Source organism: Sphingobacterium sp. NPDC055431 (assembly GCF_053644255.1).
In genome coordinates this window covers 1-49,577 of the sequence record NZ_JBSHLH010000026.1, presented here as the reverse complement: position 1 = coordinate 49,577, position 49,577 = coordinate 1, and the positions used below count along the sequence as shown (strand labels likewise).

Sequence of the window (49,577 nt, the reverse complement as noted above, 5' to 3'; positions counted from 1 at the left end):
TAACATAACTTATTTATAAAATAAACGAAACATAATATTTTAATATTTTCAAATTACTTTCATTATTCCATGATATTCAAAACATATTTAGCTATTTTTTATAATTATTTACAATTATTAGGGCAAAATATAACTATCATGGCAATTCCAAATAGAATCTGAAATAATCATTATAAGAATAATTATTTCAATTCATATACTATTTAGTTGCAGTATGATTTATTTGATTTCATTTAGCCTTAATAATTGAAAAAACAGCCTTTAGAGACTATAAACACATGTTTTCAATTGAAAACACAGAAGAATAATCAGAAAAATAGGATTGAACTGACGGTCAAGTTAAATGACAAAACCGTGATAATTGCAGAGCAATATCAAGGAGAGAAATGGAAAACAGGAAAGGGGATTGTAACTATTTTGACTCCGGTGCGTCTATTTCGGTAATGATATAGACATCTTCTTGGTCTTTCTTCATTTTGTATTTTTCGCGGGCGATACGTTGAATCTCACTTTGGTTATATTGCACATCTTTGATGGATTGAGATATGCTTTCAATTTCATTCGTGTAATACTCTTTCTCCTGCTCCAATTTGGTTTTCTCAGTTTGAAAATTGTACTGGGTAGTAATATCGTAACGATCGAAAAAACACATCCAGACTAAGAATGCAACTCCTGCGATAAGATATTGATTACGGATAGTATTAATGAAACGTTCCATAGGCTAGACCAAAGCAATTAAAATTCGGTTAAAGATAACTATTTTAAGATGAACTATACAAGTATAGAAACAGCATATTGGAATAATTAAATTAACCATTGTGGAAAAATAAATATTTTAACAACCTAAGGACCCTTAGAAGCCATAAACTGATCTGTTAAAACAGAAGCCATAAAAAAAGGGAACCCAAAGGTCCCCTTTTCCCTGACTAGAAAGTCAATTATTTTTTCGGAGCGTATTTAAAATCTTTTCCGATGAATTTTGCGTTCTCGCCCAATTCTTCTTCGATACGCAACAATTGATTGTATTTAGCGATCCGGTCTGAACGAGAGATTGATCCAGTTTTGATCTGACCACAGTTTAGAGCTACCGCAAGGTCAGCAATGGTAGTATCTTCGGTTTCACCTGAACGGTGAGACATTACTGAAGTATATCCATTGGTTTGAGCCAAATGAACAGCGTTGATAGTCTCTGTCAAAGAACCGATCTGGTTAACTTTAACCAAGATGGAGTTACCAATTCCTTTATCGATACCCTCTTGAAGACGTTTTGTATTTGTAACAAACAAATCGTCACCAACTAATTGTACATGGTCACCGATTTTCTCTGTCAATAATTTCCAGCCTTTCCAATCATCTTCTGCCATACCGTCCTCAATAGAGATAATAGGGTATTTTGCAGTCAATTCAGCTAGGTAATCTACCTGCTCTTCGATACTGCGAACCGCTCCACCTTTACCTTCGAACTTAGCGTAATCATATTTACCTTTTACGAAGAACTCAGTAGAAGCACAGTCAAGCGCAAGACAGATTTCTTTTCCTGGTTTGTAGCCAGCTTTTTTAATTGCTTCCAAAATAGTTTCGATAGCATCTTCAGTACCTTCAAAAGTTGGAGCAAACCCACCTTCATCACCTACAGCAGTAGATAAGTTACGGTCGTGAAGAATTTTCTTAAGGCTATGGAAAACCTCAGCACCCCAACGTAGAGCTTCCGAGAAAGACTCAGCGCCTACTGGCATGATCATGAACTCTTGGAAAGCGATAGGCGCATCAGAGTGAGCACCACCGTTTACAATGTTCATCATTGGAAGAGGAAGAGTATTGGCATTTACTCCACCGATATAACGATATAGAGGCTGACGGCTTTCTTGAGCTGCAGCTTTAGCAACCGCTAAAGAAACACCTAAGATAGCGTTAGCACCTAATTTACCTTTGTTTTCAGAACCATCTAAATCGATCATCAATTTATCGATTGCATTTTGTTCAAATACGTCAACACCTTCTAAAGCTTTTGCAATCTTTGTATTTACGTTTTCAACAGCTTTCAAAACACCTTTTCCTAAGTATTTCTTTTTATCACCGTCGCGTAATTCTACCGCTTCGTGTGCACCTGTAGAAGCTCCTGAAGGAACTGCTGCACGGCCAACAAAACCGTTTTGCGTTGTTACATCAACTTCTATCGTAGGATTTCCGCGCGAATCTAAAATCTGGCGCGCATGTACGTCAATTATCAAGCTCATTTTATGTGTGGTTTATTTAAATATCTTACTTCGTTAGCTACCTTACTTAGTGTATCTAAGACACTAATATAACAATAATTCTTACTTTATCAAAAATATGAAAAATCTAAGTGATTCGGCCTAATGCTTGGAAAAATTAAATCATTGCTAAATTGAATATTATGAAAATCGTAAAACTCAACCAAAAATCCAGGACGCAGCATCTTTTGAAATAGACAAAACTAACCAGTCCAGCCTCCTATCCTTATCCATCGAATTTAAAAGCACAAAAAAGGTCGCAACTTAAAGATGCGACCTGATTTATATTTTATCTGAAATTATCCTTTTACCATAGCGATAAAATCATCGAACAGATATCTTGAATCGTGAGGACCTGGAGAAGATTCAGGGTGATATTGTACCGAGAATGCATTCTTACCTTTTACACGGATACCTTCGATCGAATTATCATTTAGGTTCACGTGCGTGATCTCTACTTTATCAGAGTTTTCAATATCTTCCGCTACAACACCAAAACCATGGTTTTGAGAAGTAATCTCACATTTATTAGCGATAATATTCTTTACAGGGTGGTTGATACCTCTATGTCCATTGTGCATTTTTTGCGTCCTGATATCATTTGCAAGTGCCAAGATTTGGTGACCAAGACAAATCCCGAACATTGGTTTATCAGCAGCTAAGATATCTTTAACGGTTTGGATCGCGTAATCCATTGCAGCAGGGTCACCAGGACCATTTGAAATGAAGTATCCATCAGGGTTCCACTCTTGCATTTCTGCAAATGTAGTCTTTGCAGGGAAAACCTTTGCATACACCTGACGAGAATCAAAGTTCCTTAAGATGTTCTTTTTGATCCCTAAATCCAATACAGCGATACGAGTAGGAGCACCTTCTTCACCATAGTAATATGGTTCCTTAGTAGAAACACGGGAAGAAAGTTCTAAACCGTCCATAGAAGGCACCTTAGCCAATTCTGCTTTCAAGGAGTCTACATCTAGGTTCTCAGAAGAGATGATCGCATTCATCGCACCTTTACTACGGATATGACGAACCAAAGAACGCGTATCGATATCAGAGATACCCACCAAATTCTCTTCCTCGAAATAATTCTGGATAGATTGGTCAGCCATTTTACGGCTGTAGTTGATGTTATAGTTCTTACAAACTAAACCTGCAATCTGAATCTCTTTAGACTCTTCATCCTCATCATCGATACCATAGTTTCCGATATGCGCATTGGTCGTAACCATAATCTGTGCATAATAGGAAGGATCAGTAAAGATCTCTTGGTAGCCAGTCGTACCAGTGTTGAAACAAATCTCACCTGTAGTAGTACCGATCTTTCCTGCGGCCTTACCATGAAAAACTGTTCCATCCTCTAGGACTAAAATTGCTGGCAATTTGCTGTAGTTGGTCATTCTTATTTCTAGTTAAAACGTATCACTAATTTACTGATAGATTTCCTTAACTCCTAAACATAAAAAAAGCCCAAACGGGCTAACAGATCAATTAATATATTGACGAGAAGTAGAAACTACTTTTTGAAATGCTATTGGGTAGAAGGTCTCTTTCATTTTTATCGGGAGACAAAGGTACAAATTATTTTAATTCGCAAACAATAGTTTTTTAATTTATTCTCTACCTTATTTCCATTAAAAAAGCCCTGTGGTTATACACCGCAGGGCTTCCTATATCTTTGAATAGATTACTTCGTCAATTTGAAAATATCGTTTCCAAAAACGAATATCATCAGTGCGATAATGATGAAGAACCCAACGATCTGGGCTTTCTCCAAGAACTTATCACTCAATGGCTTCCCTTGAATCATCTCAATCAACAAGAAGATCACGTGTCCACCATCCAATGCTGGGATTGGCAAGATATTCATAAAGGCCAAGGCCATGGAAAGCATACCTACCAGACTCCAGAACCTTAACCAATCCACCTCAGTACCGAACATGGTTGCAATCCCTACCGGGCCTGAAAGCGCTTTGTCAGCACGCACCTCACCTTTGAAAATCTTTCCGAAGCCTTTGATGTTATCCGTAATCACCGAGAAAGCTTTGCTTGCACCCAGCGGCAAGGACTCCATAAAGCCATATTTATGCTGAACTACCGGAAGGTTTAGGAAACCTAGGGTAGCAGAACTATCTGCAGCTGCTGTTAAAGCCATTGGACTTCCTTTACGAACAATATCCAAATTTACTTCCTTATTCTTATTCGCTGCCAATTCAGATTTGAATTGATCCAATTGCTGCACTTGAACCCCATTGATCGAAACAATGCTATCCCCTACTTGCAATCCCATCTTCTCCGCCCTGCTATTCTTCTCGACCATCGTTACGGGAAGCATCTTGAACATAGGCTGAACCAACTCGTTCTTCTTATGTTCAGAGACATCATTCAGGATATCGCTGGGCAATTTTATCTCCATTTGCTGACCTGCACGATCAACCGTCAACACCGCATCACCCATCAACACGTCCGAAGTCAACAGATCTTGATAGAATAGATTCGCTTTTTTACCATTTACGGCAAGGATCTTATCCCCTTCTTTCAAGCCAACCTTTTCACCGATAATGCCCGGTTTTACACCGTAAAGCTGCGTGTTGTTAAAGTCGGTAGTTCCATATTTAAAGGTCAACATCCAGAAAACCACGATACCCACGATAATATTGACAATGATACCGCCCAGCATGACGATCAAACGTTGCCAAGCCGGTTTAGAACGGAATTCCCATGGCTGTGGCTCGCCTTTCATCTGTTCGGTATCCATCGATTCATCGATCATACCTGCAATCTTCACATAACCACCCAATGGCAACCAGCCCACACCATACTCACAGCCTTTATAATTGAATTTGAACAATTTCACACCCCAGGCATCAAAGAAAAGATAAAACTTCTCCACCTTGATTCCGAATGCCCGAGCAGCTAGAAAGTGCCCAAGCTCATGCAAGATGATTAATAATGACAAGCCTAAAAGTACTTGCCCAATCATGATTACAATTCCCATTGATTATATTTTTATTATTTTATTTACTATTTAATTATTTAAATACGTTCTATTAAACTTCGTGCCACAGTCCGGCTTTCCAAATCGAACTGTAAATAATCCTCTAAACTTAACGTTTTTTGTGATTTCACCTGACACAATGTCTCTTCAATGATTTCACTCATCTGTAAAAAACCAACCTGGTCATTCAAAAAAGCATCTACGACAACTTCATTGGCACCATTCAGCACACAGGCTGCATTACCACCAGCTTCAAGGGCCTGAAATGCCAACTTCAGGTTTCTGAAAACCTCCATATCGGGCTGTTCAAAAGTCAAATTTGGGTAGTCCAAGAAGCTAAAGCGCTTAAAGTTATTTTCAAATCGCTGCGGATAGGTCAAGGCATATTGAATAGGGAGCTTCATGTCCGGCAAGCCCAACTGAGCTTTCAGGGAACCATCTTCAAATTGCACCAGCGAATGGATAATGGATTGCGGATGGATAATGACATCGATCTGGTCATACTCTAAACCAAACAGCCATTTGGCCTCAATCACTTCCAATCCTTTATTCATCAGAGAAGCCGAGTCAATGGTTATTTTAGCTCCCATTGTCCAGTTCGGATGCTTCAAAGCTTGCGCTTTCGTCACCGACTTTAAATCTTCGATTGATTTCCCACGGAAGGGACCTCCCGAGGCTGTAAGGATAATCTTCTCTATAGGGTTAGCTTCCTCACCGGCCAGGCATTGAAATATAGCCGAATGTTCTGAGTCAACCGGCAACAGTTTAACCTGATGTTTTTCAACCAAGCCTGTAATCAGTTCCCCAGCAACCACCAAAGTCTCTTTATTGGCCAGAGCGATATCCTTACCCGATTCAATAGCCGCAACGGTAGGCCTTAGCCCAACCGCACCAACTACCGCTGTCAGGACGATATCTATATCATCCCGCTGCACGGTCTCCACCAGTGCATCTTCACCGAACAGGACTTCGATGCCCTTGCCCTGCAAAGTATCGCTTACCTTCTCAAAAGCCGTCTTTTCACAAACGACCACTGCAGCTGGCCTGAACTTAAGAACCTGTTGAATCAATAAATCGGCGTTTCTTCCGGCAGATAGTACAGTAATCGAAAAATGATCAGGATATTGTTCTACTACTTCTAAGGTCTGTGTCCCAATACTGCCCGTAGAACCTAATATGGCTAATTTCCTTTTACTCAAAACTTAAATGATTTTATATAATGTTATCCATAAGGGAAGGATCAGAACTGCCCTTATAGGCTTTAATCATGTCAATATACACAATTGACATAACAACGCTGACCACAGGAATAATCACAAAGGAATTGATAAGACTCAAGATCTTTGAAACCAGGGAATACCCCATGTATTCAGTACCTAATTGTAGTAGATGAGTGAATGCAATAATAAAGATAATGGCCAATAGCCTCAAAACATTCCCCTTCGTCATCGCCAGACTGAACCGATATGACTTAAAGGTATTGAAGCCATTCTCCACGATGAAGAATGGAAAGAAAGTGGTCCTGATCAATACGAACAACATGATTACACCTGTCAAGAATGGGTGAATCTCGGTCTGAACCGTATTCATGTTCACACCTAAATACAATAGAGGGAATAATGCCACATACATAACGATGTAAACCACAAATGCGATCAAACTGTACAGCAATAATCCCAAGATGTAATAGCAAAATTGAGACATGGTCGGCAGGTAGTCCATCAAGCCATGGCTTTTCTCATCTTTAGCCAAGAAAATAGCCTTCTTTAAAAGCACCAATTGCAGACCAAAATAGATAGCCACAAACAGCAGCAACAAAAGCACTTTCACGATCAGATTCGAAGAATCCAAATACATCGCTAGAAAAGATGAAAGGTTAGAGGTTACAAAAATTAAAAAACATAGCCCAGCGATAGAAATATAATTCCTCATGAGGATATCTATTGCTCTTAAAACAACGTCGTTAGCTTTAAATGTAATGTCTTTTAGAAAATCTAGCATGGCATAAATAATATTGCAAATATGATAATTTTTTCGGTGGAATCAATTTTTTTGAAGCGCTATATGTTATAAAAAAAGGCTAAGATTTTATATTCTTAGCCTTTTATCGACAATTCTTACCTTAAATTTTCTGGAACAGGTTTGTCCAATAGGTATTGGTAATAAAACCTTGTTCTTTCCTTGAAATCATAAGCGCTTTTCGAACGATTGAATCCATGTCTGCTTCCAGGATAGATCATCAGTTCAAATGGAACCGCCCTATCGGTCAATGCATCCACCAACTGAATGGTATTTTGCATATGCACGTTATCATCCATATCGCCATGCATGATACGCAACCTACCTTTGTATTGATTTACATAAGGCAAAATAGAACCATTTTTATATCCTTCAGGGTTAGATTGAGGGGTATCCATCCAACGCTCGGTATAATGGGTATCATATAATTCCCAACTCGTCACCGGTGCACCCGCAATTCCGTAGTCAAAGTAATCGGCACCTTTGGTCAACGCCAGACAGGTCATGTAACCACCATAACTATGTCCGGTGATCAACAATTTATCTTTAGCTACAAAAGGCTTAGCTTTCAACCATTTGGCAACGGTGATATAATCTACCAGCTCCCAGTTTCCTAGGTTTCTGTGCATCCATGCCACACCCTGCTTTCCAAAATGGCCAGAAGCCCTATGGTCCGCTTCAATTTGAATGATCCCTTCTTGAGACCAATATTCACCATTCACACCTTTCCAGGTATTTCTCACGGTACCCGCATCAGGGCCTCCATAGATACTCATGATCACAGGATACTGTTTCGTTTCGTCAAAATCCGTAGGATAAGTGATGATCAATGGAAGATTAAACTTCCCATCTTCCGAGGGGATAGTCATGTACTCGCGTTTTGCCACTTTATAGTTTGCATAATCATCAGCTTTGCTATCCGCCAATTCTTTCAAAACCTTTCCTTTGTTATCCAAAAGGGCAACCTTATTTGGCGTGTGGATATTGGAATAATTCGTGATGAAATATTTTCCATCTGGCGACACCAATACATTGTGCGTATAGTCACCAAAGGTCAAACGCTGCATATTTTTGCCATCAAAGCCGATTCTATATAGATCCTTGGTCGCTGAATTCTCTTTTCTCGCAGAAAAATAAAGGACTTTACCTTTCTCATCGATACGCTCAATGGAAGTCACCTGCCAATCCCCCTGTGTAATAGGGTTCAGCAATTTACCATCCAAGGTATATAGGTAGTAATGTGCCCATCCCGTTTTATCCGATTTCAGGATATAGTGTTTGTTATCTGCCAAATAAGTGATTCGCTCATCATGGTCCAAATTGATCCACGTTGGCTGTTCCTCATTATAGATTTCCGTTTTTTGTCCGTTATCAGGGTTCACCGCATAGAACTTCAAGGTATTTTGCTCCCTGTTCATCCATTGCACCATGATCGATTGACTGTCAAAGCTCCAGTAAGGCTGTCCAAAGTATTGATCATCTTTCTCGTTGAAATCTGCCCAAACGATTGGAGAACCCTCTACTTTCACAAACCCTACTTTTACCTCAGGGTTAGGGTCGCCTGCTTTTGGATATCGAGTTTCTTCGAGATAGCCGTGCTGACCTTTCGAAACATAGATCGGGAACATAGGAACCTTGCTGTCATCAAAGCGCATAAAAGCAATTTCCTTACTATCAGGAGACCACCAGAAAGCCCTATAATTGGTTGGGCGACCTAAGATTTCCTCATAATAGACCCAAGAAGACCAACCGTTGTAGATTACGTCCGTCCCATCTGTGGTATAGCGAACCTCTTTACCAGATGCTATTTCCAAACCATACAAATCGCTTTTCCTTGTAAAAGCTACATATTTACCGTCAGGCGACAGGGTTGGATTTTGCTCTTCCATATCCGGGGAATTCGTCAATTTTTTGGCCTCTCCTTCCGGATATTGGATAAAAACATCCTTGTCCTTTACAAAAACCTGCGTCGAGCTGTTCACAGGATAGCTGTAACTTTCTTTTTTTCCAGTCTTTACATTGACTTTGAAGAGCTGATTGTTTGCCCTTTCTATATAATGATTGGCATCGGCCCAACCTTCAAAACGACTGATCGTCTTGGTTAATGAAGGTGCTTGGTTCCAAGCCTGTTCATAGGATAATTTTTTCGTTTGTGCCTCTGCCCCTGCTGTCGACAAGATAAACAGCGTAAGACAAGCCGCTGAAAACAACTTGTTCATATGATTTCGTAATTAGTAATTTGTTTCAATAAATCTTCGAAAATAGGAAATTCTAACCGATCTAGTTAAATAATACCTGTAACATATTTAACGAAATCGATAGCATAAAATACAATGGGGTCAAACGGATATTATTGGGGGATTGTCATGTAGAGCATCATGCTGTCCATCAATAATGGAATTGCAAAGCCGATGCAGCTGCCAATAAAAAAGAGCCACTAAATTTTAGTGGCCCATTAATTATGTATTCAAAACTAAATTAAAAAGAGTAATTGTCTTTTTGTACTAGTTCGCCATTGTTCTCAAAACCATTTTCGTCTTGATTTGGCTCATATCTTTTTTCAACAACTTCTTGGTTAGCTTTAATGTATTCAACTACATCCTGAAGGCCTTCTGCAAACTTTTCAAAGTCTTCTTTATAAAGGAAGATCTTGTGTTTAATAAACTGTCCGTCTTCGAAACGCTTTTTACTTTCTGTAATTGTCACATAATAGTCGTTCGAGCGAGTGGCTTTCACATCAAAAAAATAAGTACGTTTGCCCGCTCTCACCTTTTTTGAAAATACCTCTTCACGCTCTTTATTGTCAAAATCTCCCATTAGATTAATATAAAATTTAAGTTTAACCCTCTATTTTCAGTCATAAATATATAATATTTAATTTCAATCATCCAAATTTTATTTAAAAATTATTATTATAATAATTAAAAATTTGCACCAGATTTGAAGAGATCGCAAATTGAATTCGGATTTTTACCGATTAAATACAGTTATTCACCGAAAAAAATGCCCAAGAGACCTATTTGCTCTGTGGCTATGCTTATATTCGCTATACTTTTGAGTAAACTAATTCAAAAGGAAACAATATCATGAATAATCAAACAACGAAAACAGATTACGAAAAGCCACCTAAAAACAACAAATCTTCTAACTTAGTCGGATTTATCATTGTTTTTTTAGGAGTAGCCATCCTATTCAAAAACCTGAACATGGGCAATATCATCCCGAATTGGATGTTCGGATGGGAAACCATCTTGATCGTCATCGGTCTGGTAATCGGGGTCAATTCAAAATTTGAAAAGAAATCCTCTATCGTCCTGATCATTATCGGTTCAGTATTCTTACTAAAGAACGAATTGGATATCCACTTAGGTAGGTTCTTGATCCCTGCTGCTGCTATTGCACTGGGCTTCTACTTGATCAATCGTAACAAAAGCACCCCGCAATTGCCTCCAACGACTCCTCCACGCAACGATGAGTACGACTGGGACAAACGCGTTAACCAAGACTATCAAGGGAATACAGAAGGACCAACTAACCCTGGTACCCAAAACCCTAACGACTCCTATGCTCAGGCCACCGGTACTGAGCATAGGCCATACGGAAGAAAATTCCTGCCCGATTTCGAAAACTACCTGAAAGTAGATAACTTCTTCAGTGACACCAAAAAGGTCATCCTGAGCAAAAATTTCTTGGGTGGCAATATCACATCGGTATTTGGAAGCACTCAGTTGAACTTTCTACAGGCAGATCTGAAACAACCTGTTGTGATAGATACCTTCCAATTGTTTGGAAGCACCAAAATCATCGTCCCTACCAATTGGAAAGTCTATTCTAACGTATCTTCTATTTTTGGAGAGGTAGACGACAGAAGACCCATGATCGAAGTCGTTACGGATGAGAACAAAAAGATCTATATCACTGGTACATCCCTATTCGGAGGATTAACCATTAAGAACAGTTAGTTTAAGGCATGCAAAAACCCATTAGTGAACAATCCAAACGCTATGTAATCCATGCCTCCTCGTGGATTATTTGTGTTTTATATTTCCTTATTGTTTATGGACTTTTGCTTTGGTCAAACATTGCCAAGGTCACTGCTGCTTACGATGCAGTCATTGGCGCCTTGACCATGACCGGAATCTCCTATCTGATCTATAGTACCCTCCAGTTCTATCTTCCGAACAACAAGAACTATTGGAAGCTTTTTTCCATGGCCGCAATCTTCTCAGCCATCAGTGTTCTCATCATCCGCATTTTGATTATTCAGCTTTCCCCCGATGAAAACCTGGTCTATTTAGATTTTAGCCTTCCGTTTCGCTTTGTGATCAACTTCTTGATCATCACTTGCGTCATGACCATCAATATCTTCTGGAATATCCAGGAAGAACTCGTATTCAACAAAAGACGAAAAGACGAAAGTGAGCGCATGGTTCGCGATGCCGAGCTCTACAATTTAAGACAGCAACTGCAACCCCACTTTCTATTCAATAGCTTAAATTCCATTATTGCCTTAATCGGCAGCAAACCTACGGAAGCCCGGAACATGGTCTTCCAACTTTCAGACTTCCTTCGTGGTACCATGAGAAAGGATGAAAAACAGTTTACCACCGTAGAAGAAGAAATAAATCATTTAAGCTTATATTTGGATATTGAAAAAGTAAGGTTCGGACATCGACTGAGTACCGAATTTGATTATGATGAAAGCGTTCTCAATGGCAAGATCCCTGTAATGATCCTGCAGCCATTGGTAGAAAACGCCATTAAATTCGGCCTTTACAATGTGACAGACCAAGTAACCATTAGAACCAGTATCCATTTAGAAAACAATATGTTGACCATCCAAATCAGCAATCCCTTCGAACAGGATCAACCTGAACAGAAAAAAGGAACTGGCTTTGGCTTGACCAGCATTCAGCGAAGACTGTACCTCCTTTTTGGCAGGACTGACCTATTGGAAACAGCTGTCGATGGAAATACATTTATATCCACCCTAAGAATCCCTCAACTATGATAAAGACAATCCTTATAGACGACGAACCATTGGCAAGAAGCATGGTCCTGGAATATTTAAAAGAACACCCAGATTTTGAAGTATTGGCCGAATGCAATGATGGATTTGAAGGTGTAAAGGCTATACAGCAATTCCAACCTGATTTGGTGTTCCTGGACATTCAAATGCCTAAATTGACCGGATTCGAAATGCTGGAACTATTGGACAACCAGCCCCATGTCATTTTTACGACTGCTTTTGATGAATATGCACTCAAGGCCTTTGAAAAAAACGCCGTGGACTATCTGTTGAAACCAATTCGACCTGATCGCTTTCAAAAGGCTATTGACAAATTCAAGGCCTCTTTCAATAGCCATCAAGCCCCAAAAATAGACTCTGCCAAGCTCCAAGAATCCATGGAAGAGGATACTTCCTTGGAACGAATCGTGGTTAAAACGGGTAACCAAATCAAGATTATCCCAGTCCAACAGATCAATTTCCTGGAAGCCTATGATGATTATGTGAAAATCCATACCCCTGACGGCATGTTCTTAAAGAACAAGACCATGAGCTCCTTTGAGAAACAACTGGATGCTAAACAATATGTCAGGGTTCACCGTTCCTTTATCGTAAAAGTCGATCAACTCCAAAAGATAGAACCCATGGAAAAGGACAGCTATATTGCCACCCTCCTAACTGGTGAAAAGGTCAATATCAGCAAGTCTGGCTATGCAAGATTAAAGCAAGTTATAGGTTTATAATTTGTTTTGTATTTTTGGGCATGAGAATTAAAGCGATCAACCTCCTCATTATCCTAGTTTTATCTTGTTTGGGCACTGTGAATGCCCAGACGGTTGACGAGAATAACAACAGAGCCGTATTCAATAGAATTGAATTTTTCTTCAATTCCCAGCAAGTTGACTCCATCTACAATCTTGCAAGCGATGATTTTAAACAACACATCAGCAAGGAAAAGATGGCTGAATTACTGGATAATCTTTTTATCCTAGGACGCATCGAGAATGTGACTAAAACAGGGTTTAGCAGAGGATTGGCAACCTATAAAGTGGAATTGCAACAGGAAACCCTGACCATGCAACTTGCCATTGACTCCAACATGAGGTACAATACCTTTTTAATAAAACCTTATTCCCCTGATGAGGCACCAAAAAAGGAAGAAATCCTTTCCAATGTAGAAGCTAAAAGTCCTTTGGATCAATACATCGACTCGGTAGCCCGCAATTATGCGAAAAATGGAAATGCGCATTCCCTTGCGGTTGCTGTCATTCATCAAAACAAGATCAATACATTTTTCTATGGTGAAACCACTCCGGGAAACAACACGCTTCCTGATGCCAATACCTTATATGAAATCGGTTCGGTAACCAAAACTTTTACGGCTACCTTATTGGCAGAGATGGTCAATAAAGGAACTATTTCCCTGGAAGATAGCATTGCGAAATTTCTGCCAGACTCCGTAGCTCAAAATCCTGATGTGCAAAAAATCACGTTCAAGATGTTGGCAAACCATACCTCAGGCCTACCTAGGCTTGCAGACAACTGGAATAAGGTCCCAAAATTCTCCAGCAGTGATCCCTATGCTGCATACGATAAAAAAGCACTGTATGCATTCCTAAAAGGCTTCAAATCCAAAGAAGAGGCAGGAACGGTCTACGAATACAGCAATTTAGGCTATGGCTTATTGGGCGAGCTCTTATCGACCATTTCGAAAAAGCCATATATGACCATGGTCAAGGAAATGATCTTGACCCCCTTAGAAATGACAAACAGCACGGATAAATTGAACCCGAAGGAAAAAAACATCGCTCCACCATTTGATGGAGAAGGCCAACAGGTTCCTTTCTGGAACTTCCAGGCTATAACCGCAGCAGGCTCCCTGAAATCAAGTGTAAACGACCTTCTACGATATACCATTGCACAATTGACCTACCCGGAAACTGATGTTCAAAAAGCCATGAACCTGACCAAACAGTTCACCTTCTTCGTACCACCTAATAGTGACATCGGTCTGGCTTGGCACATGAACATGTTGGATGGCGTTATTTACTACCACCATACTGGAGCAACAGCTGGTTCAAATGCATTTGTAGGTTTTGTACCCGATGAAAAATCGGTGGTGATTATGCTTTCCAACTCAAGCAATGAATTGGGAAAGGTAGGCACAGCTTTATTGGAAAAAGTACTTTCTACGAAATAACCTTGCTGAGTATTAGCTTTAAAACTTAGATTCACCATGCCAATCGCCAAAATTAACTGGCGTTAGATAAAATAAAAATAAAGGGAGATTTCCAGTGGAAACCTCCCTTTTTCATTGTTTAGTTCTCTTATTAATTTACATTCCAATTTCAAGATCCATCCTGGGATAAAAATTTACATTGGAGATAAAATGAAGAAAAAAACCAATCGCTTTTTCATCTTTAACCTTATCCGGAACCTCCTAAGAAAGAAAATAAACTAGTTTTCCTTCAGGGACGCTACTAAACTCAATTACTCGAATGAAAAGGAATATACGGGTTTAATAAATGTGTGCAACACTAAACTTCTGCGATCAAGTCTACCTCGAGCATATATCCATGACGTAATTCAGCAACCGGAACAACTGTCCGGGCAGGCTTATGTTTACCAATAAAATCGGCAAACAGAGCATTGAATTGGGGGCAATATTTCACATCACAGACATAGGCTGTAACCTTGACAATCTTCGACATACTGCTCGAAGAAGCTAATAGAATATTCTCAATGTTCTGAAATACAACAGTAAATTGACTTTCGAAATCATCTTGTTCGTGATGTTTTCCATCTGCCGATATGGGCAACTGACCCGACACAAACAGAAAATGATTTGATACTATGGCTGTACTATAATGTCCATTTGGTTTTGGCAGTCGGTTTCCCTGTAATATTTTCATGTTAAACAATTGATTTTATTCGCTTGTTACAAAATAAACCTATGCTTAAAATTTAAAATAGAACGATATTAGCGTCAGCTCTTCTGTAACTCCTTAGGCAAGAATCCAATCATTTGACGAAAGTACCTCGTAAAATGGCTTTGATCCGAGAAACCACACAAAAAAGCTATCTCTGTTAGCGAATAACCGCTAAAATGCATCAATTCAACTGCTCGAATAATCCTAATTTTCCGCTGGTACAGGAGTACAGTACTACCTGCATATTTTTCGAAATATTTCGATATTGTTACTTTATGAACCGCACACAGATTGGATAACTCTTCCAGAGTGATGTGTTTATTCCAATGTTCTTTGATATAATCCTTGGCAATATTTACCCAGTTCGGAAATTGGCTCAGCACCAATTGCTTCTGAGGTCCTAAATCAAGTGACATAATCAAAGTTTCTACCGCCATAAAAGATTCCTTATCGCGATAAGCTAATTCCTTATAAATGTTAATCATAAATAAATGTATACTTCAACCCCAATTGTAATTTCTTGGCCATTACAATATTTTATTATCGACTGGCTGATATTCGCAAAGACTAAAGAATTTTGAAAATGTTTAATGCGGCTTGAAAATATATTTTCCACTTATACGAACCTTGAGTTAAATTACCCCCAAAGAAATAAATACCATTCATTTCCAGCAATTTATCGCCCCGTAAAATTCAAATATCATCAATTGTTTGTTCAAAAATGTTTCTAAAATTTGATTTCAGCTTTCTTTTAGGTCTTCACATTCGCACAATTCGTTGCCTGCATCTATGTTATCTCCAAAACCAAGATCCTTTTTGTTAGAATTTACTATCTACTACCAATCAAGAACAGTTTTTTCCTTAAAAACTTTCAATATGTAAATATATGAAAACAATTAAATAAGTAATATCACTTTATTTTATTAGGAAAATTTTAGAAATATAAAGTAAAATATAGGAAATATAAGGTTTTTAATGCTCTAGTCCTGTTTTTGAAGGTACGGAAGTAGCGTTTCTACACGGTTTTCACCGTCAAATTGTTTGATTATTTGTAGAGATTCGGCCTCATAGATATAGGTCGAAGGAAAATTTTTGGGATTAAAACTTAAAATAAATTCGCCTTCAGGATCGTAGAGGAATTTGACACGCTTGTCATTTCGCAAACCTTTTGCAAACATATTGATATACCCATCCACCAATGGTTTTTCCTGCATGGATATAAAGTAGAAATCTACATCATCCCGAATCGTACCCAAGGACTCGGCAATGCCCTGACCAAGCTCTTGGCAATGCCCACAGCCAGGATCAAACAGGATAAATACCTGGGTATGCTTACGGTTTAATGAGTCAGAAGTAAACTTCGCCCCCGTATTCATATCACTAAACTTGGAAAATGAAGGCATCCTCTCCGGAACCTGCCCTACCGACAAGCCAACGGTTGCAAAAACAGCCAATAGGACTAAGATAATATTCTTCATAACCTGATAATTTGAGCTTAATGTCCCTAAATCTAACAAAAAATACCCCAATATGGAGGTCAAACCGCCCTTTATTGGAAAAAATCAGCTATATTTGTGAAAAATTAAAGTTAAATTTTCAAACGATAACACACTGTGAAAAAGCGTATTGCTATCTTTGCTTCTGGTTCTGGATCGAATGCTCAAAAGATCATGGAGCATTTTAAATACTCTGACAGCGCCGAAGTTGCCTTAGTCCTAAGTAACAACCCAGATGCATATGTTTTACAACGTGCAGATAATTTCGAAATCCCTACGCATGTTTTTGATAAGCACGACTTCTACCAAACAGATGAAATCGTTGACTTGTTAAAAAGACTTGAAATTGATTTAGTAGTATTAGCTGGATTCCTGTGGTTAGTTCCTGAAAACCTTTTAAAAAGCTTTCCAAACAAAATTATCAATATACATCCTGCCCTATTGCCAAAATTTGGCGGAAAAGGCATGTATGGGGATAAAGTGCATAAAGCAGTATTGGCAGCCGGTGAAGACGAACACGGAATTACCATTCACTTTGTAAATGAAAATTTCGATGAAGGAGAGATCATTCATCAGGCACGCTTCCGGGTAGAACCAGGAGATACTTTGGAAATACTAAAGTTCAATGGCCAACAACTTGAACACGCCCATTACCCTAAAGTGATCGAGAACCTGTTGAAAAAATACAACTAAGGATTACTAAGCTTAGATTCATAAAATATAATATAGGAGCTACCTTAGGAACAGCTCCTTTTTCATTATCTTCAAGACCTGATCCAGCATTCCATTAAACTCAAAATTTCCTAGGATACAACTTGACCTCATTCGAGACACATTCCGAATTTTCCGAATGTGTCTCGAATGAGGTCAAACTGAAACCCAAAGATTTCCTATCAAATAACTCTTATTTTACTTAGGATATTATTGCTCCTAGTCTAATCAAAATCTCGGAAGAGGAAGGTACCGAATTCCACTAAATAATCTCTCCAATTAGACCAAGTATGACCACCCTTGGATTCATGGTAAATATAATCCAATTTTATCCCATCCAACTTCTTCCTAAAATCAGCTCCAGTGTCATAAAGAAAATCATCTTCTCCCATACCTATCCAATATATTTCGTAATCATTTTCCTTTTGTTTCAGCAGATTTTCATCAAACTTATCATAGACCTCTCTTTTTATCTTATCATTGATTCTATAGGCAGCGGAAAACAAACCTACGTATCCAAATGTATTCGGATAGAAACTGGATATAAACATAGCATGGGATCCGCCCATGGACAGACCAGCTATTGCACGGTTTTTCTTATTCTTAATGACCCTATAATTCGACTCCACGAAGTTAATGACTTCATCAAAATTGGATTCCATATCTCCAGAACCTACATCGGGCGTAAAAAACTCGATATTATACTCTCCCTTTTCTGAAAAACCAGGGGCCGCTGAATTGCTGGTATGGCCATTAGGCATCACCACGATCATCGGCACTACCTTACCTTCATCAATCAAGTTGTCCATGATCTGCGCGACCCGACCGAGGGTTGGCCATGCATCTTCATCCCCTCCCATTCCATGTAATAAATACAGCACTGGAAATTTCTCCTTGGAAGATTCATAACCTGGCGGGGTATAAACGGTCATTCTACGTTCGGATTTATTGATCCGAGAGGGATACCACTGCTTGATCATGGAACCATGAGGCACGGACATGGTCTTATAATAATCTGCATTCCCATCATTGGTTATGAAGTAATTGAATACACTACCCACGTCCCTCACCTGGTACACATTCAAAGGATCATTTATTCGCACGCCATCAACAATAAAATTATAGAGAAATAGGTCTGACCCTAAACTATCCTGTTTAACCGACCATAGCCCAGAAGCATCCTTTTTCATAGCAACCCTAGGCAGTTCTTGCGGCTTTTGAACCATCCAATTTCCCGTCAAATAAACAGTTTTTGCGTCAGGTGCAACCAAATTAAAGGTTACCGTATTGTCTGCTGCAACGATAGGGGAACTGACTTTGGTCTCTTTAGCGCCAATGTTTTCCTGAGCAATTCCGCCCAAACCGATGAGGACGAGGGACAAGGTCATTAGAAATATAAGGTGATTTTTCATGGTCAATTTTTTGTTTTAGAATTGGATAATCCAATATACTAATAATTTAAAACTGTTTAGCCGAGGCATTTTAATTAAGTGATAAAATTCAAGAAAATTATATTTTAAATAATTATCTTTGCGGCTCCAAACAAAACGCAATGAATCATCCTGTTAAGATTAAAAATGCATTGGTTTCAGTTTATTATAAAGATAACCTTGCACCTCTAATTCAACTACTAAACAAATTCGGAGTTACTTTTTATTCCACTGGCGGTACTGAGTCCTTTATCCGTGATTTAGATATCCCAGTAGAACGTGTTGAAGATTTAACCGGTTACCCTTCCATTTTAGGTGGCCGTGTAAAAACGCTTCACCCGAAAGTATTCGGTGGAATTTTGTCTCGCCGTCCGTTGGCAGACGACAAAAAACAATTAGAGGAATACGAAATCCCAGAGATCGATTTAGTAATCGTAGATCTTTACCCATTTGAAGAAACTGTAGCTTCTGGTGCTTCAGAGCAAGATATTATCGAGAAGATTGACATCGGAGGTATTTCATTGATCCGTGCTGCGGCAAAAAACTTCAATGATGTGGTCATTATTTCTTCGAAAAACGACTATACCGAACTGGAAGAAATCTTAGCGGCACAAGAAGGTGCAACTTCTCTTGAACAACGTAAATCATTCGCTAAACGCGCATTCAATACTTCTTCGCATTACGATACTGCTATCTTCAATTACTTCAATCAAGAAGAGCCTCTAGACGTATTCAAACAATCGGAACAAAATGCACAAGTTCTTCGTTACGGAGAGAATCCACACCAAAAAGGTGTTTTCTATGGTAACCTTGACGCTATGTTCGATAAATTGAACGGTAAAGAGCTTTCATACAACAACCTGGTTGACGTAGATGCTGCTGTAGCCATTATCGATGAATTCAACGAACCTACTTTCGCTATCCTTAAGCATACCAATGCTTGTGGAGTAGCTTCAAGACCTACTATCAAGGCAGCTTGGGAAGCAGCATTAGCTTGTGACCCTGTTTCAGCTTTCGGTGGCGTATTGATTACCAATGGCGAAGTGGATAAAGCAACCGCGGAAGAAATCAACAACCTATTCTTTGAAGTTTTGATCGCTCCTTCCTATACTGAAGAGGCATTACAGATCTTGACTGCTAAGAAAAACAGAATTATCCTTCGCCGCAAAGAGGTTAAATTACCTACGCAGCAATTCAAAACTCTATTGAACGGAGTAATCCAACAAGATAAGGACAATACCGTAGAAGGTCCTGAACAGATGACTGCTGTAACGGAGGTAAAACCTAGTGAAGAACAGTTGAAAGATCTATACTTTGCAAATAAGATTGTTAAACACACCAAGTCGAACACTATTGTATTCGCTAAAGATGGTACCTTGATCGCTTCAGGAGTTGGTCAAACGTCACGTGTGGATGCATTGAAGCAAGCGATCGAAAAAGCACAATCTTTCGGTTTTGAAATCAAGGGCAGCGTTATGGCATCGGATGCATTCTTCCCATTCCCTGACTGTGTTGAAATTGCTGGAGAAGCTGGTGTAACAGCAGTTTTGCAACCAGGCGGATCAATCAAAGATCAATTGTCAATTGATATGGCCAACGAAAAAGGAGTTGCTATGGTAACGACTGGCGTTCGTCACTTCAAACATTAATAAAAAAATTAAGCTCAGGCTGATACAAAAGCCCTTCGTAATTCATACGAAGGGCTTTTTTGTTGCTGCATATCCTTGGAATTATTTTTGTACTTCCATAGGCAGACTATTAAAAAATTATATGAAACAACTAGCAATATGTTCACTGGCAGCGGTCCTAGCTTTATCCGCTTGCCAAGGAAATAAAAATTCAGGGAATACACTTTCAGATAGCAGTTTGGTAGCAAATACGGATGGGAATGACAGTTCAGTGGCAGCAAGCACGGATTCGACATTGCTGGTCCGAGAAAACTTTGAAAGGATCAATGCTATCAAAGATTGGGATAAAATAGACTCTGCACAAGTACATGAGTCAACTGAAGGCGGTGTGGCCACATATTACTTCAAGAACAACAAATTAGAACTTATAAAGGCGAGGAACTATGGTGAAGGTGGTTATTCCTTGCAGGACATGTACCTGAAGGATGATAAGCTGTCTTTCGTATTTGAGCAGCAGTACAATTACAATACACATATCATAGACCCGAAATTTGACATGGACAAAACCAAAAAGGCGGGCGAGGTACGGTATTATTTCATGAACGATAAATTGTTCAATCTCATTGCAACCGATAAGGAAAATGAAAAATACCTGAAGGAAGATCCAAGGACAGATACACTCATGTTGCATTTGTTCAATCAATTAATCAAGGTCAAGGACAATGGTTACGACCCGAAAGGGATCTCGGAATAAGGTTTTTAAGGTATTTACAGGTCTCAGGAAGCTTCTGTCAACTATGATTATCGGGCATTAAAAGGAAGATGTCGAATTGCAAACCTCTCTAAACGAAAATTTTTCGCTATAATCGGGAGGTTTGCTTATTTTTGCAGCAAGATGTCAGATTTAAAATACAACCAACGAGGTGTATCCGCAGGGAAAGAGGATGTACACAACGCAATCAAAAACATTGACAAGGGATTATTCCCGAAAGCTTTCTGTAAGATTGTTCCAGATATTCTAGCAGCTGATGAGCAATATTGCAACATTATGCATGCAGACGGTGCCGGAACAAAATCTTCCTTAGCCTATGTTTATTGGAAAGAAACCGGAGATGCATCCGTTTGGCGTGGCATTGCGCAAGATGCCATTATCATGAACTTGGACGACCTATTATGCGTTGGGGCTATTGACAATATTATTCTTTCATCGACCATCGGCAGAAACAAGAACCTGATTCCAGGTGAAGTGATTGCCGAAATCATCAATGGTACCGAGGAAATCCTTGCTGAATTACGTGAATTGGGTATCGGCATCTACTCTACAGGTGGAGAAACAGCTGATGTAGGCGATTTGGTGAGGACTATCATCGTAGATAGCACCGTGACCTGCCGCATGAAGCGTGAAGATGTTATTTCTAATCATAAGATCAAAGGTGGCAATGTGGTTGTCGGTTTAGCATCTTATGGAAAGGCTACTTACGAAAAAGAATATAACGGTGGTATGGGATCTAATGGTCTGACATCAGCCCGCCATGACGTGTTCAGTAAGTACATTGCCGAGAAATATCCTGAAAGTTTTGATCCTGCTGTTCCTTATGACTTAGTCTTTGCTGGAGGTAAGGCATTGACTGACATGGTTAAAACTGAAACAGGAGAAGAAGTAAGTGCCGGAAAATTAGTACTTTCGCCTACGCGCACTTATGCACCGGTGATCAAACAGATCTTGGACAAATACCGTAGCCAGATTGATGGTATGGTACATTGTTCAGGAGGTGCTCAGACAAAGGTGCTGCATTTCGTAGACGATGTTCATGTTATCAAGGACAATCTTTTTCCAATTCCGCCACTGTTTGAATTGATCCAGAAAGAATCCAACACCGATTGGCAAGAAATGTATAAAGTATTCAATATGGGTCACCGTATGGAACTTTATGTTCCTGAGGAAATCGCTGCTGATATCATCAAGATCTCTGAATCTTTTGGTATCCCTGCCCAGATTATTGGTCGTGTGGAAGCTGCAGACAAGAAAAAAGTGACCATCCGTTCACCTTTTGGAGAATTTGTATACGAATAGACTAGGCAGTGAGAGGTAAAAAAACCATTGGCAGAACAGAAACCATTGACCTACCGGAACTAGGTCTATACAATATTCACGCAAAGACGGATACCGGCGCTGAAACCTCTGTTCTACATTGCGAAGAAATGGAAGTGGTAAAAAAAGCTGGCCACCTTTACATTACCGCCTATATCAGGCCAAACGAAGACAGTGAAAAAACCCTGAAACTGACTTTCCCTGTACACAGAGAAAGGACAGTAAAAAGTTCTTTTGGACAATCGGAGATACGCTATATCTTTTTGACCAAGATTCGTATGTTTAACGAGCTATATGATATCAAATTGTCCTTTCGAAATCGATCCGCCATGTCCTACCCCATGCTATTGGGACGTAATTTTATTACGGGGAAATTCTTGGTCGATGTATCTAAAAAAAACTTAGCAACAAACATCATATAAAACTCATAACATCGTTATCTGTTTAACAAATAAAGAATTGTGAAAATAGCTGTATTATCGACTAATAGGTCATTATATTCTACCCGTAGACTGGTAGAATCCGCCATAAATAGAGGTCACGAATGCGAAGTGATCGACCATAGCAAATGCTATGTAGGCATACAACAAGCAAAACCATCCATTCATTATAAAGGTCAAGATATTGCAGAGGTTGACGCTGTCATCCCTAGAATTGGTTCTTCAGTAACCTTCTATGGATCGGCAATTGTCCGCCAGTTTGAGGTCATGGGTGTCATTTCAGCCAACCCGTCCCAAGCGATCACTCGCTCAAGGGACAAACTGCGCTGCATGCAGATCCTTTCAGGTGCTGGCCTTGGTTTACCGATCACGGGTTTCGCCAGGACAGCCTCAAATGTGGACGACCTGATCTCCATGGTTGGAGGTGCTCCATTGGTCATCAAATTATTGGAAGGGACGCAAGGGATCGGAGTTGTATTAGCCGAAACTAAAAAAGCTGCCTCATCAGTAATTGAAGCTTTCTACGGACTCGGAAACAATATCTTGATCCAAGAATATATCAAAGAAGCTAAAGGTACCGATATCCGTGCTTTCGTAGTAGACGGCAAGGTTGTAGGTGCCATGAAAAGAACGGCCAAAGAAGGCGAATTCCGCTCGAACCTACACCGTGGTGGTACCGCTGAAGTTGTTAAATTAACCAGGACAGAAAGGGAAACTGCTATTGCAGCTGCCCGTGCTATGGGATTGACCGTGGCGGGTGTGGATTTGCTACCTTCAGCACGTGGACCATTGATCTTAGAGGTAAACTCCTCCCCTGGCCTCGAAGGAATCGAACAGGCAACCGGAAAGGATATCGCCGGAGAGATCATTAAATATCTGGAAAGACAGTATGAAGCCAAACAATTGGCTAAACCGATTACGACCAGAAGGAAAATCAAAAAGGAAAGTAATCTTTAGACATAAGACAAGAGACATAAGACAATAGACCTATGTCTTTTGAACCAGGATTAATGGGATAAGAGGATGGACCAAGATCGAGGTATGAACCAGGATTAAAGGGATATGAGGATTGGCCAAGATTGAGGGGGATATTGCACAATAAATGCATTATCCTTCTTGGGGGATTATCGCATACGCCCGCAACATTAACCAAAAATTACAAACCCCTATAACGCATATTAAACTCTCCTATTCTAACTATTCAAGGGATGGGGTCCATAGTTTTCCGGGGATGGATTTTCTGATTCAGATGATGGCTCCGAATTGGATGTTTCATTTTCACCTAAGTAGTAATATCTATCTTTTTGATAAGGTACCGTAAAGGTTCGTTTAACTCTTTTTGAAACCACCAGATAAATAGACCAAGCCATGACTATGAGAATTGTCCAGAGGTCTCCAGGACTCATAAAGCCCCAGACCAAGCCATCTGGATAAATAAGGGAAAATGAGAAATTTGATAAGATCATGATGACCAACCCTCCAATATTCACGATAAAATAGGTCTGTGGAAAGATATCTCTTCGTTGAAAAAACAATATACAGGAATAGATATTAGAAGCTAAATATACAGCATAAAAAGCCAGGTAAAACATTAAATAGAGCAGTAAATAAGTATAGGCATTCCCTGCATTTTCAAGCATTGCCCATAGCGAATTACTGATTGGAGAAAAATTGACGAAGAACAACCCTAGCAAGACAAAGTTCGCAACAACGAGCTTGATTGCCAGAATGATTAACCAACCGCCAATTTCTCTCTGTTCATACTCATGATATAGATTGATTAATCCAGTTGGTTTTGTTTTCACCAATTTCTTCAACAAAAAGTAAATTGTACCAGCAAGGATGACAATAAACATCAAAAGTGCCCCAAAATTTATCTTGACAAATTGAATGGCACCCGTTGAGCCAATCACAAGCTCATCATTATTATCCACAAAATAGGAATAACTCAATCCATCGTCCATGACCTTGAAATCATCCACGTATTGCTGAACCTCGTCCATGGGAACAAAAGAATCGTTACTGCGAAAGGTAATTGAAACCATGAGGGTATCCTTATCGAAAGACTGGGATCTTGAATACCAATAAGCTTGCCGATCAAGCACCTTTTCTTCACGTTGGAAAAAGCCTAAGGGTTTATTGTTCTTGTTGACAATCTTGATTTCATGATTCACATTCATAGGAAAGTTCAATGAAATTGGTTCCAGTGTGCCATCTTCTACGTTTGGCAAACGATCATAAATGTATTTAGAATATGCTGGCGCTGCATTTTGTGAGTCCTCTTGCAGGAAATAATCTTCCAAGAGGTATTCTTCTTTAATAGTCAAGATATTGTTGGCTAGATCATCATTTATGTCCAATGGGCTGATATTTTTAGCCTTTCTATAAATTTTTTGGAAATAGTCCTCATATTCTCGTTGCAACTGGTTCTTTGCGGAGCTTTTCAGTAATGTGCGCATACGCTCTGCCTCATGATCATAATAGGTACTTGTGACCTTAAGATTGGCTTTACCATCATCCAAGATCTGAATGACATCAACAATTTTCACAAAATAGGCATTGTTAGGTATCGGTTTTCTTACTTCGGAAAGCTTAGTTCCATTTTCAAGGAATAGGACTTTACCGTAATAGGGAAAATATCGATTCAGAATGTATCCTCCTTGATCACTGATCGTTGGATCGACAGCAATCATTTTACCGTCCAGCACTGCTGCCAATACCATGTGGTTAAACGCAAATGGGTTCGGCTGTACTTTATCCAATTCCTTGTCCTGATAGGTATTAGCTAAGATCAAAGAAGACCCTATCCCCTTGCTCTTGAGCATGGATGCCAATAACAGCGATTTATCCTTACAATCCCCATATCGTTGGTTATAAACCACTTCAGGAAGATGAGCACGATGGGAATGTTCGCCCAATTCAATTCCCATATAACGGATGGAGTTCTGAACGAAGTCCAGGCTTTTCTCAAAATATTTCAGACTATCTCCTCCAGCCTCCTGCCAAAGTTTTTGCACCTCCTTATCCAAAGCTGAGCCGGTTTTAATATTAGGGATCGGATTGATCCTCTTCGCCCAATCTGCAACTTGCCTCCAAGTAGAGAATTCAGAAACCTCAACACGAGGGGTATTATCAAACCAGCTGGGTGTATACAATCCCGTTTCTTCGGACGCATTCATGGGCTGCTCCCAATAATAATAGGTTAAATTCCCATTGATTTGCTTTTTCTCGACTGCTGCACCTTTTTGTTTTCGGATATTTAGTATACGACCTTCAGGAACGATATAAACTAGGTGTAACAGACCATTTGGTTCGGTACCTTCTAAATAATAGGTGTTCGCAAATTTCCCTTCAAATACGGGGTTAAAACCGACTAAGGAATAAGAAAACACAATCTTATCATCTTTCCTGACATCATCCAAAACAGCAACTGCGGAATAAATACCATTGTATATCATTCTCGAAAGTTCAGTCTCGACGGCTACAGTCTTGAATTTAGAAAGATCCAAGCGATTTAATACTTTACCATCTCTAATAACATTAAGTTCATGGATAACCAATTTCTGGTACGTGGGATCAAAGCTGACGCTCGCCTGCCCCGCATTTTCGGCTCCTGCTGCCTCGCTAACGACTTTGATGGTCCTGTTGAAATGGGTCTGGTTCTGCAGATTATATTGGTTTTCGATCAATTCAAAATAATAGCCCATACTGATATCATTCAAATCGATGGATTGGGGCTTCATTTGGCTTGCTCTCAACCAAGTGGGTAGATTGGCCTTGCTGATGCTTACTGCCGATTGGGCACATAAAACAGTGCTGCAAACCAGTAGTAGGAGAACGGTTAAAAAAATTGGTTTTCTCATGTGTTAATAATCAGTAAACGAAGATACTGATTATTCAAGCTGCTTCATCCGGTAAACAAAAATTATTAACAACTGACAAACAGCCACTTAAACAGCTATAATTATCAATAAGCGTTAGAATCATAATAAAATAAAAAAGGAAACCAGTACCGGTTTCCTCAATCTATAAACTTAATTAACCTTGGGTTACTTTATAGCTTTGCTGACCTCAATCGGCAAGTCTGATTCCAGTACAGTTGCTCCGTCTGCAAAAACAGCTCTATATTTTTCAGCACGTTCCTCAACCGTTGCCAACTTATCGTATGTAGGTGCTGTTGATATCATGCATAAAACACCCTTTTCCTTAAAGAAAGTGTACATGGCTTGGTTCGAAGGTTTGATCTCAGGTCCGATATAAACGATCATTCGATCGTAAGGAAGCCCCGAGGCCTTAAAGGCTTCTAAATCCTTTTCTGTCTTGATGTGCATGGACAGATATTGTTTGGGATTTTTATCCAAATAGAACTTGGCCTGCTCCACATTGTGAACTGTAACCCAAACCCAAGCATAGGCATTATGCTTGCGGATGATTTCAGCCGTCATTTCCATCGGGAGATCCTTCTTATCCAAGTTTAGCACCGTCTTGCCCTTTGCCCATTTGATCATCTCCTCCAATGTATTGATCTTATACTTGGTAGGGTTACCTTGATGATCCTTTAATTTTAATGCCTGAAGCTCTTTCCAAGTGAAATCTGCCACTTTTCCCTTTCCGCTGGTCGTACGGTCCAACGTGGCATCATGTACCATGACCGGCACGCCATCTTTGCTAAGACGAGGGTCAATTTCAAAGATCGCTGGAGTATGCTTTAAAACCGCTTCCATGGAAGGAATAGAGTTTTCGGGCATTTGATCTTCAATGGTACCGCGATGGCCGGATATGATCTTTTTACCCGGTTGATACTTAAAGTAATCATACATTTCCTCAACAGTTTTGAAATTGAGTTTGTGCAGTTTTTGGGAAAATGCAGGCCCCGCCTGCATAAAAGCGATCAAAGTGAAAAGTGCTAAATAGGATTTCTTCATAGGGTTTTTGTTGAAGCATTAAAATTAAGCATTCAATTTTAACAAATTGAAACCTTTGTGTTTATCCAATGTTATCAAAGTCAACGCAGAGTTCTCTTGGACGATCTTTCTATAGTTCTTTAAAGGCATACCCAATTGCTGGGTCATAAAGAGCCTGTTGACCCCGTTATGGCCAACCACCAATATGGTTTGTCCATCGAATTTCTCCATCAATTCAGCGTAGAAACTTTCTAAACGATTAATAACTTGGGTAGCATTTTCTCCTGTCCTTCCGGCTTCAAAGCTTGCAGGATCTGATAGCCAGTTATACCAGGAATTTGGATCTTCAGCAATGAAATCTTCGGATCGCTTGCCTTCCCATTGTCCAAAATCGACTTCGATCAAGCGCTCATCAACTTGTACTGCATCGGGTCTTCCAGAAGCTATCTCTGCAGTGTTTCTAGCGCGTTGCAAGGGCGAACAGAAGATCTGTTCAAAGCTGTAATCTTTAAGCAGCTCATTCATTCGCTTGGCTTGGGAAAGACCTTTTTCCGTTAAAGGAATATCCGTCCTGCCACAATATTTATTTCCATCTGCATTATAGGCAGTTTCTCCGTGTCTCAAAAGACAGATTGTAATCATTTAGATATAGTTTAAATCTTTCAATTTATTTTTAAAGTCTTGGTACTGCACTTGGTAGGCAGCATGCAACTGAGGATCTGGCCGAACCACTTTTTCAATGGCTGTCATCTGTTCAGAAGCTTCAATCAAGGAATGGTAGTAGGTATTGGATGCGGCCATGATCGCTGCACCGAAAGCGCCGCTAGCCTCTTTACATTTATAGATCGGAGCATTCAGGACGCTAGCCCTGATCTTTAGCCAAACATCACTGTTACTGCCACCTCCAGCGGAATATACCGCATCGACCTGCTCACCAGATAGTTCTTCGATAATGTCATAAGCCAATTTTTCTATAAAAGCCACGCCCTCCAAATTGGCAGCAAACAGATTTTCACGACTTATGTTTTCGGGAGCAAATCCTTTTGCATGGGATGCCATAATGGGATATCGTTCGCCTTCTTGGAGTAGAGGCCAAGCTAACTCCTGGGTTGGAATCAAATGCTCGGCAGCTTGGTTCAACGCATCCAATCCTTCTGCAAACTGTAGAGAAATCCAATCTGCACCGGTGTTGCTGGCTCCTCCTGGCATCCAATAACCTTCTGGATGTCTATGGCTGTATAATCTGCCTAATGGATCTACGACGTTGTTTTTCGTTACGCCTTTGATTACAAGGGTTGTTCCAATCGTGCTGTTCCAAGTACCAGGCTTGACAGCTCCTGAAGCCATTTGTGTAGCGCAGCCATCAGTCATGCCCACGACCACCTTGATTTCGGGAATGCCCCATTCCTCAGCCAAGGCTGGCAATAGTGATCCCACCACGGTTCCTGAGGGTACTACTTCCTGTAACCACTCTCCTTTTAGGCCGATCTCTTCGGTTACATAAGTAGGCCATTCCAGTTTCTCCAGATCATAAGCGGATTTCAACACATTGGTATAGTCGGTCACTTGGTAGTTTCCGCAAAGTTTCCCTACGAGGAAATCTGAAGCATGGATCCATTGTGCGATATCCTGAACCTTTTCAGGATACGTTTCGATATACCAAAGCATTTTGCTGATTCCGCTGGATGCATTGAATCCGGTATAGCCATGTGGCACATTTCTTTCTGCGATCGCTTTGATTCGCTTTCCCTGTTCAGCTGACCGGGGATCGCTGTACATGATGGCGGAATGTAAGGGTTGGTTCTGGTTATCCAAAGGTATGACCGTTCCTGATGTTGAGGTAACGGAGATAGCAAGGATATCTTTTTTGTCAATGTTATCTGGAAGTTCCTGGATCAGCTTGGATAACATCTCCTTACAATCTTTCCACCATAGCAATGGCGATTGCTCCTCACGGAATTTATCATCCAATTGGAATTTTCGGGAATCAGAAGCTAACAATTCACCTTTCTCATCCACCAAAACGACCCTCGCTCCCTGGGTCCCGACATCTAATCCAAAAAAATATGTACTCATCTAGGAAACTACTTCTTTAAAGGTTTTACGAGCATTTTTCCACTCTTGATATAGTTTTTCAAACTCCTCATGGTCTTTCGGGTGTATCTCTTCCAATAACTCCGGACTCACGTTCTTGACACCTAAAGCATCATTGCAGAGGAAAACACCACCCAGCACGGAAGCTTGGCGGAAGGTATCCCTGATCTTGATGCTCTTTCCAAACAGGTTGGCAATAAACTGACGCAGTTTGCGGCTCTCCACCCCGCCGCCACAAGCCCAGATGTAGGACTCTTGGTGTGGAGAGACCACACTCAGGAACTTATAGTTCTCATAGATACTGCAGGCAATATCCCATAAAATCGCAAAAACAAAGCTCCCGCGAGTTAACTGATGGGATACCGGTGCATTGAAGATAAAACCTCCCTTGGTCAAGGGTTCTTCCTCATCTGCAATCAAAGAACCTAACGAAGCCACACACTGCGAATAGGTTGCATCTTCTAATTCTTTTTCAATGACATCATAGCCCTCATTCGGATAGAAAATCTCCTTCAGACGTTGATAATTAAGTCCTGTCACGCCGGCATTGGCCTCTAGGATAAAATTATCCGCATCGATATGCCTGCTGGTCCATGTCCGCTGCTCGACATCTTTTTCATAGCTATCAACAATCTTAATGATTGGTGTAGTCGTACCCGAAACGATGACAACATCATTAGCCGAAGGTTCCATACTACGGATGGCCAATTGGGTGTCCCCTCCACCAACGACTACTACTGCCGCTGGATTGATACCAAAAGCGGTCGAGACGTCTGCTTTGATATCGCCCAGGATCGAACCTGAATCTTTCAAAACAGGTAAGATGCTAGAGGAAAGGTTAAATTGATCCAATAATTCTTGGGACCATGATTTCTTTTCCACATCGTACAACAAGGTTTCAGAAGCTTGAGAATGCTCGTATCCAGCAACCCCTGAAAACTGGAATTGAATCCAATCACTGATGCTCATTACACAAGCAATCTGTTCAAATAGTTCTGGATATACTTCCCTTACTCCGACAAGCTTGAAAGCAGAAAATAAAGATGTAGGGTAACGACCAGAAAGATCATAGACTAGATCTTTATCTTGTAAGTCGCTTTCCCATTTTCTTCCTCGATGGTCGATATTAGGCATGCCGAGCAATGGCTTTCCTTCTCGGTCAACCACCACAATACCTTCCCTTTGGCTAGTTGCTGTGATAGCATTGATCTTCACCGCTCCAGCTTCGGCCAATGCTTCTTTCGAAAGCTTCAGGATCTGTGACCACAGTTCTTCAGGATTAAAGAAGATGGAGTCTTCATATTGAATATCCGTTTCGTAATGAACGTTTTCTCTTTTGATACTTAAGATTTCGCCATCGATAGCACAGACTGCAACGCGTGCATTTCCTGTGCCGATGTCGACGATTAAATAAGCTTCTTTTGTTGCCATGTTTAGCTAATTGATGTGTTCTCTAAAACTGCTTTGTTGACAAGCTGTTTGATAGATTTATTACCCTTATGGAAAAACTCCCTAAGGTTGTTGTTCATGATAAATGCGTGGTGGTCTTCCACCTCATGGGTAGCACCAGCGATATGCGGCGTTGCAATGACATTCTTGTTCAGGATCATCTTGTAGTCAATCTCATCGGGTGGCTCATTGTAGAAAACATCCAAAACGGCACCACGGATTTGCCCACCTTCGATCACTTCCAATAAATCTTCACGATTGACAACCGTCGCACGCGCTGTATTCACAAAAATCGCATCTTTATTCAACAATGAAAGATATTTCTTGTCTATCATTCCTGTAGTCTCTGGCGTAACGGGCAAATGGATTCCTACCACATCACAAGTAGCGAACAGTTCTTCTAATTCAACCTTTTTGAAATCTCTGTTAGGATCTGTAAAATAAGGATCGAAATAATAGATCTCACAAGGAAAGTTGACCAACATCCTTGCAATATGCTGTCCTACGGCACCAAATCCAACCATACCGACCTTTTTCCCTGCAAGCTCATTTCCTTTGAACTGTAAATAAGAAGTATGTGCGCCTTCTCCCCAGTTTTTTCCTTCTAACCAATCGATAGCCGGAACGGTATTTCTCATCAAAGTGATGACATTAGCAATAAACATCTCTGCGACTGCCTGTGCATTCCTTGCCGGAGTATTGAATACGGGAATACCTAATTCTGTAGCGACCTTCAAATCGATATTCGATGGGGTACCACGGCATATGCCGACAAATTTCAAGTTCGGGTTCTCACGCAATACCTCCTCTGTGATTTCATCATGTTCGGAAATCAAGGCATCAACCCCTGTCTCCTTCAATAACGCTTTTAGTTCTGCTGGATTATAGGCGCGTCCATTTGGTTTCCATGAACGGTAAATGACTTCATCAAAAAGACCATTCAATTCATTCAAAGCTTTTTCGTTCTCATAAGGCGCAGTTAGCAATACTTTCATAGGTTGTTATTCTATTTTTAATCTAAATTCTTTAATTATACGGTATTCAATTCTTTCTCCGATTCCCTCAGCTCTCCTTCTGGAATCGTGATAAATTTTGTCAATACTGCGCTGATCAGATATAATACAGCCAATACCCAAATCACCCCCTCACTTCCAATGGTGCCGATCAACAATCCTACGATCGCTGGCCCCACAAAAACTGGCAGTCCAGCTCCAAGGTTCAGGATGGCCATCGCTGCTCCTTTATCCTCCTTCACCAATGAAGGCACTAATGCGGATAAAGGAACATAGCCGGCCAAAAGCCCTCCCCAAGCTATACCTGCCGCCATTACCGCCCAATAGGCTCCTCCGAACCATACCGGCGAATAATAGAAAAGGACCGTGGTAATCGCACAGCCAACGCCACCAAACCACATAATGGTGCGTTGCCAGCCTAAACGATCGCCTACAAATCCAAATATTAAGTTAAATGCAATGTTACTCGTGAAAATGGTTCCCCAGATCTGTAACCATTCTTTGGTATTGAATCCATGTTCTGCCATATACATCGGCAAGAACACCGGAAATGCAAACTGGGCAGTCGTATTGATTACCCTCACAATTCCTCCGATCAATACCTTGGGTTCCTTTTTGACAATGGTCAGTCCATTCATCAACTCCTGAGCTTTTGAACCTTTGGAAGCTTTTGTTTCAAACTTATCCCTGTTCAGGACCAGTGCAAAAAATGCACCTATCAAGACCCACAGTATAGAAGACCAAAGTGTGTTTTCATAACCCATCTTGTCCAATGCCCAACTCGAATAGTAGGCTCCCAGCACATTCAGCCCTCCAGTGAACACAAACCAAAACCAACCTACTGCTCTGCCCAACATATGTTTTGGACTACGGTAGTTGATCCAGACCATAAAGGAATAGGCAAACAGAGGATAGCCAAAGCCTCGGATGGCATAGAATAACAGCATGGCATTGTAATCCAATTTGGCCATTCCCATGGACACAAAACCTACGGTCCCGATCAGATACAACAGCAAACCCATGAACATGGATTTACGCGGTCCATAACTCTCTGCCAATACGCCAGAAAACCAGGAAGAAATTGCAATGGTAATTCCATATACGGTGAAGAGAGCCGCCGACTGCTCCATACTCATGCCATGACTGACAAGGTAAGGACTGAGCCATCCCTGCTCTACCCCATCGCCCATCATGAAGATAAGTATACCAAGGTAACCCCATTTTAAATGACTAGGTATACCTAGCCTATCCATTGTGCTTTGCTGTGCCATTAAATTTAGTTAAGGTTTAAATTGAAATTTGTGTTTAAGTAAAATAAAAATAAACAAAATATAACATAATTAAACCTATTCACCCTAAAAAAAGAACAGTACCATGAACTGTTCTTTTTTTAGCTGTTTATTTGAATCGTTTCTTTATTGATACGCCAATACGGCACTCACAAAATAATGATCGCTTGGCAGAACGCCTTTATAGCTATCCTTGATGATGTTTGTGTCTATGGCCTTCAAAGGTCCGTTCAGGAAGATAAAGTCAATTTTCTTGGACTTCTTCCTGTTCGGGTCATTTCCCTTAAATCCATGGGTTGTACCCTCAGGGACTTCATTTCCTCGGACCTGCACATAAGAATCTTTCCATCCCGCATCAATAACATCCTGATAAACCTTAGAATCCATCCCCACATTAAAGTCCCCGGTCAAGATCTGCGGAAAGTCAGTTTGATATTGCGCAGCCTCATCCAGCACCACCTTGACCTGTCCTTCCTTGGCTTCATTACTGACATGGTCCAAGTGCAGGTTTGTTAAACGGATTTCCTTATTAGTTTTTTTATCCAGCAACCTTACAAACACTGCGTTCCTCGCTCTTGCTGAACCCCAGGAAAGGCTTCCTGCCTTTAAGGGGGTTTCCGACAGCCAATAGGTACTGGCTGTCAACAGATCAAATCTCTTTTTGGAAAACAATATAGGGTTCTTGGCAATGCCATGATAACCTTCCTTAAACTGATCCATTTCAGGGCCATCAAATCCAAAAGCAAAGTAATCTTTCAGGTTTTCCTTGAGATCCAAAAACTGACCTTTCAAAACCTCTTGAAAACCTATTAAATCTGCTTTCTCCTTTTTAATGATTGCCAAACAGGCATCCCGGCGATCTTTCCAGCCTAAGCCCTTGGCGGCATCTTCCTCTAGATCAACCCGGATATTACAAGTCAGCACCTTAATCTGATCACCCTGCGCAGGAGCAACAGCAGCCTGTAAATCCAGCTTCGCCAATAATGGCATTGCTGACAACAAACCTACTTTCTTAAAGAATTCCCTGCGATTGGACATTTCGGAACGTTTCATTGTATTATTTTTAAACGGTAGCCGTTAGGTCTTCTCCTAAATATGCCCCTGAATTGATCAATTCTGCCCTTAGCTCTTCCACATTGACATCTGCCGGGCTCACGCCATGACGAACCGCTAGTTTAGCCGCACGCCCCGCCGCTTCCCCCATCGCCATACATGGGGCCATCACACGGATGGCAGACATAGCTTCATGCGTCGTTGAAATCGAGCGCCCAGCCACCAATAAATTCTTTACCTTTTTAGGTACCAAAGAACGGTATGGAATATCATAACTATCGCCACACCAGGTCAAGGTACAGCCACCACCTTCAGGATGATGGATATCTAATGGATAACTTGCCACAGCAACGGCATCATCAAAACGACGGCAGGTCAAGATATCATCTGCAGTCATCACATAATCTCCAACGATACGGCGAGTCTCACGGATTCCCAGGAATGGAGCCATTTTAGTGAAATGTGCATCTTCAAACCCAGGAACGAAATCCACCAAATAACGTTGAATCTCTTCCACCTGTCTGCGACCTTCAATCTCCCCAAAAGTCAAACTTTCTGGATTAGTTCCATCTACTCCATTGATCCTGGACATATTGACCCAAACCTCTCCTTCACGAAGACCGGTGATCAAAATCGTACGTTCAACCGGAAGGTGATAGCCAGCTTGACGTGCTTTTTCCATCACACTCCTAAGACCAACCACGATAAACTGATGGTTTTGCCCAAAGTATTCCGCTGGTATAAAGTCAGTCAAATAAGTTCTTGGCTCTTCAGCAATGGACATCCGCAATTTATCGGTATCCACTCCAGCCATACAGAACATCAAGGTCGGAGGCTGGGCACCACCAACATCGTTTCCTTGCTCGCATTCCACCCCTGCTTTATAGGCAACATCTGCATCTCCGGTACAGTCAATGACCGTTTTCGCCAAAATGACCTCTCTTCCAGATTTGCTCTCAATGATTACACCTTTCAGCTCATCGCCTTCCATCACAACACCAGCAGAGAAAACATAAAGCAGTACTTTCACGCCAGCTTCTTCCAAAACCTTCAAGCCAACATTTTTCACTGCTTCCGGTTCCACTAAGGTCAAGCTCATGTGCAGTGGACATGGACGGTGTTCTGAGGCTGCATCCACTTCTTTCAAGCGTTCTATAAACTTCTGTGGAAGACCCTTGATGATCTGGTTTCCTTTTTGTCCCAAAAAACCCAGGATCGGTAAACCGATGGTCATATTCCCACCAACAAAGCTACGGTTGTCAATCAAGGCAACCTTTAACCCGTCTGATGCAGCAGCCTGAGCAGCAATAATACCGGCAGGACCGCCGCCAACAACCAAAACATCAACTTCCATACGAACAGGAGTCTCTCTTGCAGGCTCCAAAATGTTCTTAACTTCTCCCATAACAATAATATGTTGTAATATTTTTTAATTAATTATTCTCTACTAATACAGCCTCCTTGGGCTTCTCCTTTTTGACCATGGTCCAAAGAATCAATACCGCAATGGGATGCATAAATGCCATTGCTATAAAAATGGTCCCTGCACCCAGCGATCCCATCATCTGACCAACGAAATAGTTGAACAGAACTGCTCCCAATGCACCAAAACCACCTGCGATCCCTAAAACAGAAGCTACATTCTTTACAGGGAAAGCCTCGGCTATCACCACTGAAATGGTAAACAACCAGCTTAAGCAAGCCACGGCAACCAAGGAAAAGATCAGAATGGTGAGATAAGGATTGGAAACATAGGCCGTCAAACAGCACAATGGTGCCAATACTGCAATGCTACTCAGCATAATTTTTCTGGCCAACAAAGGCTCCTTGCCCTTGCGGACCATTTTATCCGACCATGCAGAAGTGCCAATAGCTCCTAAATCGGCCACCAAAAATGGAATCCATCCAAACATACCGATCTGCGCCAAGGTCAATCCACTTTCTTCCTGTAGATAGCCGGGCAACCAGAAAAGACAGAAATACCAAACGGGATCACTCACAAAACGAATCAACAGGATCCCCCATAAGGTCTTGGTCTTCCATAACTGCCCCCATGAGAAACCGTATCCGGCAGATTGAGCATCCGCCTCACCTATCGCTTCCCTACGGATCTCTGCTGGCGGTTCCGTATAGATCAGGAACCATAAAAGGGCAATGATCAAGCCTACAACCCCGGCAACGATAAATACCGTATGGAAATTATAGCGCATGGCGAGCCAAGCAACCAAAGGCGGCGCAATGATCGCCCCGATCGAACTTCCCGCAACACATAAGCTATTTGCCGTAGCACGCAATTTTCCTGAAAACCAAACAGTGATCACCTTCAACTGAGCGGGAAAGTTTGTAGGTTCTGCAGCGCCGAGCATCCCTCGGAAAAACAGGAAAGAACCAAAAGTCCTTGAAAAACCACCTCCCAAACATGCTAATGACCACCCCAATATGCCAACCAACATCACCTTCCGTTCACCGAATTTATCCACCAACCAACCAGACACCGGATACATCAAGGCATAGAACACCGTGAAAACATTGATCACCAAGGCATATCCATCGTCACCCAGATCAAACTCGTCCTTTAGCATAGGCTTCAAGATCGACACAATCTGCCTATCATAATAATTGAAGACAATGGCTAAAAAAATGACAATTATGATATACCATCTCCTTTTAGTGGCTGGAATAGGCAACGTAAATTTCGACATAAATTAGATTCGGTTATTAAAATAATACCAGTTATGAATTCAAATGTAGGAATAAATGAATATAAAAAAAACATTTTTAAATAAAAAAAAAGAATAGGCAAGTACAGAAATGCTGACTATATTTGCTATTATATTAACTTATTTTAATGAATTATGATGAATATCACAGACAGACACGAATTCATTCTAAAAAGCTTAAAGGAAAAAGGGAAAATTACGATAGACTGGCTCTGCGAAACCATGAAGGTTTCCAGCGTAACGATCCGAAAGGACCTTAAAGTACTAGAAGACAAAAACCTGTTATTCAGGATCAAAGGAGGAGCTTCCAACAGCAATCCTTACGCTATCGACCGCCCTATCATGGTGAAGGAATCCATCAACAGCGAGGAGAAACAGCGCATAGCACAGGCCGCGATCAAACTGATCAAAGACAACGACTCCATCATGATCGGATCCGGCACAACCGTGTTCACCCTAGCCAAAAACATTGAATCCACACACATGCTTACGGTCATCACGCCGGCATTAAAAGTTGGTTTAGAGCTCAGTGGCAAGCCCAACATCGAGGTTTTACAGCTCGGAGGACTAATCAGGACCAACTCATCTTCCGTTGCCGGGCAGTATGCGATCCGCATCTTGGACGAGATCAGCTGCGGGATCCTGTTCCTTGGAGCCGACGGAATCGACCTGGAATTCGGAATCTCCATCAGCAACCTACCTGAAGCAACATTAAACCAAAAAATGATCGAAACCTCCCAAAAGATTGCAATCCTGGCAGATAGCAGCAAATTTGGAAAAAGAGGCCTAGGCAAGATCTGCGAATTGATCGACGTAGACTACATCATTACCGACAACAAGGTGTCCCCAAACATCGTCAAGTCTATCGAAGACTTGGGTATCAAAATCATTCTAGCTTAAGCTACCTTTCTAAGTCATTTTCAGAAAAAAGATTTTTAAATTTTTGGTTTAAAAATCTTTTTTTTATTTTCGAAACGCTTTATAAGCGAATAACCTATTGTTATTTTTGAATAAAATCTAATATGATATCGGCATTTATGCCTTGTTTTAACATAACGAAAACAAAGCCTTAATATTGATTTAACATTATTAAGCTATTTTCGAAACAATTTTAAACATATTGTAAGGACATTAAAACTCTACTCTAAAACATCTGTAAAAAGAACCTATTTATTATTAATAAGCATCTAAATGAAAAAACAACTGCAACTCATTTTTTTGCTGTGCTTTCTACCTATAGGCATGCTATGGGCACAGCAAAAGAATATCTCGGGGAAAGTGACCAATGAAGATGGAAACCCTTTGGAAGGCGTAACCATCAGCATTAAGGGTCATCTTAATGCCTTGTCCCAAACTTCAGCAACTGGCGAGTATGCTATCGAAGCCAACACTGGAGATGTTTTGGTTTTCGCAAGCATGGGTTATGCCAATGCGGAAAGAACCATTGCGGACCAAGGGACAATCAATGTTATCCTTACAGCCGACCTGACTAACCTGGACGAAGTCGTTGTGGTTGGTTATGGGACTCAAAAAAAGGTAAACCTGACCGGAGCTGTTTCTACGATCAATAGCGAACAGCTGGAAAGACGACCAATCGTATCCACCTCCTCTGCCCTGCAAGGTCTCGCACCGGGCGTAACAGTAACCTCCCAATCCGGCGCACCAGGCGGTGACCAGGGTCAGATCCGTATCCGCGGTGTCAATTCATTCGGCGGATCAGATTCTGAACCTCTTGTGATCATCGACGGTGTAGCAGGATCCTTGGACAATGTAGATGCGAACCTGATCGAGAACATCTCCATCCTTAAGGACGCAGCATCTGCGGCAATCTACGGTTCCCGTGCCGCTAACGGGGTAATCTTGATAACAACTAAGCGTGGTAAGGACCAATTTGCCCTAAACTACAAAGGCTATACAGGTTGGCAGGACCCAACCTTTATCCCGAAGGTAACGGATGGTGCAACTTTCATGAAAGTATTTAACGATGCCAACATGAACGATAACGGCTCCGTAATCTACAGCGAAAAAGATTTTGAAGAATTCAATAAATTATATGCAGAGAACCCAGATAATTTCGACTGGCAAAAAGGCATCCTAAATGGTTCAGGATTCACCCACAACCATTTTGTTTCCCTCAATGCCGGCGCTGGGAAGATCCGCGTGGCTCCTTCCCTGGGTTATGTATCCCAAGATGGACTGATTGACAACACCGGTTTCAAAAGATACACCTTCCGAAACAATATGGACATCAATCCAAATGATAAATTAAACATCCGTTTTGACCTTTCAGCCGTAAACAGCAACCGCTTACAGATCGCTAATGAAGGAACTATCTGGAATTATATTGGCCGTATGCCAACCAACATCCCAATCCGCGTAGGCGATGGCCTTTGGTCAGAAGGCTGGGTAAAAAACAACCCCGTAGCTTTCATTGAAGATGGTGGCAATAAAAAAGTAAACAGCCTGGAGTTATTGGGAAACCTTTCCATTAACTATAAACCATTCGATTGGTTGAGCATCTCAGGTATGGCAGCACCAAGATACCGCACCCGTAATATCCATGAATTCGCAAAGGCAGTCATGACCTATTACGAAGACGGAAGCGAAGCGGGCACAGCCTTACCTTCTACGGAACTGACTGAATCTGCTTACCGCTATTTCAACGGAAGCTACTCTTTCCAAACCACTGCACAAAAATCATTCAATGACCACAACTTCAGCTTGATGCTCGGTGCCTCAAGAGAAACTTATGACGAAAAATACCTGATGGGATACCGTCGTGATTTTACCTACGACACCTATGAAGTATTGAACGCTGGTGCAGACACAGAAACCAAGAACAATGCTGGAAACCAATTCCAATGGCTGTTGGTTTCCACTTTCGGAAGATTTAACTACGATTACAAAGGCCGTTACCTTTTGGAAGCCAACCTTCGTTATGACGGAAGTTCCAGGTTTGCAAAATCAAACCGCTGGGCAGCATTCCCATCTTTCTCTGTTGGATGGAGAATCTCGGAAGAGCCATTTATGGCTGACCTAAAAAATTCCATCAACCAATTGAAACTCCGCGGTTCATGGGGTATCCTAGGTAACCAAAACATCGGAACAACCTACCAACCATACATCGAAACCTTGAATCTAGGAAGTATTTCCGTTGGTGGTGCGGTTGATCAAATGATTGCCTTGAACACCATGGCAAACTCGGGCCTATTGTGGGAAGAAACCACGATGGCCGGTTTAGGATTGGATGCATCCCTTTTCAACAACTTCAGCGTTACATTCGATTGGTACACCAAACAGACCGATGGTATCCTGATGAAACTTTACGTTTCTGAGCTATATGGCAAGAATGCACCATTCCAAAATGCGGCCAAGGTACAGAACCAAGGATGGGAAGCATCGGTGCGTTACGACAACCAATTCGGCGATTTTAAATTAGGTATCGGCGCCAATATTTCCGATGTAAAGAACAAGATCCTTGACATGAAAGGACAAGTTTCAGGAACGTTATTGAGACAACAGGAAGGATATTCCATCAACTCCATTTACGGCTACCAATCCGACGGTCTTTATCAATCCCAGGAAGAAATAGACAATGGACCTAAGCAGTTCGGCACCTTAAAACCGGGCGATATCAGATACAGGGACATCGCGGGTGATCTAGATGCGAATGGCAATGCCATCCCAGATGGCAAGATCACGGATGCAGATAAAACCATTATCGGCAGCACCATGCCTCGATATACCTACGGATTCAACCTAGACTTAGGCTACAAGGGCCTTAGGTTCAGTGCCTTTTTGCAAGGTGTAGCTAAAGCAAATGGCTACCTGGATTCACATTACGTGATCCCAGCGGTGAACTCTTCGGCGATTAAACCTTGGCAATTGGACTACTGGTCCGAAGACAACAGAGGAGCCTCTTTACCACGCGTATCGGTAACCTCAACAAACAATACGCAGAACTCTGATTTCTGGATGAGAAGCGCTTCTTATCTCCGATTGAAAAATGTTCAGTTAGGCTATGAGATCCCTAAAAGCTGGCTGGCGAACAGCAAGATCGGCGGAATATTCATCTATGCCAACGGACAGAACCTCTTTACAAAAACAAACTTCTACGAAGGCTATGACCCTGAAATCAATTATAACTCAGGAGCACAGGATGGAGTAACCTTAGGTTCAGGTAACTTCTACCCCCAGGTTAAGGTGTACACATTTGGTTTAGACTTTAAATTTTAAGAACAATGATCAAGAAGACAAAATCTATCATAGGAATCAGTTTATTATGCGCAGCGCTCATGAGCTCTTGCGACCTAGACCGATTACCATTGGACGGCCCATCGTCTGAAACCTTCCCAGCCAGCCAAAAAGAAGCTGAAATGGGACTCTTAGGAGCATACAAAGGTTTAACCCTTCTAGATGCTTCCAGCACCCCTATCTGGCACGTTATGGACAACATCACCGATATTGGCTATGCTAGACCTGGAAACAACTATACATCACCGATTACCAGTTCTATCACGACTGACAATGCCTTGGCAACCAAACCTTGGGCTGCCCATTACAAAACCATCGGAAGGGTACATGATGTCCTGGATAAATTGGCAGACATCAAAACCAGCATGTCTGAAGCTGATTACAAAAAGATCGATGCCGAGTTGAGATTTATCCGTGCCTATTCCTATTCCCAACTGATCGAATTGTATGGCGATGTTCCCTTATTGAAAAACGCATTGAAACTGGGCGATGAACTACCGGGTAGAACCAAAAAAGCTGAGGTAGAAAAATTCATCTTGGATGAACTGACTGCCATTGCAGACAACCTACCCCAATCACAGGCCGGAACAAAGTTTTCTAGGGCATCCAGCATTGCTGCCTATACCCTAAAAGCCAGAGTTGCCCTCTATGCAAAACAATACAAGCTCGCTAGCGAAGCATCACAAAAAGCTATCACCCTATCCAATGGGATCCATGCCTTGACGGAGTTCGACAATTCCATCGACTTTGCCAACAAGTCCCACAAGGAAGGCGAACCAGAAGTTGCCAATATATTTGGCCACAAAGGATACGAAACCAGCAAAGAATGGATTTGGGTGGTTGAATACAACCGCAATATCAGCGACAACGTCCATAATCAAGGTTATTACCTAGCTTCCAGACTTGGGAAAGGCGTATGTTATTGGGGACCGACCCAAAACTTCATCGACTCTTTCCAGGATCTAGATGGCAAGTACATCACGGAATCGACCAGCTACAACCCGGAGAAACCATTTGAAAACAGAGACCCACGTTTGGACCTTTACACTGTTCGTCCGAATTCCAGGTTTATGGGATTCCAATTCGAGCCAAATGCCTCATTCTCCAAAGTGAACAACTATTGGCCTGTAATCAACGGTACCTCTACCAAACCTAGCTCACAGACCAATGCTGATGCCACCAACGCATACCGTTCCTTTAGCGGGTACCTATGGCGTAAGCATACCGATCTAGTGGACTTCCCGACGACTTCGGTTTCCGGATTCTCGGACTTAAATGTTGGTGTGTTGAGATATGCAGAACTCCTGTTGATCTATGCAGAAGCGAAGATTGAAGATAACAGCATCGACGGTACAGTGTATGATGCCATCAACCAGATCCGTAAACGCGCGCATATGCCAAACCTTCCTACAGGACTTTCTCAGGCGCAATTGCGCCAAGCCCTACGCTATGAAAGAAAGGTAGAGTTGGCCAATGATGGTTTGCGCTGGCACGACCTTCGTCGCTGGGGAATTGCAAACCAAGTCATGAACGGCCATATCTATCTAAACCGATTGGCTAATGCTTGGGATAAAAACGTATTGACCCGAATCGATGAGAATGCAAACCCAGTGTACAACCACAGTGTAGCAAGTAAAGTCTTCGGCACTCAGGCTGTAGTCTTCAAGGAAAACAAAGATGAGTATTGGCCAATCTCTGCGCAAGAGATGGATGCCAATAAAAACCTGACCCAGAACCCAGGTTATTAATACGTTTACAATTCATACAAATACTTTTATTTCTCAAACGTGACCGGCCCAGGTCACGTTTTTTTTCTCAGCAATCCTTAAAAAATGAACGCAATCAAGAAAATCATATGCTTCTGTGCCCTATTGGTCACAGTCACTTCTTACGCCATAGCACAAGAAAAAAAAGCCTTTGAAAAGCCTCATCTATCCGATTCCAGCTCCTGGACCACGGTCCTCTTACCTGACATCCAGAACTACGTGAAGTTTCAGCGGAACCAACCTATTTTGGATGTCATGATGAATTGGATCGTGGAAAACGAAGACAACCTCAACATTCAGATGGTCATGTGCACGGGAGACCTGGTAGAGCACGATGACATCATCAATCCAGATCCCAAGAAAATGGACCAGACCGGTAAACAGCAATGGGAAGCAGCCGCAAAAGCCTTCGAAAAACTGGATGGCAAAATCCCCTACATTACCGCATCCGGGAACCATGACTACAACATCTTCAGCTATACCCATAAACCCAAGACTACGCATTTCCCAAATTATTTCTATCCGGACAAAAACAGCGAAAACCAAAAGATCCTAAGGGAAGTTACGGAGAACATTTATGGGAACCCAAGCTTAGAAAATGCCGCCTATCAATGGAAATCACCTCATGGCAAGCCGTTTCTATTCCTTTCCATCGAGTTCGCTCCTCGAGATACTGTATTGAAATGGGCAAACAAGGTCGTCAACCAAGACAAATACCGAGACCATAGCGTAGTCTTGTTGACCCATGCCTACCTAAATTACCAAAACGAGCACATCAAGACCGCCAAGTATGATCTGCAAGATGCCAATTACGGGACTGCTGTATTTGAAAAACTGGTAAAACCATCCAAGAATATCGAAATGGTTATTTCCGGCCATATAGGCTCTCCAAACGACCCCAGGAAACATGTAGGCTTCCGTATCGACAAGAACGCTGCAGGTAAAGATGTAAATCAAATGACCTTTAACGCCCAAGCCTTGGGTGGTGGAACCTATGGAAGTGGTGGAGATGGTTGGATAAGGATTTTGGAGTTTATGCCAGATGGTAAAACCATAAAAGTAAAAACCTTTTCCCCATGGTTTGCATTGTCAAGCAGCACCCAAGATATGGCCTGGAGAAAAGCAGATTATGATCAGTTTGAGATTGTATTGGGGGAAAACAGACATTAGACATCAGACATTAGAATTTAGGCAAGGGTGTGGTTCTCGACAGGCTCACCCAACGGCTGGACCAAGATTATGATTTGAAGATTGTTTCCTGTCCATAATTGACCCCATTTCCGTAGGGGCTTATATTGCATAAGCCTGCTGCATATTTTGAACATATAATAGGTTTATATGGCGAGCAGTTCAATTATCCTCGATAATGGATGACAGGATCTAAAATATAATTAGCGTACGGTACCAAAAATGAGTTAAAAAGGGATTCAGAGCAAAGCGAAGAATCTATTTTTTTGTTTTTTTAGGGATGCCAGTCATCGTAAGTTTGAGAAAGTATAGTTGGAGGAACGAATTTTGACGTCAAACAGGAAGTACAAAGAACCCCATAATCTGTACCTGCATCCGTCAGCCGGATGCGATACACCCGTACAAAAACCCCTAATTTCCTCCAGCAAAAAAAGCCATCCCTTTCGGAATGGCTTTATTTATATCTAACAAAAAGATGCGGTTTAAACTTATTTTACTGCGTCTACAACTGCTTTGAAAGCATCTGGATTGTTTAAAGCTAAGTCAGCTAATACCTTACGGTTCAAGCCGATGTTTTTAGCGTTTAATTTACCGATCAACTGAGAATAAGAAATTCCGTGTTGACGTGCTCCAGCGTTGATACGTTGAATCCATAAAGCTCTAAACTCGCGTTTTTTGGTTTTACGGTCGCGGTAAGCGTACTGTAAACCTTTTTCTACTGTATTTTTAGCAATAGTATATACTTTGCTACGGGATCCATAATAGCCTTTAGCTAATTTAAGGATTCTTTTTCTTCTTCTTCTAGAAGCAACTGCGTTAACCGAACGTGGCATAATTTTTAAAATTTAATTTGGTAAAAGGCGTTGCGTTTTTCAGCAATCTTACGACCCTATACCCGGTTAAAAAAATATTGTTATAAAATGTTTTCTAAACTTATTTACCGATAGCTAGCATACGTTTTACGTTGCCTGTATCAGCATCACTCACATAACTAGTAGTAGTTAAGTTACGTTTTTGTTTAGTAGTTTTCTTAGTCAAGATGTGGCTTTTGAAAGCGTTTTTTCTTGCTATTTTACCTGTTCCAGTCAATTTGAAACGTTTCTTCGCGCTGGAATTGGTTTTAACTTTTGGCATAATACTTATATAATTTTTATCAATCTGTTAGATACGTCTTATTTCTTTGGGCTGGTTTTGGGCGCCAATGTCAAGAACATGCGCTTACCTTCCAACTTAGGCAACAGTTCCACTTTACCATAATCTTCTAGGGCTTGGGCAAAGCGCAACAACAAGATTTCACCTTGTTCCTTGAACACAATTGCACGGCCTTTGAAATGTACGTAAGCACGAACTTTCTCGCCACTTTCCAGGAATCGCATTGCGTGCTTCAACTTAAACTCGAAGTCATGCTCGCTGGTGTTAGGTCCAAAACGGATTTCCTTAATCACCGTCTGCTTCGCATTCGCTTTGATTTCCTTTTGCTTTTTTTTCTGTTCGTAAACGAATTTACTGTAATCAATAATTTTGCAAACAGGAGGCGTAGCGTTTGGAGAGATTTCAACTAAATCCAATTCTAACTCATCAGCTAATGCTAATGCCTGACGTGTCGGAAATACCCCTTGCTCTACATTGTCACCAACCAAACGTACTTCTGGAACACGGATGTGCTCATTGATACGATGTTCTGGTTCTTTTTTTCTTATCGGGCCTCTCGGGCCGAAATTGTTACTTTTTGCCAAATGTTCCTTTAATTAAACAGTTATTTCTTTTATTAATAAATCTTTAAATTCCTCTGCTGTGATCGACCCTAAGTCCACCCCACCATGTTTACGAACTGAGATTGTTCCGCTTTCCATCTCCTTCTCCCCTACAATCAACATGTAAGGCATCTTTTTCACTTCGGCATCACGGATCTTGCGTCCAACTTTCTCGTCACGCAAGTCAATCAGACCGCGAATATCGGAATTATTTAGGGATTCCAAAAGTTTTTGCGCATATTCTTCATATTTTTCTGACACTGGCAGGATGATAAACTGCTCAGGAGCAAGCCATAACGGGAATTGACCCCCGCAGTGCTCAATCAGAACTGCAACAAAACGTTCCAAGGATCCGAATGGTGCGCGGTGGATCATAACCGGACGATGTTTCATGTTATCACTACCCGTATATTCCAGCTCAAAACGCTCCGGAAGGTTGTAGTCAACCTGAATGGTACCCAATTGCCACTTCCTGCCCAAGGCATCTTTCACCATGAAGTCCAACTTAGGACCATAGAAAGCTGCTTCACCATACTCCACTACGGTAGGCAAGCCTTTTTCGGTAGCCGATTCGATGATCGCTGCCTCAGCCAATGCCCAGTTCTCGTCCGAACCGATATATTTGGTCTTGTTCTCTGGATCGCGCAATGAAATCTGAGCAGTAAACTCATTGAAACCTAATGCCCCAAATACATACAGCACCAAGTCAATCACTTTCTTGAACTCCTCTTTCACCTGATCTGGACGACAGAACAAGTGCGCATCATCCTGAGTAAACCCTCTAACACGGGTCAAACCATGCAACTCACCCGACTGCTCATAACGATAAACCGTTCCAAATTCTGCAAAACGAACCGGAAGCTCTTTGTAAGAGCGAGGTTTTGTTTTGTAGATCTCACAGTGATGCGGACAGTTCATCGGTTTTAGCAAGAACTCTTCGCCATCTACCGGTGTATTGATCGGTTGGAATGAATCCGCACCATACTTCTCGTAGTGACCAGAAGTGATATACAATTGTTTATGACCGATATGCGGAGTAATCACAGGCTCATAACCAGCCTTGATCTGCGCTTTCTGTAAAAAGTCCTGAAGTTTTTGTCTCAATGCAGTTCCTTTCGGCAACCACAATGGCAATCCCATCCCCACTTTCTCCGAGAAGGCAAACAGTTCCAATTCCTTACCTAACTTACGGTGATCACGTTTCTTGGCTTCTTCGATAAACTTCAAATATTCGGTCAATTCCGAAGCCTTAGGGAAAGTAACCCCATAAATACGGGTCAACTGCTTACGAGATTCATCACCTCGCCAATAAGCACCTGCCACATTGGTCAATTTTATCGCTTTGATAAAACCTGTATTCGGGATATGTGGTCCACGACACAGGTCAGTGAAATTTCCTTGTGTATAAAAAGTGATCTTTCCATCTTCCAAGTCCTTGATCAAGTCCAACTTGTACTCATCACCTTTTTCCTCGAAATAAGCCAATGCATCCGCTTTTGATACAGCTTTACGCTCAAAAACCTCTTTTTGCTTAGCCAATTCCAACATCTTGTCCTCAATCTGCTTGAAGTCATCCGAGGAGAATTCACGGTCACCGAAGTCAACATCGTAATAGAAACCGGTTTCGATGTTTGGACCGATACCAAATTTAATCCCTGGATAAAGGGCTTCTAGTGCTTCTGCCAATAAGTGAGCGGATGAATGCCAAAAGGTAGATTTACCTTTATCATCATTCCAGGTCAATAATTTTACCGAAGCGTCTCCTTCAATGGGTCTTGAAGAATCCCAAACCTCACCATTTACTTCTGCAGCTAATACATTTCTAGCTAATCCTTCGGAAATCGATTGGGCAACCTGCATAGCAGTTGTACCCTGTTCATACTGACGGACAGATCCATCAGGTAGTGTAATGTTAATCATTTACAACTATGATTTATTGTTTGTCTAAAATTGCAACCTTTCCAATATGTACAATTACATTGGTTTATAAAGGCTGCCTTAATTAATGCAATGCAAAAATACGAAAATTTTTAGTCTTTTCGAAATGAACTCTAGGGGAAAAAAGTTTATTTTCAGTCATTTCAGAAAAGTTTTTGCTTATATTTCAAGAAACATGGACTTCTATTTCTGGCCTCGTTACAAATCCCAGCTTGAAGAAAAAAACTTCAGCAAAAATAAAAGGAAGCAATACAGCTGGGACTCACCTTACTCTTATTCGGGACATATTTCGAAAATTGCGAATATGCCTCGAACAAGACTAAAAGGAATCCCGAATGAAATTTTCGATTTTAAAAATTTGAAGGTCTATTTTTTGACCTTCAGCCGACAGGCTTGAAGGACTTACAAGGGATTGAAATTCCATTTATCTTGATTTTTTTCCTACTTTTGCAGCTCAAATTCAGTAACATGTCAAATCAAGTTCCAGAGGACGGCACATTTCTTCCCTTGATGGAAGAATTCTACACGATACAGGGGGAAGGATACCATACCGGAAAAGCAGCATATTTTATTCGTTTGGGAGGTTGTGATGTAGGCTGTCATTGGTGTGACGTCAAGGAGAGCTGGGATGCTGAAATGCACCCCTTGACTTCTGCAGACGTCATCGTGGAGCATGCTTTGCAACATCCGGCAAAAACCGTGGTGATTACCGGTGGCGAACCTTTATTGTACAACTTGACCTACCTGACCCAAAAGCTTAAGGAAGCAGGCATCAAGATTTTCTTGGAAACCTCCGGAGCTTATCCTTTGACGGGATATTGGGACTGGATCTGCCTATCTCCAAAAAAATTCAAGGGACCGAGAGAAGATGTGTTGAGTGCTGCAGGTGAACTGAAAGTCATCGTCTTCAATAAAAGTGATTTCCAATGGGCCGAAGAACATGCGAAGTTTGTTAGCTCGACCTGCAAACTCTACTTACAACCGGAATGGTCCAAGGCTGCAGAGATGACTCCTTTGATCATTGATTATGTTAAGGACAATCCTAGGTGGGAAATCTCCTTACAGACCCACAAATATCTGAACATCCCTTAAGGGCAAATACATTTTGCCCATAAGATATAAAAAGCGAAGGGCTGCAAATCAAAATT

At 41.2% G+C, this 49,577-nt stretch carries 41 protein-coding genes; 15 read left to right on the top strand and 26 right to left on the bottom strand.

Translation table 11 applies throughout. From position 1 onward, the window contains the following. Window positions 1-412: 412 nt before the first annotated feature. From ACWIB3_RS17295 to ACWIB3_RS17260, 8 genes are all read right to left on the bottom strand, one after another. Window positions 413-718 carry an FtsB family cell division protein gene (locus ACWIB3_RS17295; RefSeq protein WP_185218184.1) on the bottom strand — a complete coding sequence of 102 codons (306 nt, stop codon included), beginning with the start codon at window positions 716-718 and terminating at the stop codon, window positions 413-415. A 220-nt stretch (window positions 719-938) separates the two neighbouring features. Then, window positions 939-2,237, bottom strand: coding sequence for a phosphopyruvate hydratase (gene eno, locus ACWIB3_RS17290; protein WP_185210431.1), 1,299 nt, complete (start codon window positions 2,235-2,237; stop codon window positions 939-941). A gap of 317 nt (window positions 2,238-2,554) precedes the next feature. Beyond that, window positions 2,555-3,655, bottom strand: a complete 1,101-nt coding sequence (gene carA / locus ACWIB3_RS17285) for a glutamine-hydrolyzing carbamoyl-phosphate synthase small subunit (RefSeq protein ID WP_254529861.1) — start codon at window positions 3,653-3,655, stop codon at window positions 2,555-2,557. Between the two features lie 287 nt (window positions 3,656-3,942). After that, a complete protein-coding gene (gene rseP, locus ACWIB3_RS17280; RefSeq protein WP_185210433.1) occupies window positions 3,943-5,253 on the bottom strand; it encodes an RIP metalloprotease RseP in 1,311 nt (436 codons plus the stop codon). Window positions 5,254-5,291: 38 nt separating this feature from the next. Beyond that, window positions 5,292-6,452, bottom strand: a complete 1,161-nt coding sequence (locus tag ACWIB3_RS17275) for a 1-deoxy-D-xylulose-5-phosphate reductoisomerase (RefSeq protein WP_454292229.1) — start codon at window positions 6,450-6,452, stop codon at window positions 5,292-5,294. Window positions 6,453-6,465: 13 nt separating this feature from the next. After that, the gene (locus tag ACWIB3_RS17270; protein ID WP_185218188.1) at window positions 6,466-7,254 is read right to left on the bottom strand and encodes a hypothetical protein; all 789 of its coding nucleotides are present in this window, start codon (window positions 7,252-7,254) and stop codon (window positions 6,466-6,468) included. A 116-nt stretch (window positions 7,255-7,370) separates the two neighbouring features. Further along, the gene (locus ACWIB3_RS17265; protein ID WP_454292228.1) at window positions 7,371-9,491 is read right to left on the bottom strand and encodes a DPP IV N-terminal domain-containing protein; all 2,121 of its coding nucleotides are present in this window, start codon (window positions 9,489-9,491) and stop codon (window positions 7,371-7,373) included. 259 nt (window positions 9,492-9,750) lie between these two features. Continuing rightward, window positions 9,751-10,089, bottom strand: a complete 339-nt coding sequence (locus tag ACWIB3_RS17260; RefSeq protein WP_093098970.1) for a DUF3276 family protein — start codon at window positions 10,087-10,089, stop codon at window positions 9,751-9,753. A 269-nt stretch (window positions 10,090-10,358) separates the two neighbouring features. On the opposite strand from ACWIB3_RS17260, the gene ACWIB3_RS17255 reads away from it, so the two are divergent. From ACWIB3_RS17255 to ACWIB3_RS17240, 4 genes are read left to right on the top strand one after another with little or no spacing between them, the layout of a single operon-like run. Continuing rightward, on the top strand, window positions 10,359-11,234 hold the full coding sequence (locus ACWIB3_RS17255; protein ID WP_185210437.1) for a LiaF transmembrane domain-containing protein: 876 nt from the start codon (window positions 10,359-10,361) through the stop codon (window positions 11,232-11,234). An 8-nt stretch (window positions 11,235-11,242) separates the two neighbouring features. Then, on the top strand, window positions 11,243-12,283 hold the full coding sequence (locus tag ACWIB3_RS17250) for a sensor histidine kinase (protein WP_185210438.1): 1,041 nt from the start codon (window positions 11,243-11,245) through the stop codon (window positions 12,281-12,283). Then, window positions 12,280-13,023, top strand: a complete 744-nt coding sequence (locus tag ACWIB3_RS17245) for a LytR/AlgR family response regulator transcription factor (RefSeq protein ID WP_185210439.1) — start codon at window positions 12,280-12,282, stop codon at window positions 13,021-13,023. The genes ACWIB3_RS17250 and ACWIB3_RS17245 overlap by 4 nt, the downstream gene beginning before the upstream one ends. Before the next feature lie 20 nt (window positions 13,024-13,043). Continuing rightward, window positions 13,044-14,480 carry a serine hydrolase gene (locus tag ACWIB3_RS17240; protein WP_185210440.1) on the top strand — a complete coding sequence of 479 codons (1,437 nt, stop codon included), beginning with the start codon at window positions 13,044-13,046 and terminating at the stop codon, window positions 14,478-14,480. A 337-nt stretch (window positions 14,481-14,817) separates the two neighbouring features. On the opposite strand, the gene ACWIB3_RS17235 is transcribed toward ACWIB3_RS17240, so the two are convergent. From ACWIB3_RS17235 to ACWIB3_RS17225, 3 genes are all read right to left on the bottom strand, one after another. After that, window positions 14,818-15,192: a RidA family protein gene (locus ACWIB3_RS17235; RefSeq protein ID WP_185218191.1), complete on the bottom strand. Its 375-nt coding sequence runs from the start codon at window positions 15,190-15,192 to the stop codon at window positions 14,818-14,820. A 74-nt stretch (window positions 15,193-15,266) separates the two neighbouring features. Continuing rightward, the gene (locus ACWIB3_RS17230) at window positions 15,267-15,695 is read right to left on the bottom strand and encodes a helix-turn-helix transcriptional regulator (protein ID WP_454292227.1); all 429 of its coding nucleotides are present in this window, start codon (window positions 15,693-15,695) and stop codon (window positions 15,267-15,269) included. A gap of 495 nt (window positions 15,696-16,190) precedes the next feature. Next, window positions 16,191-16,688: a TlpA family protein disulfide reductase gene (locus ACWIB3_RS17225; protein WP_454292226.1), complete on the bottom strand. Its 498-nt coding sequence runs from the start codon at window positions 16,686-16,688 to the stop codon at window positions 16,191-16,193. A 135-nt stretch (window positions 16,689-16,823) separates the two neighbouring features. On the opposite strand from ACWIB3_RS17225, the gene purN reads away from it, so the two are divergent. Beyond that, entirely contained in the window at window positions 16,824-17,399 is a 576-nt protein-coding gene (gene purN, locus ACWIB3_RS17220) for a phosphoribosylglycinamide formyltransferase (protein ID WP_185210444.1), read from the top strand. Between the two features lie 242 nt (window positions 17,400-17,641). Here the strand turns inward: purN and ACWIB3_RS17215 are convergent, their stop codons facing one another. Then, complete coding sequence (locus ACWIB3_RS17215) at window positions 17,642-18,829, bottom strand: esterase (protein ID WP_185218194.1); 1,188 nt, start codon at window positions 18,827-18,829, stop codon at window positions 17,642-17,644. A 140-nt stretch (window positions 18,830-18,969) separates the two neighbouring features. On the opposite strand from ACWIB3_RS17215, the gene purH reads away from it, so the two are divergent. The 5 genes from purH (at window position 18,970) to rimK (ending at window position 23,964) form a co-directional block, all read left to right on the top strand. Beyond that, entirely contained in the window at window positions 18,970-20,496 is a 1,527-nt protein-coding gene (gene purH / locus ACWIB3_RS17210) for a bifunctional phosphoribosylaminoimidazolecarboxamide formyltransferase/IMP cyclohydrolase (RefSeq protein WP_185210460.1), read from the top strand. Window positions 20,497-20,617: 121 nt separating this feature from the next. Beyond that, window positions 20,618-21,229, top strand: a complete 612-nt coding sequence (locus ACWIB3_RS17205; RefSeq protein ID WP_185210461.1) for a hypothetical protein — start codon at window positions 20,618-20,620, stop codon at window positions 21,227-21,229. 141 nt (window positions 21,230-21,370) lie between these two features. Further along, window positions 21,371-22,549 (top strand): AIR synthase related protein, encoded by a 1,179-nt coding sequence (locus tag ACWIB3_RS17200; protein ID WP_185210462.1) that lies wholly within the window; start codon window positions 21,371-21,373, stop codon window positions 22,547-22,549. An 8-nt stretch (window positions 22,550-22,557) separates the two neighbouring features. Then, on the top strand, window positions 22,558-22,989 hold the full coding sequence (locus tag ACWIB3_RS17195; protein WP_185218196.1) for an ATP-dependent zinc protease family protein: 432 nt from the start codon (window positions 22,558-22,560) through the stop codon (window positions 22,987-22,989). 39 nt (window positions 22,990-23,028) lie between these two features. After that, window positions 23,029-23,964 carry a 30S ribosomal protein S6--L-glutamate ligase gene (gene rimK / locus ACWIB3_RS17190; RefSeq protein ID WP_185210464.1) on the top strand — a complete coding sequence of 312 codons (936 nt, stop codon included), beginning with the start codon at window positions 23,029-23,031 and terminating at the stop codon, window positions 23,962-23,964. Window positions 23,965-24,200: 236 nt separating this feature from the next. Here the strand turns inward: rimK and ACWIB3_RS17185 are convergent, their stop codons facing one another. From ACWIB3_RS17185 to ACWIB3_RS17140, 10 genes are all read right to left on the bottom strand, one after another. Further along, entirely contained in the window at window positions 24,201-26,870 is a 2,670-nt protein-coding gene (locus ACWIB3_RS17185; RefSeq protein ID WP_454292225.1) for a DUF3857 domain-containing protein, read from the bottom strand. A 186-nt stretch (window positions 26,871-27,056) separates the two neighbouring features. Then, window positions 27,057-27,932 carry a glycerophosphodiester phosphodiesterase family protein gene (locus tag ACWIB3_RS17180; protein ID WP_454292224.1) on the bottom strand — a complete coding sequence of 292 codons (876 nt, stop codon included), beginning with the start codon at window positions 27,930-27,932 and terminating at the stop codon, window positions 27,057-27,059. 24 nt (window positions 27,933-27,956) lie between these two features. Further along, the gene (locus tag ACWIB3_RS17175) at window positions 27,957-28,553 is read right to left on the bottom strand and encodes a histidine phosphatase family protein (protein ID WP_454292223.1); all 597 of its coding nucleotides are present in this window, start codon (window positions 28,551-28,553) and stop codon (window positions 27,957-27,959) included. Next, window positions 28,554-29,987, bottom strand: coding sequence for an FGGY-family carbohydrate kinase (locus tag ACWIB3_RS17170; RefSeq protein ID WP_454292222.1), 1,434 nt, complete (start codon window positions 29,985-29,987; stop codon window positions 28,554-28,556). It abuts the gene before it with no gap. After that, the gene (locus ACWIB3_RS17165) at window positions 29,988-31,436 is read right to left on the bottom strand and encodes an FGGY-family carbohydrate kinase (RefSeq protein ID WP_454292221.1); all 1,449 of its coding nucleotides are present in this window, start codon (window positions 31,434-31,436) and stop codon (window positions 29,988-29,990) included. 2 nt (window positions 31,437-31,438) lie between these two features. After that, on the bottom strand, window positions 31,439-32,449 hold the full coding sequence (locus tag ACWIB3_RS17160) for an NAD(P)-dependent oxidoreductase (protein ID WP_454292220.1): 1,011 nt from the start codon (window positions 32,447-32,449) through the stop codon (window positions 31,439-31,441). A 35-nt stretch (window positions 32,450-32,484) separates the two neighbouring features. After that, window positions 32,485-33,738, bottom strand: a complete 1,254-nt coding sequence (locus ACWIB3_RS17155) for an MFS transporter (protein ID WP_254529829.1) — start codon at window positions 33,736-33,738, stop codon at window positions 32,485-32,487. A gap of 144 nt (window positions 33,739-33,882) precedes the next feature. Further along, entirely contained in the window at window positions 33,883-34,809 is a 927-nt protein-coding gene (locus ACWIB3_RS17150) for an endonuclease/exonuclease/phosphatase family protein (protein ID WP_454292219.1), read from the bottom strand. A gap of 10 nt (window positions 34,810-34,819) precedes the next feature. Next, complete coding sequence (locus tag ACWIB3_RS17145) at window positions 34,820-36,214, bottom strand: FAD-dependent oxidoreductase (RefSeq protein ID WP_185210472.1); 1,395 nt, start codon at window positions 36,212-36,214, stop codon at window positions 34,820-34,822. Between the two features lie 28 nt (window positions 36,215-36,242). Next, window positions 36,243-37,511 carry an MFS transporter gene (locus ACWIB3_RS17140; protein ID WP_454292218.1) on the bottom strand — a complete coding sequence of 423 codons (1,269 nt, stop codon included), beginning with the start codon at window positions 37,509-37,511 and terminating at the stop codon, window positions 36,243-36,245. 153 nt (window positions 37,512-37,664) lie between these two features. Here ACWIB3_RS17140 and ACWIB3_RS17135 point away from each other — a divergent pair, with 153 nt between their 5' ends. The 4 genes from ACWIB3_RS17135 to ACWIB3_RS17120 all read left to right on the top strand — a co-directional run bounded on the left by ACWIB3_RS17135 (window position 37,665) and on the right by ACWIB3_RS17120 (window position 44,719). After that, window positions 37,665-38,429: a DeoR/GlpR family DNA-binding transcription regulator gene (locus ACWIB3_RS17135; protein WP_175486313.1), complete on the top strand. Its 765-nt coding sequence runs from the start codon at window positions 37,665-37,667 to the stop codon at window positions 38,427-38,429. 291 nt (window positions 38,430-38,720) lie between these two features. Further along, complete coding sequence (locus tag ACWIB3_RS17130; protein WP_454292217.1) at window positions 38,721-41,765, top strand: SusC/RagA family TonB-linked outer membrane protein; 3,045 nt, start codon at window positions 38,721-38,723, stop codon at window positions 41,763-41,765. Between the two features lie 5 nt (window positions 41,766-41,770). Then, window positions 41,771-43,531, top strand: coding sequence for a RagB/SusD family nutrient uptake outer membrane protein (locus ACWIB3_RS17125; protein ID WP_454292216.1), 1,761 nt, complete (start codon window positions 41,771-41,773; stop codon window positions 43,529-43,531). A gap of 84 nt (window positions 43,532-43,615) precedes the next feature. Continuing rightward, window positions 43,616-44,719 (top strand): metallophosphoesterase, encoded by a 1,104-nt coding sequence (locus ACWIB3_RS17120; protein WP_454292215.1) that lies wholly within the window; start codon window positions 43,616-43,618, stop codon window positions 44,717-44,719. A 506-nt stretch (window positions 44,720-45,225) separates the two neighbouring features. On the opposite strand, the gene rplT is transcribed toward ACWIB3_RS17120, so the two are convergent. The 4 genes from rplT to thrS all read right to left on the bottom strand — a co-directional run bounded on the left by rplT (window position 45,226) and on the right by thrS (window position 48,411). Next, complete coding sequence (gene rplT, locus ACWIB3_RS17115) at window positions 45,226-45,570, bottom strand: 50S ribosomal protein L20 (protein WP_093098929.1); 345 nt, start codon at window positions 45,568-45,570, stop codon at window positions 45,226-45,228. A 100-nt stretch (window positions 45,571-45,670) separates the two neighbouring features. Further along, complete coding sequence (gene rpmI, locus ACWIB3_RS17110; RefSeq protein WP_185210477.1) at window positions 45,671-45,871, bottom strand: 50S ribosomal protein L35; 201 nt, start codon at window positions 45,869-45,871, stop codon at window positions 45,671-45,673. Window positions 45,872-45,909: 38 nt separating this feature from the next. Continuing rightward, complete coding sequence (gene infC, locus ACWIB3_RS17105; protein WP_214648496.1) at window positions 45,910-46,473, bottom strand: translation initiation factor IF-3; 564 nt, start codon at window positions 46,471-46,473, stop codon at window positions 45,910-45,912. 12 nt (window positions 46,474-46,485) lie between these two features. Then, on the bottom strand, window positions 46,486-48,411 hold the full coding sequence (gene thrS, locus ACWIB3_RS17100) for a threonine--tRNA ligase (RefSeq protein ID WP_185218208.1): 1,926 nt from the start codon (window positions 48,409-48,411) through the stop codon (window positions 46,486-46,488). Between the two features lie 486 nt (window positions 48,412-48,897). Between thrS and ACWIB3_RS17095 the strand changes: the two genes are divergently transcribed. Further along, window positions 48,898-49,521, top strand: coding sequence for a 7-carboxy-7-deazaguanine synthase QueE (locus ACWIB3_RS17095; RefSeq protein WP_185210479.1), 624 nt, complete (start codon window positions 48,898-48,900; stop codon window positions 49,519-49,521). The last annotated feature ends 56 nt before the right edge of the window (window positions 49,522-49,577 follow it).

Bases quoted from the DNA above. Each gene is read 5' to 3' on its own strand.
- ACWIB3_RS17295 (WP_185218184.1), bottom strand. From the start codon at position 718: ATGGAACGTTTCATTAATACTATCCGTAATCAATATCTTATCGCAGGA.
- eno (WP_185210431.1), bottom strand. From the start codon at position 2,237: ATGAGCTTGATAATTGACGTACATGCGCGCCAGATTTTAGATTCGCGC.
- carA (WP_254529861.1), bottom strand. From the start codon at position 3,655: ATGACCAACTACAGCAAATTGCCAGCAATTTTAGTCCTAGAGGATGGA.
- rseP (WP_185210433.1), bottom strand. From the start codon at position 5,253: ATGGGAATTGTAATCATGATTGGGCAAGTACTTTTAGGCTTGTCATTA.
- ACWIB3_RS17270 (WP_185218188.1), bottom strand. From the start codon at position 7,254: ATGCTAGATTTTCTAAAAGACATTACATTTAAAGCTAACGACGTTGTT.
- ACWIB3_RS17265 (WP_454292228.1), bottom strand. From the start codon at position 9,491: ATGAACAAGTTGTTTTCAGCGGCTTGTCTTACGCTGTTTATCTTGTCG.
- ACWIB3_RS17260 (WP_093098970.1), bottom strand. From the start codon at position 10,089: ATGGGAGATTTTGACAATAAAGAGCGTGAAGAGGTATTTTCAAAAAAG.
- ACWIB3_RS17255 (WP_185210437.1), top strand. From the start codon at position 10,359: ATGAATAATCAAACAACGAAAACAGATTACGAAAAGCCACCTAAAAAC.
- ACWIB3_RS17250 (WP_185210438.1), top strand. From the start codon at position 11,243: ATGCAAAAACCCATTAGTGAACAATCCAAACGCTATGTAATCCATGCC.
- ACWIB3_RS17245 (WP_185210439.1), top strand. From the start codon at position 12,280: ATGATAAAGACAATCCTTATAGACGACGAACCATTGGCAAGAAGCATG.
- ACWIB3_RS17240 (WP_185210440.1), top strand. From the start codon at position 13,044: ATGAGAATTAAAGCGATCAACCTCCTCATTATCCTAGTTTTATCTTGT.
- ACWIB3_RS17235 (WP_185218191.1), bottom strand. From the start codon at position 15,192: ATGAAAATATTACAGGGAAACCGACTGCCAAAACCAAATGGACATTAT.
- ACWIB3_RS17230 (WP_454292227.1), bottom strand. From the start codon at position 15,695: ATGATTAACATTTATAAGGAATTAGCTTATCGCGATAAGGAATCTTTT.
- ACWIB3_RS17225 (WP_454292226.1), bottom strand. From the start codon at position 16,688: ATGAAGAATATTATCTTAGTCCTATTGGCTGTTTTTGCAACCGTTGGC.
- ACWIB3_RS17215 (WP_185218194.1), bottom strand. From the start codon at position 18,829: ATGAAAAATCACCTTATATTTCTAATGACCTTGTCCCTCGTCCTCATC.
- purH (WP_185210460.1), top strand. From the start codon at position 18,970: ATGAATCATCCTGTTAAGATTAAAAATGCATTGGTTTCAGTTTATTAT.
- ACWIB3_RS17205 (WP_185210461.1), top strand. From the start codon at position 20,618: ATGAAACAACTAGCAATATGTTCACTGGCAGCGGTCCTAGCTTTATCC.
- ACWIB3_RS17200 (WP_185210462.1), top strand. From the start codon at position 21,371: ATGTCAGATTTAAAATACAACCAACGAGGTGTATCCGCAGGGAAAGAG.
- ACWIB3_RS17185 (WP_454292225.1), bottom strand. From the start codon at position 26,870: ATGAGAAAACCAATTTTTTTAACCGTTCTCCTACTACTGGTTTGCAGC.
- ACWIB3_RS17180 (WP_454292224.1), bottom strand. From the start codon at position 27,932: ATGAAGAAATCCTATTTAGCACTTTTCACTTTGATCGCTTTTATGCAG.
- ACWIB3_RS17175 (WP_454292223.1), bottom strand. From the start codon at position 28,553: ATGATTACAATCTGTCTTTTGAGACACGGAGAAACTGCCTATAATGCA.
- ACWIB3_RS17170 (WP_454292222.1), bottom strand. From the start codon at position 29,987: ATGAGTACATATTTTTTTGGATTAGATGTCGGGACCCAGGGAGCGAGG.
- ACWIB3_RS17165 (WP_454292221.1), bottom strand. From the start codon at position 31,436: ATGGCAACAAAAGAAGCTTATTTAATCGTCGACATCGGCACAGGAAAT.
- ACWIB3_RS17160 (WP_454292220.1), bottom strand. From the start codon at position 32,449: ATGAAAGTATTGCTAACTGCGCCTTATGAGAACGAAAAAGCTTTGAAT.
- ACWIB3_RS17155 (WP_254529829.1), bottom strand. From the start codon at position 33,738: ATGGCACAGCAAAGCACAATGGATAGGCTAGGTATACCTAGTCATTTA.
- ACWIB3_RS17150 (WP_454292219.1), bottom strand. From the start codon at position 34,809: ATGAAACGTTCCGAAATGTCCAATCGCAGGGAATTCTTTAAGAAAGTA.
- ACWIB3_RS17145 (WP_185210472.1), bottom strand. From the start codon at position 36,214: ATGGGAGAAGTTAAGAACATTTTGGAGCCTGCAAGAGAGACTCCTGTT.
- ACWIB3_RS17140 (WP_454292218.1), bottom strand. From the start codon at position 37,511: ATGTCGAAATTTACGTTGCCTATTCCAGCCACTAAAAGGAGATGGTAT.
- ACWIB3_RS17135 (WP_175486313.1), top strand. From the start codon at position 37,665: ATGATGAATATCACAGACAGACACGAATTCATTCTAAAAAGCTTAAAG.
- ACWIB3_RS17130 (WP_454292217.1), top strand. From the start codon at position 38,721: ATGAAAAAACAACTGCAACTCATTTTTTTGCTGTGCTTTCTACCTATA.
- ACWIB3_RS17125 (WP_454292216.1), top strand. From the start codon at position 41,771: ATGATCAAGAAGACAAAATCTATCATAGGAATCAGTTTATTATGCGCA.
- ACWIB3_RS17120 (WP_454292215.1), top strand. From the start codon at position 43,616: ATGAACGCAATCAAGAAAATCATATGCTTCTGTGCCCTATTGGTCACA.
- rplT (WP_093098929.1), bottom strand. From the start codon at position 45,570: ATGCCACGTTCGGTTAACGCAGTTGCTTCTAGAAGAAGAAGAAAAAGA.
- rpmI (WP_185210477.1), bottom strand. From the start codon at position 45,871: ATGCCAAAAGTTAAAACCAATTCCAGCGCGAAGAAACGTTTCAAATTG.
- thrS (WP_185218208.1), bottom strand. From the start codon at position 48,411: ATGATTAACATTACACTACCTGATGGATCTGTCCGTCAGTATGAACAG.
- ACWIB3_RS17095 (WP_185210479.1), top strand. From the start codon at position 48,898: ATGTCAAATCAAGTTCCAGAGGACGGCACATTTCTTCCCTTGATGGAA.